Origin of the sequence: Amycolatopsis benzoatilytica AK 16/65 (assembly GCF_000383915.1) — a bacterium.
In the GTDB taxonomy this organism is placed as follows: Bacteria; Actinomycetota; Actinomycetes; order Mycobacteriales; family Pseudonocardiaceae; genus Amycolatopsis; species Amycolatopsis benzoatilytica.
On sequence record NZ_KB912942.1, the window covers coordinates 2,824,460 to 2,879,334 of the forward strand.

Annotated in this window: 59 protein-coding genes and 1 riboswitch (1 of these 60 cut by a window edge); of the genes, 20 read left to right on the forward strand and 39 right to left on the reverse strand. The window is 70.8% G+C overall.

Annotation, left to right across the window (positions count from 1 at the left end; all coding sequences use genetic code 11):
• Positions 1-21 precede the first annotated feature (21 nt).
• From AMYBE_RS0112995 to AMYBE_RS0113010, 4 genes are read right to left on the reverse strand one after another with little or no spacing between them, the layout of a single operon-like run.
• Positions 22-1,647: a dipeptide ABC transporter ATP-binding protein gene (locus tag AMYBE_RS0112995; protein WP_020659817.1), complete on the reverse strand. Its 1,626-nt coding sequence runs from the start codon at positions 1,645-1,647 to the stop codon at positions 22-24.
• Positions 1,648-1,651: 4 nt separating this feature from the next.
• Positions 1,652-3,340: an ABC transporter substrate-binding protein gene (locus AMYBE_RS0113000; protein WP_020659818.1), complete on the reverse strand. Its 1,689-nt coding sequence runs from the start codon at positions 3,338-3,340 to the stop codon at positions 1,652-1,654.
• Positions 3,341-3,357: 17 nt separating this feature from the next.
• Positions 3,358-4,359 carry an ABC transporter permease gene (locus tag AMYBE_RS0113005; RefSeq protein ID WP_020659819.1) on the reverse strand — a complete coding sequence of 334 codons (1,002 nt, stop codon included), beginning with the start codon at positions 4,357-4,359 and terminating at the stop codon, positions 3,358-3,360.
• Positions 4,356-5,297, reverse strand: coding sequence for an ABC transporter permease (locus tag AMYBE_RS0113010; protein WP_020659820.1), 942 nt, complete (start codon positions 5,295-5,297; stop codon positions 4,356-4,358). Before AMYBE_RS0113010 ends, AMYBE_RS0113005 begins: the two co-directional genes overlap by 4 nt.
• Before the next feature lie 320 nt (positions 5,298-5,617).
• Here AMYBE_RS0113010 and AMYBE_RS0113015 point away from each other — a divergent pair, with 320 nt between their 5' ends.
• A complete protein-coding gene (locus AMYBE_RS0113015; RefSeq protein ID WP_020659821.1) occupies positions 5,618-6,280 on the forward strand; it encodes a S1 family peptidase in 663 nt (220 codons plus the stop codon).
• A gap of 92 nt (positions 6,281-6,372) precedes the next feature.
• Here AMYBE_RS0113015 and AMYBE_RS0113020 read toward each other — a convergent pair whose 3' ends face one another.
• From AMYBE_RS0113020 to AMYBE_RS46785, 3 genes are all read right to left on the reverse strand, one after another.
• A complete protein-coding gene (locus AMYBE_RS0113020) occupies positions 6,373-7,956 on the reverse strand; it encodes an acyl-CoA synthetase (RefSeq protein WP_020659822.1) in 1,584 nt (527 codons plus the stop codon).
• Positions 7,957-8,504: 548 nt separating this feature from the next.
• Positions 8,505-8,870, reverse strand: a complete 366-nt coding sequence (locus AMYBE_RS0113025; RefSeq protein ID WP_020659823.1) for a YrdB family protein — start codon at positions 8,868-8,870, stop codon at positions 8,505-8,507.
• A gap of 59 nt (positions 8,871-8,929) precedes the next feature.
• On the reverse strand, positions 8,930-10,201 hold the full coding sequence (locus tag AMYBE_RS46785) for a GH25 family lysozyme (RefSeq protein WP_027927616.1): 1,272 nt from the start codon (positions 10,199-10,201) through the stop codon (positions 8,930-8,932).
• Positions 10,202-10,982: 781 nt separating this feature from the next.
• On the opposite strand from AMYBE_RS46785, the gene AMYBE_RS0113035 reads away from it, so the two are divergent.
• Genes AMYBE_RS0113035 through AMYBE_RS0113050 form a run of 4 tightly spaced genes read left to right on the forward strand, consistent with a single transcriptional unit; the run spans position 10,983 to position 15,542 of the window.
• Positions 10,983-12,275, forward strand: a complete 1,293-nt coding sequence (locus AMYBE_RS0113035; protein ID WP_020659825.1) for a sugar ABC transporter substrate-binding protein — start codon at positions 10,983-10,985, stop codon at positions 12,273-12,275.
• The gene (locus AMYBE_RS0113040) at positions 12,272-13,255 is read left to right on the forward strand and encodes a carbohydrate ABC transporter permease (RefSeq protein ID WP_020659826.1); all 984 of its coding nucleotides are present in this window, start codon (positions 12,272-12,274) and stop codon (positions 13,253-13,255) included. Before AMYBE_RS0113035 ends, AMYBE_RS0113040 begins: the two co-directional genes overlap by 4 nt.
• Positions 13,252-14,082 (forward strand): carbohydrate ABC transporter permease, encoded by an 831-nt coding sequence (locus tag AMYBE_RS0113045; protein WP_020659827.1) that lies wholly within the window; start codon positions 13,252-13,254, stop codon positions 14,080-14,082. The genes AMYBE_RS0113040 and AMYBE_RS0113045 overlap by 4 nt, the downstream gene beginning before the upstream one ends.
• Positions 14,079-15,542 (forward strand): glycoside hydrolase family 3 protein, encoded by a 1,464-nt coding sequence (locus tag AMYBE_RS0113050; RefSeq protein WP_020659828.1) that lies wholly within the window; start codon positions 14,079-14,081, stop codon positions 15,540-15,542. The genes AMYBE_RS0113045 and AMYBE_RS0113050 overlap by 4 nt, the downstream gene beginning before the upstream one ends.
• 91 nt (positions 15,543-15,633) lie before the next feature.
• On the opposite strand, the gene AMYBE_RS0113055 is transcribed toward AMYBE_RS0113050, so the two are convergent.
• Genes AMYBE_RS0113055 through AMYBE_RS0113065 form a run of 3 tightly spaced genes read right to left on the reverse strand, consistent with a single transcriptional unit; the run spans position 15,634 to position 18,206 of the window.
• Positions 15,634-16,626, reverse strand: coding sequence for a zinc-dependent alcohol dehydrogenase (locus tag AMYBE_RS0113055; RefSeq protein ID WP_020659829.1), 993 nt, complete (start codon positions 16,624-16,626; stop codon positions 15,634-15,636).
• A gap of 56 nt (positions 16,627-16,682) precedes the next feature.
• Complete coding sequence (locus AMYBE_RS0113060; RefSeq protein ID WP_020659830.1) at positions 16,683-17,480, reverse strand: helix-turn-helix domain-containing protein; 798 nt, start codon at positions 17,478-17,480, stop codon at positions 16,683-16,685.
• Between the two features lie 36 nt (positions 17,481-17,516).
• A complete protein-coding gene (locus AMYBE_RS0113065) occupies positions 17,517-18,206 on the reverse strand; it encodes a nitroreductase family protein (protein ID WP_020659831.1) in 690 nt (229 codons plus the stop codon).
• A 70-nt stretch (positions 18,207-18,276) separates the two neighbouring features.
• Between AMYBE_RS0113065 and AMYBE_RS41575 the strand changes: the two genes are divergently transcribed.
• Positions 18,277-19,176, forward strand: a complete 900-nt coding sequence (locus tag AMYBE_RS41575; RefSeq protein ID WP_020659832.1) for a LysR family transcriptional regulator — start codon at positions 18,277-18,279, stop codon at positions 19,174-19,176.
• Positions 19,177-19,235: 59 nt separating this feature from the next.
• On the forward strand, positions 19,236-19,709 hold the full coding sequence (locus AMYBE_RS0113075; protein ID WP_020659833.1) for a GNAT family N-acetyltransferase: 474 nt from the start codon (positions 19,236-19,238) through the stop codon (positions 19,707-19,709).
• A 209-nt stretch (positions 19,710-19,918) separates the two neighbouring features.
• Here AMYBE_RS0113075 and AMYBE_RS0113080 read toward each other — a convergent pair whose 3' ends face one another.
• Positions 19,919-20,533, reverse strand: a complete 615-nt coding sequence (locus AMYBE_RS0113080; protein ID WP_020659834.1) for a nucleotidyltransferase family protein — start codon at positions 20,531-20,533, stop codon at positions 19,919-19,921.
• Positions 20,534-20,645: 112 nt separating this feature from the next.
• Here AMYBE_RS0113080 and AMYBE_RS0113085 point away from each other — a divergent pair, with 112 nt between their 5' ends.
• On the forward strand, positions 20,646-21,026 hold the full coding sequence (locus AMYBE_RS0113085; RefSeq protein WP_020659835.1) for a nuclear transport factor 2 family protein: 381 nt from the start codon (positions 20,646-20,648) through the stop codon (positions 21,024-21,026).
• Between the two features lie 579 nt (positions 21,027-21,605).
• A riboswitch (glycine riboswitch) is annotated at positions 21,606-21,705 on the reverse strand.
• A gap of 142 nt (positions 21,706-21,847) precedes the next feature.
• On the opposite strand, the gene AMYBE_RS0113090 is transcribed toward AMYBE_RS0113085, so the two are convergent.
• Positions 21,848-22,429 (reverse strand): MerR family transcriptional regulator, encoded by a 582-nt coding sequence (locus tag AMYBE_RS0113090; RefSeq protein ID WP_020659836.1) that lies wholly within the window; start codon positions 22,427-22,429, stop codon positions 21,848-21,850.
• A 258-nt stretch (positions 22,430-22,687) separates the two neighbouring features.
• Here AMYBE_RS0113090 and AMYBE_RS0113095 point away from each other — a divergent pair, with 258 nt between their 5' ends.
• Positions 22,688-23,323 carry a TetR/AcrR family transcriptional regulator gene (locus AMYBE_RS0113095; RefSeq protein ID WP_020659837.1) on the forward strand — a complete coding sequence of 212 codons (636 nt, stop codon included), beginning with the start codon at positions 22,688-22,690 and terminating at the stop codon, positions 23,321-23,323.
• A gap of 33 nt (positions 23,324-23,356) precedes the next feature.
• Here AMYBE_RS0113095 and AMYBE_RS0113100 read toward each other — a convergent pair whose 3' ends face one another.
• The 6 genes from AMYBE_RS0113100 to AMYBE_RS0113125 form a co-directional block, all read right to left on the reverse strand.
• The gene (locus AMYBE_RS0113100; RefSeq protein WP_020659838.1) at positions 23,357-23,830 is read right to left on the reverse strand and encodes a bifunctional nuclease family protein; all 474 of its coding nucleotides are present in this window, start codon (positions 23,828-23,830) and stop codon (positions 23,357-23,359) included.
• A 217-nt stretch (positions 23,831-24,047) separates the two neighbouring features.
• Positions 24,048-24,818, reverse strand: coding sequence for a transcriptional regulator FtsR (gene ftsR, locus AMYBE_RS0113105; protein ID WP_084469984.1), 771 nt, complete (start codon positions 24,816-24,818; stop codon positions 24,048-24,050).
• Positions 24,815-25,285, reverse strand: a complete 471-nt coding sequence (gene garA, locus AMYBE_RS0113110; protein WP_020659840.1) for a glycogen accumulation regulator GarA — start codon at positions 25,283-25,285, stop codon at positions 24,815-24,817. Before garA ends, ftsR begins: the two co-directional genes overlap by 4 nt.
• A 123-nt stretch (positions 25,286-25,408) precedes the next feature.
• Positions 25,409-25,792, reverse strand: coding sequence for a glycine cleavage system protein GcvH (gcvH, locus tag AMYBE_RS0113115; protein WP_020659841.1), 384 nt, complete (start codon positions 25,790-25,792; stop codon positions 25,409-25,411).
• Between the two features lie 49 nt (positions 25,793-25,841).
• Positions 25,842-26,438: a cardiolipin synthase ClsA gene (gene clsA / locus AMYBE_RS0113120; protein ID WP_020659842.1), complete on the reverse strand. Its 597-nt coding sequence runs from the start codon at positions 26,436-26,438 to the stop codon at positions 25,842-25,844.
• Between the two features lie 635 nt (positions 26,439-27,073).
• Positions 27,074-27,304 (reverse strand): hypothetical protein, encoded by a 231-nt coding sequence (locus tag AMYBE_RS0113125; protein WP_020659843.1) that lies wholly within the window; start codon positions 27,302-27,304, stop codon positions 27,074-27,076.
• A 321-nt stretch (positions 27,305-27,625) separates the two neighbouring features.
• Between AMYBE_RS0113125 and AMYBE_RS46120 the strand changes: the two genes are divergently transcribed.
• Complete coding sequence (locus AMYBE_RS46120) at positions 27,626-28,093, forward strand: hypothetical protein (protein ID WP_245573381.1); 468 nt, start codon at positions 27,626-27,628, stop codon at positions 28,091-28,093.
• A 118-nt stretch (positions 28,094-28,211) separates the two neighbouring features.
• On the opposite strand, the gene AMYBE_RS0113135 is transcribed toward AMYBE_RS46120, so the two are convergent.
• Entirely contained in the window at positions 28,212-29,918 is a 1,707-nt protein-coding gene (locus AMYBE_RS0113135) for an AMP-binding protein (RefSeq protein ID WP_020659845.1), read from the reverse strand.
• 36 nt (positions 29,919-29,954) lie between these two features.
• Complete coding sequence (locus AMYBE_RS0113140) at positions 29,955-30,806, reverse strand: crotonase/enoyl-CoA hydratase family protein (protein WP_020659846.1); 852 nt, start codon at positions 30,804-30,806, stop codon at positions 29,955-29,957.
• 104 nt (positions 30,807-30,910) lie between these two features.
• Between AMYBE_RS0113140 and AMYBE_RS0113145 the strand changes: the two genes are divergently transcribed.
• Entirely contained in the window at positions 30,911-31,795 is an 885-nt protein-coding gene (locus AMYBE_RS0113145) for an alpha/beta fold hydrolase (protein WP_020659847.1), read from the forward strand.
• Here the strand turns inward: AMYBE_RS0113145 and AMYBE_RS0113150 are convergent.
• From AMYBE_RS0113150 to rpmB, 8 genes are all read right to left on the reverse strand, one after another.
• Complete coding sequence (locus AMYBE_RS0113150) at positions 31,783-32,559, reverse strand: PIG-L family deacetylase (protein WP_027927619.1); 777 nt, start codon at positions 32,557-32,559, stop codon at positions 31,783-31,785. The genes AMYBE_RS0113145 and AMYBE_RS0113150 overlap by 13 nt on opposite strands.
• A gap of 29 nt (positions 32,560-32,588) precedes the next feature.
• Positions 32,589-33,815, reverse strand: a complete 1,227-nt coding sequence (cobA, locus tag AMYBE_RS0113155) for a uroporphyrinogen-III C-methyltransferase (protein ID WP_020659849.1) — start codon at positions 33,813-33,815, stop codon at positions 32,589-32,591.
• A gap of 109 nt (positions 33,816-33,924) precedes the next feature.
• Entirely contained in the window at positions 33,925-34,383 is a 459-nt protein-coding gene (locus tag AMYBE_RS0113160) for a GNAT family N-acetyltransferase (RefSeq protein WP_020659850.1), read from the reverse strand.
• Between the two features lie 14 nt (positions 34,384-34,397).
• Positions 34,398-34,760 carry a hypothetical protein gene (locus tag AMYBE_RS45430; protein WP_020659851.1) on the reverse strand — a complete coding sequence of 121 codons (363 nt, stop codon included), beginning with the start codon at positions 34,758-34,760 and terminating at the stop codon, positions 34,398-34,400.
• Between the two features lie 30 nt (positions 34,761-34,790).
• Positions 34,791-35,036, reverse strand: coding sequence for a 30S ribosomal protein S18 (gene rpsR, locus AMYBE_RS0113170; RefSeq protein WP_020659852.1), 246 nt, complete (start codon positions 35,034-35,036; stop codon positions 34,791-34,793).
• A complete protein-coding gene (gene rpsN / locus AMYBE_RS0113175; RefSeq protein ID WP_020659853.1) occupies positions 35,033-35,338 on the reverse strand; it encodes a 30S ribosomal protein S14 in 306 nt (101 codons plus the stop codon). Before rpsN ends, rpsR begins: the two co-directional genes overlap by 4 nt.
• A complete protein-coding gene (gene rpmG, locus AMYBE_RS0113180) occupies positions 35,338-35,505 on the reverse strand; it encodes a 50S ribosomal protein L33 (protein WP_005149953.1) in 168 nt (55 codons plus the stop codon). The genes rpsN and rpmG overlap by 1 nt, the downstream gene beginning before the upstream one ends.
• Entirely contained in the window at positions 35,506-35,742 is a 237-nt protein-coding gene (gene rpmB / locus AMYBE_RS0113185; protein ID WP_027927620.1) for a 50S ribosomal protein L28, read from the reverse strand.
• Positions 35,743-35,820: 78 nt separating this feature from the next.
• On the opposite strand from rpmB, the gene mrf reads away from it, so the two are divergent.
• The 4 genes from mrf to AMYBE_RS0113205 are packed head-to-tail and all read left to right on the forward strand — an operon-like array spanning position 35,821 to position 38,580.
• Positions 35,821-37,071 (forward strand): ribosome hibernation factor-recruiting GTPase MRF, encoded by a 1,251-nt coding sequence (gene mrf, locus AMYBE_RS0113190; protein WP_027927621.1) that lies wholly within the window; start codon positions 35,821-35,823, stop codon positions 37,069-37,071.
• On the forward strand, positions 37,068-37,331 hold the full coding sequence (locus AMYBE_RS0113195) for a type B 50S ribosomal protein L31 (RefSeq protein WP_020659856.1): 264 nt from the start codon (positions 37,068-37,070) through the stop codon (positions 37,329-37,331). Before mrf ends, AMYBE_RS0113195 begins: the two co-directional genes overlap by 4 nt.
• A complete protein-coding gene (rpmF, locus tag AMYBE_RS0113200; protein WP_020659857.1) occupies positions 37,331-37,489 on the forward strand; it encodes a 50S ribosomal protein L32 in 159 nt (52 codons plus the stop codon). The genes AMYBE_RS0113195 and rpmF overlap by 1 nt, the downstream gene beginning before the upstream one ends.
• The gene (locus AMYBE_RS0113205; RefSeq protein ID WP_020659858.1) at positions 37,486-38,580 is read left to right on the forward strand and encodes a GTP-binding protein; all 1,095 of its coding nucleotides are present in this window, start codon (positions 37,486-37,488) and stop codon (positions 38,578-38,580) included. The genes rpmF and AMYBE_RS0113205 overlap by 4 nt, the downstream gene beginning before the upstream one ends.
• A 154-nt stretch (positions 38,581-38,734) precedes the next feature.
• Here AMYBE_RS0113205 and AMYBE_RS0113210 read toward each other — a convergent pair whose 3' ends face one another.
• Positions 38,735-39,814 carry a zinc-binding dehydrogenase gene (locus tag AMYBE_RS0113210; protein ID WP_020659859.1) on the reverse strand — a complete coding sequence of 360 codons (1,080 nt, stop codon included), beginning with the start codon at positions 39,812-39,814 and terminating at the stop codon, positions 38,735-38,737.
• A gap of 145 nt (positions 39,815-39,959) precedes the next feature.
• Here AMYBE_RS0113210 and AMYBE_RS0113215 point away from each other — a divergent pair, with 145 nt between their 5' ends.
• A complete protein-coding gene (locus tag AMYBE_RS0113215; RefSeq protein ID WP_020659860.1) occupies positions 39,960-41,663 on the forward strand; it encodes an MFS transporter in 1,704 nt (567 codons plus the stop codon).
• Here the strand turns inward: AMYBE_RS0113215 and AMYBE_RS44835 are convergent.
• The 5 genes from AMYBE_RS44835 to AMYBE_RS0113235 form a co-directional block, all read right to left on the reverse strand.
• On the reverse strand, positions 41,650-41,805 hold the full coding sequence (locus AMYBE_RS44835) for a hypothetical protein (RefSeq protein ID WP_154676188.1): 156 nt from the start codon (positions 41,803-41,805) through the stop codon (positions 41,650-41,652). The genes AMYBE_RS0113215 and AMYBE_RS44835 overlap by 14 nt on opposite strands.
• Positions 41,806-41,814: 9 nt before the next feature.
• Positions 41,815-43,296: a pyridoxal phosphate-dependent decarboxylase family protein gene (locus AMYBE_RS0113220; RefSeq protein ID WP_020659861.1), complete on the reverse strand. Its 1,482-nt coding sequence runs from the start codon at positions 43,294-43,296 to the stop codon at positions 41,815-41,817.
• Positions 43,293-44,600 (reverse strand): MFS transporter, encoded by a 1,308-nt coding sequence (locus AMYBE_RS0113225; protein ID WP_020659862.1) that lies wholly within the window; start codon positions 44,598-44,600, stop codon positions 43,293-43,295. The genes AMYBE_RS0113220 and AMYBE_RS0113225 overlap by 4 nt, the downstream gene beginning before the upstream one ends.
• Positions 44,601-44,861: 261 nt before the next feature.
• Positions 44,862-45,890 carry an LLM class F420-dependent oxidoreductase gene (locus tag AMYBE_RS0113230; RefSeq protein WP_020659863.1) on the reverse strand — a complete coding sequence of 343 codons (1,029 nt, stop codon included), beginning with the start codon at positions 45,888-45,890 and terminating at the stop codon, positions 44,862-44,864.
• 67 nt (positions 45,891-45,957) lie between these two features.
• Complete coding sequence (locus tag AMYBE_RS0113235) at positions 45,958-46,887, reverse strand: oxygenase MpaB family protein (RefSeq protein ID WP_020659864.1); 930 nt, start codon at positions 46,885-46,887, stop codon at positions 45,958-45,960.
• Positions 46,888-46,977: 90 nt separating this feature from the next.
• Here AMYBE_RS0113235 and AMYBE_RS0113240 point away from each other — a divergent pair, with 90 nt between their 5' ends.
• Complete coding sequence (locus AMYBE_RS0113240) at positions 46,978-47,577, forward strand: TetR/AcrR family transcriptional regulator (RefSeq protein WP_020659865.1); 600 nt, start codon at positions 46,978-46,980, stop codon at positions 47,575-47,577.
• On the opposite strand, the gene dmpG is transcribed toward AMYBE_RS0113240, so the two are convergent.
• Both dmpG and AMYBE_RS0113250 read right to left on the reverse strand, forming a co-directional pair.
• Positions 47,571-48,593, reverse strand: a complete 1,023-nt coding sequence (gene dmpG / locus AMYBE_RS0113245) for a 4-hydroxy-2-oxovalerate aldolase (protein WP_020659866.1) — start codon at positions 48,591-48,593, stop codon at positions 47,571-47,573. The two genes, AMYBE_RS0113240 and dmpG, sit on opposite strands and share 7 nt — an antisense overlap.
• Positions 48,590-49,492, reverse strand: a complete 903-nt coding sequence (locus AMYBE_RS0113250) for an acetaldehyde dehydrogenase (acetylating) (protein ID WP_020659867.1) — start codon at positions 49,490-49,492, stop codon at positions 48,590-48,592. Before AMYBE_RS0113250 ends, dmpG begins: the two co-directional genes overlap by 4 nt.
• Before the next feature lie 39 nt (positions 49,493-49,531).
• Here AMYBE_RS0113250 and AMYBE_RS0113255 point away from each other — a divergent pair, with 39 nt between their 5' ends.
• Positions 49,532-50,287 carry an IclR family transcriptional regulator gene (locus AMYBE_RS0113255; RefSeq protein ID WP_020659868.1) on the forward strand — a complete coding sequence of 252 codons (756 nt, stop codon included), beginning with the start codon at positions 49,532-49,534 and terminating at the stop codon, positions 50,285-50,287.
• Positions 50,288-50,432: 145 nt separating this feature from the next.
• Here the strand turns inward: AMYBE_RS0113255 and AMYBE_RS0113265 are convergent, their stop codons facing one another.
• A complete protein-coding gene (locus AMYBE_RS0113265; RefSeq protein ID WP_020659870.1) occupies positions 50,433-51,143 on the reverse strand; it encodes an MBL fold metallo-hydrolase in 711 nt (236 codons plus the stop codon).
• A 182-nt stretch (positions 51,144-51,325) separates the two neighbouring features.
• On the opposite strand from AMYBE_RS0113265, the gene AMYBE_RS41585 reads away from it, so the two are divergent.
• Positions 51,326-52,237: a DMT family protein gene (locus tag AMYBE_RS41585; protein WP_020659871.1), complete on the forward strand. Its 912-nt coding sequence runs from the start codon at positions 51,326-51,328 to the stop codon at positions 52,235-52,237.
• Between the two features lie 221 nt (positions 52,238-52,458).
• Positions 52,459-53,406 carry a methionyl-tRNA formyltransferase gene (locus AMYBE_RS0113275; protein ID WP_020659872.1) on the forward strand — a complete coding sequence of 316 codons (948 nt, stop codon included), beginning with the start codon at positions 52,459-52,461 and terminating at the stop codon, positions 53,404-53,406.
• Here AMYBE_RS0113275 and AMYBE_RS0113280 read toward each other — a convergent pair.
• Positions 53,403-54,137, reverse strand: coding sequence for a class I SAM-dependent methyltransferase (locus AMYBE_RS0113280; RefSeq protein ID WP_020659873.1), 735 nt, complete (start codon positions 54,135-54,137; stop codon positions 53,403-53,405). The two genes, AMYBE_RS0113275 and AMYBE_RS0113280, sit on opposite strands and share 4 nt — an antisense overlap.
• A gap of 67 nt (positions 54,138-54,204) precedes the next feature.
• Positions 54,205-54,875 carry the end of an ABC-F family ATP-binding cassette domain-containing protein gene (locus tag AMYBE_RS0113285; RefSeq protein WP_020659874.1) on the reverse strand. It continues 967 nt past the right edge of the window, so the window shows 671 of its 1,638 coding nt (coding positions 968-1,638); the start codon falls outside the window, past its right edge — the gene reads right to left on this strand; the stop codon is at positions 54,205-54,207.

The following is a 54,875-nucleotide window of genomic DNA, read 5'->3' on the forward strand; positions in this document are numbered from 1 at the left end:
CACGGCCCGGAAACTCATCGGTCAGCCCGACAGCGCCCGCCAGGCTTCCCGCCGTTCCCGCTGCAGGTCCGGGTCCGCGACCGGAGCCGCGGCGACCAAGCGGCGCGTGTAGTCCTCCCGCGGCGCGCCGAGCACCGATTCGACCGGGCCCTCCTCGACCACCTTGCCGTGGTGCAGCACGACCACCCGGTCCGCGACTCGTTCCACCACGGCCAGGTCGTGGCTGATGAACAGGCACGCGAAGGCCAGCTCCCGCTGCAGGTCGGCGAGCAGGTCGAGCACCGACGCCTGAACCGAAACGTCCAGCGCGCTGGTCGGTTCGTCGGCGATCAGCAGCCGCGGCCGCAGCGCCAGCGCGCGGGCGATGCCGACGCGCTGCCGTTGTCCGCCGGAAAGTTCGTGCGGGTACCGGCCGCTCCAGTCCGGGTCGAGCCGGACCGCGGACAGCAGCTCCGCCACGCGTGCTCGGTGGTCGCCGCGGTCGCCGTGCACTACCAGCGGTTCCGCGATGCTCGCGCCGATCGTCGCGCGCGGGTTGAGCGCGGACGCCGGGTTCTGGAACACCACCCCGATCTGCCGCCGGATCTCCCGCCGCTCGCGCGCCGAAGCACCGGCCAAGTCCACCCCGTCGACCTGCACTGTGCCCGACGACGGCGGGACCAGCCCGGTCAGCACCGACGAGATCGTGCTCTTTCCGGAGCCGGACTCGCCGACCAGGCCGAGGACCTCGTCGGAGCCGATCGTGAACGAAACCCCGTCGACCGCCCGCACCGCGGGAGCGCCGCCGCCGACCCGGTAGGAGACCGCCAGGCCGGTCACCGACACCAGCGGCGCCGAGGACGGCCGCACCGCCCCGGCCGGCGAGGAACCCAGCGACAGCACCGAATCCAGCAGCTCCCGGGTGTAGTCCGCCCGCGGCGCGGCGAACAGCCCGGCGACCGTGTTCTGCTCGACCACCTGGCCCTCGCGCAGCACCACCACCCGGTCCGCCACGTCCGCGACCACGCCCATGTCGTGCGTGACGAGCAGGATCGCCGTGCCGAGCCGGTCCCGCAGCGACCGCAGCAGCTGCAGGATCCCGGCTTGCACGGTCACGTCGAGCGCGGTCGTCGGCTCGTCCGCGACGAGCAGCGACGGCTCGTGGATCAGCGCCAAGGCGATCACCACGCGCTGCAGCTGCCCGCCGGACAGCTCGTGCGGGTACGCGCGCAGCACCCGCCGGGCGTCCAGCTCGACCAGCTCCAGCAGCTCCTGCGCCCGGGCCCGCGCCTGCGCGCGCGGCACCGTCCGGTGCGCCCGCACCGCGTCCACGAGCTGGGTGCCGATCCGGAACACCGGGTTCAGCGCGCTCATCGGCTCCTGGAACACCATGCCGATCTCGCCGCCGCGCACCGCGCGCAGCGCCGGACCGTCCAATGTGTACAGATCGCGGCCGGCGAGCACCGCCGAGCCGGTCACCGTCGCGGTGTCCGGCAGCAGGCCGAGCAGCGACAGCGCGGTCACCGACTTGCCGGAACCGGACTCCCCGACCAGGGCGACGACCTCGCCGGGGTGCACGTCGAAACTCGCCTCGCGAACCGCGGTGGCGCCGGCGGCGCCGCTGAACCGGATCGAGACGTCGCGCAGGGACAGCAGCTGTTCGGACACGGGATTACTTCGCCAAGCCCATCTGGAGGTAGTTCGGGTACGCCGGGAACGCGCCGATAACGAAGTCGCCGACCTTCGCGCCGTGCAGGAACGAGTTGCGCGTGTAGATCAACGGCACGACCGGCGAGTCCTGCATGATCCGCTTGTCCGCCTGTGCCCACAGCTTGCCGGCCGCGGCCGGGTCGACGGTGCCCTGTGCCTGCTGGATCAGCGCGTCGACTTCGGGCGCTGAGTAGCGGGCCTCGTTGTACCCGCCGTTGCCGATCTCCGAGGTGGCGAACAGCGGCTCGATGTTCGCGTTGGCGCTCGGGAAGTCCGGCTGCCACGAACCCAGCGTCAGGTCGTAGCTGCCGTCGTTGCCGGTCACCAGGGTTTCCCAGGCGTCCTCGTCCAGCGGGCGCAGCTTCGTGCGGATGCCGGCCCGCTCCAGCGCGGCCTGGATGGCCTGCGCCTTGTCCGAGTCGTTGTTGGCGGTCGACACCGGAAAGTCCAGATTGTCGATGCCGTTCGGGAAGCCGGCTTCGGCCAGCAACTGCTTGGCCTTCGCGACGTCGCCGGTAGGCGGCGCCTGGTACAGGTCGTACACCTCGCGCCCGGCGATGCCTTCGGTGATCAGCGTGGTGGCGACCGGACCGGCCAGGTCCACGCTGCCCGCCACGGCGACCTGGAACGCGGTCTTGTCCACCGCGTACTGGAACGCCTGGCGCACCTTCACGTTGGCCAGCGGGCCGCGCTTGGTGTTGAGCGCCAGGTACGCCAGCGCACCGGACTTCGACGTGACGAGCTGGTTCTTCGCCGCGGGATTGGTGCGGATCTGCGCCAGCTGCGCCGGGTTCACGAAGGCCGCGCCGAACGCGAACGCGTCGTTGCCCTGGCTGGCCAGCAGCCGCTTCGCGATGACACCGGTGTCCTGGCCCATCTGGATCACGATCGAGTCCGGCAGGCCGGTGCGCGCCAGGTCGGTCTTCACGTCCCAGTTCGGGTTGCGGACGAACTTGACCTGCACGCCCTTCTGGTAGGTCTCGACCTGGTAGGGACCGGAGGCGACCGGCCTCGAGTCGAAGGTCACGTCGGTGCCCTTGCCCTTGGGCACCGGGGCGAACGCGGGCATGCTCGCGATCCACGGCCAGTCGCCGTACGGGCGGGCGAGGTGGAAGACGATGGTCTTCGGGTCCGGCGTCTCGATCGAAGCCAGTTCGCCGTTCTTGAACGGCCCCTTGTAGTCGCCGCCTCCGACCAGCAGGTTCTTGTGGTAGCTCAGCCCGCCGGAGAACGCCGCGTCGAACGAGCGCTCGATGCCGTACTTGATCTCCGCGCTGGTGATCGGCGTGCCGTCGGCCATCTTCAGGCCGTCCTTGAGCGTGTAGGTCCACGTCTTGCCGTCGGCGCTGGCCCGGCCGGTGTCGGTGGCCAGGTCCGGGACCACGGTGGCCGGGCCGTCCGCGGAGGTCTTCCACGCGGTGAGCCTGCGGTGGATCAGGCTGATCGTGGTGATCGCCAGGTTCTGGCTCTTCGCCGGGTCGAGGTGCTGGCTGGTGGTGTCGGTGAGGATGTACAACGTCCCGCCGGACGCCACGGTCACCGCGCCCCCGCCGGAAGACTGCTCGTTCGCGTTGCACGCGGCGAGGAACGCCCCTGCCCCAGTGGCCGTGGCGGTGATGCCCAGCGCTTTCAGGAAGTCCCTGCGATCCATGGTTTTCCGTTCCCTTTCTACGAACTGACCCGAGCCCGGGGGTCGAGCGCCCCATAGAGCACGTCCACCGCGAAGTTCGCGAGGACGACGAAGAAGGCGGCGAACAGGCTTACGCCCATCAGCACCGGCAGGTCCACCTGGTGCACCGCGTCGACGAGCAGACCGCCGAGGCCGGGCAGCGCGAACACCCGCTCGGTGATCACCGCTCCGCCGAGCAGCGCGCCGAGGTCCACCGCGAACACCGTGACCACCGGCAGCAGCACGTTGCGCAGCGCGTATTTCCCGACGACCGTCCGCTCCGGCAGGCCGACCGCCCGCGCGGTACGGATGAAGTCCTCGCCCATGATCTCCAGCATCTGGCCGCGCGAGAGCCGGGCGTACATCGCGGCGTTGATGAACGCCAGCACCAGCCACGGCAGCACGAGGTGCCAGGCCCAGTCGACCGGACTCTGCGCGAACGGCACGTACCCGTTGACCGGGACCACGTCGAGCGTGAAACCGAACAGCAGGATCCCCAGCAGCCCCACCAGGTACGCCGGCGCGGACACCCCGGCCAGCGTCACCGTCATCGCGGCGCGGTCGGCGAACTTGCCGCGGCGCAGCGCGGAGAACACGCCGGTCGCGACGCCGGCGATCAGCCAGATCACCGCCGCGCCGACAGCCAGCGAAACGGTGACCGGAAGCCGGTCCCCGATCAGCGCCAGCACCGGCTCGTTCTGCTGGAACGAGTAGCCGAAGCAGGGTGCCGAGCAGACGATCGCGGTCACGCCGGAGCCGAACGTGCGGCCGGTGAAGATTCCGCCGAGGAAGTCGAGGTACTGCTGGGTCCACGGCTTGTCGAAGCCCATGAATTCCCGGGCCAGCGCCAGGTTTTCCGGCGTGCACGGCTTCCCGCAGGACATCTGCGCCGGGTCGGTGGGCAGCAGGTAGAACACCGCGAAGGTGGCGAAGCTGACCACGAGCAGGACGCCGAGCATCCCGAGCAGGCGGATGCCCACGAAACGCAGGGGCCGGTTCATCGGCGCACCGCCGTCTTCGGGTCGAGCGCGTCGCGAAGCCCGTCGCCGAGCATGTTGAACGCCAGCGTCGCGACGAACAGCGCGGCCCCGGGGAAGATCAGGAACATCGGATCGGTCTGCACCCAGTTGATCGCGTCGCTGATGGACCGGCCCCAGCTCGGCGTGGGCGGCGGGATGCCGACGCCGAGGAACGAGAGGGCGGCCTCCAGCCCGATGTTCGCCGGGATGGTCACGGTCGCCAGCACGATGATCGGCGCCCACAGGTTCGGCAGCAGCTCGTGCCGGAACACGTGCCCGCCGCCCGCGCCGAGCGCTCGGGCCGCCTTGACGAAGTCGCGGTTGCGCAGGCTGAGCGTCTGCGCGCGGACGACCCGGGCCACCTTCGGCCAGCCGAACAGGCCGATCACCGCGATCAGCAGCAGCGGACGAGGGATCGACTGCGGAGCGACCGCGCCGAGCGCGATCATGAAGATCAGCTGCGGGAATCCGAGGAGCACGTCGGTCACCCGGCTCACCACGGTGTCCCACCAGCCGCCGGCGTATCCGGCGCTCGCGCCGAGCAGCACGCCCAGCAGCACCGAAACGACAGTCGCGGCGAGCCCGATCAGGAACGATGTGCGCGCGCCGTACGCGACGACCGCGAACAGGTCGCGTCCGGTCAGCGGCTCGACGCCGAACCAATGGCTGCCGCTGATGCCGCCGAGAAATCCGGCTCCGGTTCCGTCCGCCGGATTCAGCAGTTCGGTGTGGTAGGTGTAGGGGTCCTGGCCCTCGATCAGCGCGAGCAGCGGCGCGGCGAGAGCGGTGACGATCACCAGCACGATGACGACGGCGCTGGCCTGGGCCCAGCGGTCGTGCCGCAGCGTGCGCCACAGGTTCCGCGACGCCGGAGCGGCCGCCGGGACCGGGGCGCCGCCCGGCGACAGGATGTCGGACAACGGTTCCCCATGCAGATCAGCGTTACTTGACGACGTGACAGTAAAGAACCTGAAGGAAATTCACCATGATGGCTTAGACCATCTCGCATCGTGAGATCCGGACGGCTTCTCTGCCACCGCCGCCGGTGATGCCGTTTACGCAGGTCGCCGGCGACCCGGCGGTTCGGACAGCACGCCGGGCGAACGATCTTCCCGCCACCGTTGTCGTCACCCGTTCGGGCGCAGTCCCGGGACCGCGGGCTGACTCCGATTGTGCCGCCGCCCGTCCGGCGGTGGACTGGTCCACCTACCCAGTCTCATGCGGACGGAAGGACCCGCCGATGTCTGGCTGCTCACCTCGCAAGCTGGCCGGGGTGCTGATTTCCTGGGCCGCGGCCGCCTTGCTGATCTGCCCGGTCGTGTCCGCGGCGCCGTTGCCGGCCGGTGCCGCGGTGCACGGCGGCGACGCGATGTACACCGTCTCGCCGGGACCCGGCCGCGAGCCGTACTACTGCTCGGCGGGGTTCGCGATCCTCGTCAACGGCGTCCGGTACCTCCTCACCGCCGGGCACTGCACCGAACACGGGCTCGACTGGAAAGACGTCGGCCCGAACGCGGACACCCATTTCCCCCTGACCGACTACGGCCGCGTGCGGTACTCCGCCGGCTCCGGGCACACCCAGGTCGACCTCTACGACGGCCGCACCCAGCGGATCCTGCGCGCGGGCACCCCTCGGGTCGGGCAACTGGTGTGCAAGAGCGGCATGACCACGAAGAAGACGTGCGGGAAGGTACTCGGCCTCGATCAGACCGTGAACTACGGCGACGGGAAGCAGGTGGTCGGCGCGATCGCCACCGACATCCCGGTCGGGAGCGGCGACAGCGGCGGTCCGTTGTTCTTCGCCGGCGTCGGCTACGGCGTGCTGTCCGGCGGGAACAGCCACGTCAGCTTCTTCCAGCCGCTGCCGCCCGTACTCACCGCCTACGGCGCCACTCTCGCCTGAAGGTCGCCGTCGCCCAGGTCCGGGCGGGGAACGACGCCGCTCCGCCTTGGGCTCCTGATGTTGCGCTCAAAACGGCGGAGAGGTCCGGGACGTCACGACCGCGCTAGGTCCGCGTGCCCTTCCCGCAGCGCCCGTTTCACGATCTTCCCGCTCGGGTTCTTCGGCAGCGCGTCGACGAACACCACGTACTTCGGGCACTTGTACCCGGCCAGGTGCGCGCGGGCGTGCGCGAGCACCTCGGCCTCGGTGAGCGTCACGCCATCGCGCGGCACGACCGCCGCCGTGACCGCCTCGATCCAGTGCGGATGCGCGACCCCGAACACCGCGACCTCGGCGATCCCGTCGAGGAGGTACAGCGCTTCCTCGACCTCGCGGCTCGCGACGTTCTCGCCGCCGGTCTTGATCATGTCCTTCTTGCGGTCCACCACGGACAGATAGCCCTCGTCGTCCAGCACGCCGAGATCGCCGGAGTGGAACCAGCCGCCCTCGAACGCCGCGGCGGTCTTCTCCTCGTCCTCGTAGTAGCCGAGCGTCGCGTGCGGACTGCGATGCACGATCTCGCCGACCTCGCCGGGCGGCAGCTCGCGGCCGGTCTCGTCGACGATCCGGGTCTCCACGTTGATCGACGCGCGCCCGGCCGAGCCCGCCTTCGCCATCTGCTCGTGCGGACGCAGGATGGTGGCCAGCGGGGCCATTTCGGTCTGGCCGTAGAAGTTCCACAGCTGCACGTCGGGCAGCCGGCGGGAAAGTTCGCGCAGCACCTCGGCGGGCATCGGGGACGCGCCGTAGTAGCCCTTGCGCAGGCTGGACAGATCGGTCGTGTCGAACGCCGGGTGCCGCAGCAGCGAAATCCACACCGTCGGCGGCGCGAACAGCTTCGTCGCCCGCTCCCGCTCGACCGCGGCGAGCAGCGCGGCCGGGTCCGGACCGGGCAGGATCACGCTGGTGGCGCCGAGGTAGACGTCGACGGACAGGAAGCAGTCCAGCTGCGCGCAGTGGTAGAGCGGCAGCGAGTGGACTTCGATGTCGTCGCCGGTCATGCTTCCGTCGATCGCGCAGGAGACGTACTCGGCGATCAGCGACCGGCTGGACAGCATGACGCCCTTCGGCCGCGATTCGGTGCCGGAGGTGTACATCAGCCGCAGCGGGTCGTCGTCGCCGACCGGCACGTTCGGCGCGGTTTCGTCGCCGGGCTGATCGATCCACGCCGAGATGTCCTCCCAGCCGTCCCGGCTGCCGCCGATCCGGCCCCGGAACGCCTCGGCGCGGCCCGCGAGCGCCGCCGAGGCGGTGTCCAGCAGCGCGTCCTCGGCGATCAGGCCGGACACTCCGGCGTGGCCGAGAATGAACGCGATTTCCTCCGCGCCCAGCATGAAGTTGACGGGCACCAGGACGACACCCAGTTTGGCGGTGGCGTAGACCAGGACCGCGTACTCCCAGCAGTTGTGACTGAGCAGCGCGAGCCGGTCGCCCTTCGCGAGACCGTGCGCGGCGAGCCGGTTGGCACACCGGTTGACTGCGGCGTCGAAGTCGCGATAGCTCACCCGGCGCTCGCCGGCGACGATCGCGAGCTTGTCCGGATGCCGCAACGCGGTACGGCGCAGGAGATCCCCGACGGAATGCTGACGGGCGTGCTGGATCGCGTCCGCCGTTTCGGCGCTGAACGGGCTCGGCATAGCGGGAGTGTCATCCACCGCGGCGCGCGGCGCAAGCAGCGCGGGCGCGGGTCGCCCGGTGCCGCGCCGCACCGACCGGATCTGCCCGGCACCCTCGGTAAGCTCTCCGCCACGCCCGTGGACAAGAGCGTGGACGAGGCCGAAGCCGTCGTCGTGCTGCTCGTCGTGTGGCTGGGGACCTGCGGCCCTGGCGGGTTCGACGAGACCACGGTCGCGGGGCGCCGCGGAGACAATCACCTGCCGAGGCGCGTCGGGCCGCTCAGCCACCAGCCGCTCTACCGCGAGCCGAAGCAGGCTGCGGACTCCTGCTTCGGCTGCGTGACCGCAGCCGGAGCAGCGACCGACCAGGGCTGCTGCGCCGCCGCGACTGGCGCGGAACATCGTTACCCGGCAACCGGTCCCGCGCTCGACCGCACCTTCTGCGAGGTCCGGGATGGACTGTCCACTGTGGTCGGGAGGGACGCCTCCGCTCCCGACCTCAGCACCGCGACCGCTCCAGCGAGCGAACGGATGACCCGCTGGCGTTCGGCGAACCGGACTGAGCCGGCTCAGCCGTCCTTGGCCCACACCCGCACGGCGACCGCCACCGCGATCCCGGCGACGCCCAGGACGATGCCCGGCACCAGCAGCCCGGAAGCGATCAACCCGAGCGCCGCCACCCCGAACAGCCCTGCCTCGAGGAAGAACCGCGTCGGTTCCGGGCTGCGCCGCTTCGCCCGCGGCGCGATCACCAGTCCCCAGATCACCCCCGCGAGCGTCGGCCACAACACGGCCGCCAGGATGTTCAGGAACACACCGCCGCCGAGCCGCGCGCCGGCTACCGCGAGCCCGGCCAGCAGCGCCAGCTCGGTCAGGAAGCGAACGACGAGCACTACGCCGGGGAAGCCGCGCAATTCGGGCCGAGTGGTGGTCACCCGGCGAGCCTAACGGCCGGGCCCGCACTCCGTACGCGGAGTGCGGAACCCGGATTCGCTCAGCGCCGCGAGACGACTCGCGACAGCGTCATCAGGATCATTCCGAACACCAGCAGCGCCGCGCCGAACACGGCCAGCCGCGGGGTGTTGGCGTTGGTGCCGGTTTGCGCCAGCGCCTTGGTCTGCGCAGTGGCCGCCGGTGCGGCCGCCTTCGCTGGCTTGCTGGTGACGACCTTCTGCGGCAGGGACTTAGGCGTCACGTTCGCGACGTCGTGCACCCGCGCGGTCAGCAGGTCCTGGCGCTTCGCGTCGGACAGCGAGGCCGGCGGGTTCGCCTGCTTGCCGCCCGCCCAGACGAGACCGCTGATGTCCTTCGGCTTCGCCGTGGAGGTGGCCGGCTTCGCCACCGCCGAAGACGGGCCAGCCGTCGTGGTCGGGCTCGCCGTCGGCGTGCTCGTCGGAGTCTTGCTCGGCGTCTTCGTCGCGGTGCTCGACGAACTGCTCGGCGTCGTGGCCGGCGTCGACGGCTCGGTGCTCGTCGGCTTCGCCGAGGTCGGCGTCGTGACCGGCGGCGCCTCGCTCTTGGGGGCGTCGCCGCCGGCGAGCTTCAGCAGCTGAGCCATCGAGCCGTTGAACGAGTCCTGGTCGCCGGGCTTGTTGCCGGAGTCCGAGTACTGCCAGATCGAGTAGTACCGCCAGCCGGCGGGCAGCGGGCCGGCGCTGCTCGCGTACCGCGCGATGAACAGCGGGTGCGTGTCGCCGAACGCCGCCGAGTTGCCGGTGCAGGTCTTCCACCAGTCCGTGGTGGTGTAGAGCATCGGCCAGCGCGTGGTCTTCGCGTGCACCCGTTCGGAGAACGACCGCACCCACGACACCATGTCCGGCTGCGACAGGCCGAAACAGGTCGAGCCGTGCGGGTTGTACTCGATGTCGAGCATCGGCGGCATCGTGCGGCCGTCCGCGGACCAGCCCCCGCCGTGCGCGACGAAGTAGTCGGCCTGAGTCGCGCCGTCGGACACGTCGGGGCGCGCGAAGTGGTAGGCGCCGCGGACCATCCCGACGTTGTAGGAACCGTTGTACTGCTGCGCGAAGTACGGGTTGCGGTAGCCGGTGCCCTCGGTCGCCTTGACGTACGCGAAGCGCGCGCCGGCGTTCCAAGCCGCCTGCCAGTCCACATTGCCCTGATACCCGGACACGTCCATGCCCGGCACGTCGGCAGGCGCTGCCGTCGCCTGGGGCGCGTTCAGCAGCCCCAATGCTCCGCCGGCGACCACTGCCGCCGCCGCGACGACCGAACCCACCCGAGCCGCAATCCGCCTGGAGCGCCTCATCCTCGAACTCCCTCTTTCCGTCCTTGCCCGACGGCGCTCCGGTCCTCCGCGTCTCTTCCCCAAGAACGGCTCCGGATCGCCTGGGCGCGACCAGTGTGTGTGACAGTTGGGACGCCTGTAAACCACTGAGTGTGATGTGACAAGTGAGGCAGCTGGGATCTCCGCAGGTCAGCCACGGTTTCCGGAGAGCCGGGGCGGGGGAAACTCACCCACCCCGGGGTGCTGCCGGTTACTCCGGCCAGTCCGGCGGCAGTGTCGCGACAGTTCGGCGGACGTCCGGCCGCGAGCTCGCGGGGTTCGCCGGCAACGCCGAAGCGAGGCACCGGAGCACGGCTTCGGCAGACCCGCGGTCGCCAGCGAGAAGGCGGATTCCGGCACGACCCCTCTCTGACAGGCCAGAGTCCGGGAGAACCCCGCTTCCCCGCCGGCGAAGCTCTAGGCACCACCCCATTCGCCGCCAGACGAAGCTCCGGCACGACCCCCGCGCGCCGGCAAGCCGGTCGGCAGGACCGCGCCAGGCACCGCGACACGGCAAGCCGTTCACGAACAACCGGATCGCCCCGGAAACCGCTGCCCGCTTCGAGAATCCCCTGGCCACCGGCGCTGTTCCGCCGAGCGCCGGTAACCGTCCGGACACTCAGCGTCAATCCCGCTGGCTCGTAGACAACAACTTGGCAACCGGCTTGACACCAGCTGTGGTCCGGACCACTCTGCAGGACATTGGTCTACACCATTTGGCACCGGCCCCGCCGACGGCGGCCGGGCACGGAAAGGACGACACGTGAAGCGCTGGCTCAAGCTGGCGGCGGGCGCCGCCGCCATCACGCTCGCGACAGCCGGGTGTGCCGGCTCCGGCGGGAGTGACAACGCCTCGAGCGCTGGGGGCGCGCAGGACGGCAAGCTGACGGTCTGGCTGATGACCGGCTCCGCCCCGGACGCCCTCACCGCCTCGCTGAACAAGGAGTTCGAGGCGGCCCACCCGGGGGTCAAGGTCGACTACCAGATCCAGCAATGGAACGGCATCCAGCAGAAGCTGACCACCGCACTGGCCAGCGACACTCCGCCGGACGTAATCGAAGTCGGCAACACTCAGACCCCGGCCTTCGCTTCGCAGGGCGTGCTGGCGGATCTGAGCGGGGACGTGAACAACCTCAACGGCGCGCAGTGGCTCAAGGGCCTCAAGGCGTCCGGAGAGTACGACGGCAAGACCGTCGGCGTGCCGTTCTACGCCGCGAACCGCGAAGTGCTCTACCGCAAGGACATGTTCGAGCAGGCGGGCATCGCGAAGACGCCGGCGTCGAACGACGAATGGCTCGACGCGATCGGCAAGCTCAAGACCAAGTTCGGCAGCGACCCGCAGTTCCAGCCGCTCTACCTGCCGGGCCAGAACTGGTACGCGCTGTCCTCGTTCATCTGGGACAACGGCGGTGACATCGCCAAGGCGGACGGCAAGAAGTTCACGTCGACGCTGAACACCCCGCAGGCCAAGGCCGGGCTGGAGTTCTACAAGAAGCTCGTCGACACCTCCGGCACCACCGCGCCGAAGGACAACGACGAAGCCACGCCGCAGCAGGCGGGCATCTACGGCGGCGGCAAGGTCGCGATGTTCATCGGCACTCCGAACGAGGTCGCGACCGCGGCCAAGACGGACCCGAGCATCACCGCGAAGACCGGTGCCTTCCCGATCCCGTCGAAGAACGCCGGCCAGTCCGCGCCGGTGTTCCTGGGCGGCTCGAACCTGGTCGTCCCGCTCAACAGCAAGCACCAGGACCTGGCCAAGGACTACCTGAAGCTGCTGACCAGCACCAAGTACATGACCCAGATCGCGGCGAGCGGCTTCGTGCCGGGCACCTCGACCGATCTCACCGCGCTGGACAAGGACCCGTTGGGCTCGGTGATGGCGAAGGCGTCGCAAAACGGCCACGCGATGCCGACCAGCCCGAAGTGGGGCGAGGTCGAGTCCGGCCAGAACCCGCTGAAGGACATGCTGACCGCCTACCTGACCGGGAAGAAGACCCTGGACCAGGCCACGGCCGACGCGAACACCGCCCTCGACAAGATCATCGGCGGATGACCGCGACGAAGGACAAGCCGATGCCGGCGGGGGCGACTCCGCCGGCATCGGCGCGCGCCGGGGCGGCGCGGCAGCGGACCGGATGGTTCAGCGAACGAGTCATGCCGTACCTGCTGATCCTGCCCGCGCTCGCCGCCGTGCTGGTCCTGCTCGGCTGGCCCACCGTCCAGATGCTCGGCATCAGCCTGCGCCAGCTCGACCTGCGCGAACTGGTCACCGGCAAGATGGTGTGGATCGGCCTGCGGAACTACACCGACGTGCTGTCCGACCCCGAGTTCTGGTCCGTGGCGATCCGCACGGTCGTCTTCACCGGTGCGCTGGTCGCCGCGACGCTGCTGGTCGCCCTGTTCGTCGCGGTGCTGATGCGGCACCTGCCGCCCGCGCTGCGGATCTTCCTGCAAATCTCGCTCGTGCTCGCCTGGGCGGTGCCGGTCATCGCCACCACCACGGTGTTCCAGTGGATCTTCGACCAGCAGTACGGGATCCTCAACAAGACGCTGGACAAGCTGGGCTTCCACTCGTTCATCGGCTATTCGTGGTTCTCCAGCGGCCCCAGCACGCTCGTCGTGATCGGGTTGCTGGTGCTCTGGCAGGCTGTCCCGTTCGTCGCGTTCACGCTCTACGCGGGACTGATCGGCGTGCCGCGCGAGCAGTACGAGGCGGCCGGCATCGACGGAGCCGGGGCGTGGCAGACGTTCCGCGCGGTCAGCTGGCCGGCGATCCGGCCGATCCTGACTATGGTGACGTTCCTGTCGATCCTGTGGGACTTCAACATGTTCGCCCAGGTCTGGGCGATGCGCCAGGGCGGCCCGGACGGCGGCAGCACGACGCTGGCGATCCTGCAGTACCTCAAGGGCATCGCGGGCAGCCACTTCGGCTCGGCCGCGGCCATCGCCACCATCATGCTGGTGCTGCTCCTGCTGGTCACCGGCCGGTACGTGCAGCTGCTGGTCCGGACGAAGGACGGGGAGATCGCGTGAAGAAGTCCCTGACCGCCCGGATCGCGGTGTCCGCCGCGGGCATCGTGGCGGCGCTGCTGTTCCTCTTCCCGACGTACTGGATGTTCACCACGTCGCTGAAGACCCCCGGCGACGTGCTGTCACCCAAGTACGACCTGATCCCGACTTCGGCGACGCTGTCGAACTTCGCGTCGGCGCTCACCAAGCCGGGCTTCGTCACCTACTTGACCAACAGCCTGATCGTGACGCTCGGCGCGGTGCTGGCAGCGCTCGTGGTGGGCGTGCTGGCGGCGATCCCGCTGGCCCGTTTCCGCTTCCGCGGCCGCAAGGGCTTCCTGCTGCTGATCCTGGTCGCGCAGCTGGCCCCGCTCTCCGCGCTGTTCATCCCGATGTACCTGCTGATGCGCGACATCGGGCTGCTGAACACCCTCCCGTCGCTGCTGCTGGTGTACTTCGCGACGTCGCTGCCGTTCACCGTGTGGATGCTCTACGGGTTCGTCAACGGCATCCCGTACGACCTCGAAGAGTCCGCGATGATCGACGGCTGCAGCCGGGTCGGCGCGTTCCGCCGGGTCACCCTGCCGCTGCTCGGCCCCGGCCTGGTCACCACGTCGGTGTTCAGCTTCATCACCGCGTGGAACGAGTTCCTGTTCGCCCTGGTGTTCATGCGGGACCAGTCGAAGCAGACGCTGCCGGTGTGGCTGTCGTCGTTCAAGACCGCGTTCTCGATCGACTGGGGCGGGGTCATGGCGGCGTCGGTGGTCTACGCGATCCCGGCGGTGATCTTCTTCCTGTTCGTGCAGCGGAAGCTCGTGTCCGGCATGACCGCGGGCGCGGTGAAGGGATGACCGCCGGGTCCGAACCTCGCCGGCTCGCCGAAGCCGTGCTGCTGCCCGGATTCGCCGGGACGACCGCGCCGGACTGGCTGCGCCGTCGCCTCGCCGAGGGTCTCGGCGGCGTGGTGCTGTTCGGCCGCAACGTGGTCGACGACGAACAGGTCGCCGCGCTCACGTCCGCGTTGCGGGCGGAGCGGAACGACGTCGTGGTCGGCATCGACGAGGAGGGGGGCGACGTCACCCGGCTCGACGTCTCGGCTGGCTCGTTCGTGCCCGGCCCGCTCGCGCTCGGCGCGGCAGGCGATCCCGAGCTGACCGCGTCAGTGGCGGCCGCGCTCGGCGAACGCCTGGCGGCCTGCGGAGTGACCGTCAACCTCGCGCCGTGCGCGGACCTCACGCTCGCCGCGGAGGACCCGATCATCGGCGTGCGGGCGTTCGGATCCGACCCGGCGGCGGCTTCGCCGCACGTCGCGGCCTACGTGAGCGGGATGCAGAAGTACGGCGTCGCCGCGTGCGCCAAGCATTTCCCCGGACACGGCGCGGCGACCGAGGACTCACACGTCTCGCTGCCGGTCCTGCCGCGGACTCCGGCCGAGCTTCGGCAGATCGAGCTGGTCCCGTTCGCGGCGGCCATCGAGGCGGGCGTCCGGGCGGTCATGTCCGGGCATCTCGTCGTGCCCGCGTGGGGACAGGAACCGGCGACGTTCAGCCGGGTCGCGCTCACCGACGTGCTGCGCGGCCAGCTGGGCTTCACCGGAGCGGTTGTCACGGACGCGCTGGAGATGGGCGCGGTGTCCGGCTCGTTCGGCCGGCACGACGGCCTTGGCGAAGCCGCCGTCCGGTCGCTCTCGGCGGGCGCGGACGCGCTCTGCATCGGCGGCGAGTCGTTCGACGCCGCGCGGCTGGACCAGATCGCCGAGACGATCGTCGCCGCCGTCGCGGACGGACGGCTTCCGTTGGAGCGGCTCGCCGAAGCGGCCGCGCGAACGGCTGCGCTGGGCACTTCGCCGAGTCCGGCCGAAGTGCGGCCGGTCGACTACACACTCGGACTGTCCGCGGCGCGGGCGGCATTGCGGGTGACCGGCACGCCTCGGCTGGCCGGTCCGCCGCTGGTGCTGGATGTGCACACTGAGCCGACCATCGCGGCGGGACCGATGCCGTGGGGTCTCGGAGCGCATCTCGGCGAGCTGGTGCCGGGCACCCGGGCGCGATCGGTCTCGCCCGCGGACCCTGCGTCGATCCTCGCGGACGCCGCGTCGGCGGCCAGCGTCGTGGTCACCACCCGGGAAGCCCACCGGCATCCGGCGGTCCGGGAACTGCTGGCCCAGCTGTCCACTGTGGACTACGTACGGGTCGAAACCGGCGTTCCCGGACCGGATCTCGGCGCTGGCCCGCGGATCGACACGTTCAGCGGATCCTACGTCAGCCTGCGGGCGGCGGCGGAGCACCTGGCCGCGACGCTGGGCCGCTGATCCCGGCTCCCGAAGTCCGTGAAGGGAACATTCAGGGACTCTGATTCCCTCAATGTTCCCTTCACAGACCACGGCCCGCCGGGCGACCGGATTACCAGCGCGGGTCGACGTGGATCTTGGGCCCCGCCCCGGCCCCGTCCGGCCGCTTCCCGCCCAGCACGGCCGCGACCTCGTCCAGTCCGACCGTCGCGGCGACCAGCGGCCGCGGGTCGACGTCCTCGCCGGCGTACGCGTCGATCGCGTCCGGCAAGCCGGGCGAACCGCTCAGCACGCCGACCGCGGTGACGTCCTTCAACGCCACCAGCCGGGTGTCCAGCAGGCTCGCCTTGCCGGCGAGTCCGATGTAGACGATCCGGCCGGCTGGTTCGACCAGCTCCGCGGCGAGCGCGGGGGCGGCTGGATCGTTCGTCGCGTCGACCACCGCGTCGAACGGCGGGTCCGGGACCGTGGTGGCGGCCGGGAACCCGAGGCCGCGGGCGAACTCCACCGACCAGGGCGTGGCGCCGACCAGATGCACCTCGCTGCCCGCGGCCCGCAGGAACAGAGCGGTGAGCAGTCCGATCGTCCCCGGCCCGAGCACCAGCACCCGCTCCCCCGCGGCCGCCCGGGCTGCCCGGCAGGCGTTGCCGCCCGGCTCGACCAGCGCGCCGGCCATCGGGTCGAGTCCGCCCAGCTCGTGCAGGGACCGCACCGGAACGGCGAGTTTCTCGGCGAGCGCTCCGGCCCGGCCGCCGCGGATGCCGACTTCCTGCCGGGTCTCGCAGACGTGCTGATGCCCAGCGCGGCACCGGCGGCATTCGCCGCAGCCGAGCATGGTGTCCCCGGTGACGCGCCGGCCGATCCAGGCCGGATGCACGCCCGGGCCGACGCCGGAGACGGTGCCGCACCATTCGTGGCCGAGGCGCAGCGGGTAGCTGGCGTGGCCGTCCGCGAGGTACTGCATTTCGCCGGTGAAGAACTCGACGTCAGTGCCGCACACTCCGGCCCGCTCGACGTCGACCACGACTTCGCCGACCCCGGCGACCGGCTCCGGTACGTCGGCCGGGCCGGCTTCCCCGGGCCCGGTCACCACGAATGCCCGCATGAGGGCGATGGTAGCGGGGATCGGAAGCGGCGGCGGCTCGTTCGCGAGCTACCCGGTCAGCCGGTCACCCGTTCCCGCAAGTACGCCGCCGTCTGCGGATCGGCCGGGTAGAACGACTCGATCACCAGCTCCGCCACCGTCACGTCCAGCGGCGTCCCGAACGTGGCCACCGTGCTGAAGAAGGTGAGCTCGAGGTCCTCGTGCCGGTACCGCAGCGGCACGAAAATGTCGCCCGGCCCCGGAATCTCCACCTCCGGCACCTCGTCCGCGCACGGATACTCGCGCAGCTCCGCCAGCAGCTCCGCGAGCCCGGCGTCGGCGGTCTGCTCGACCTGGCGGCGCAACCGGCCGAGCAGGTGCGCCCGCCACTCCCCCAGGTTCAGCACCCGCGGCGCCATTCCGCCCGGGTGCAGCGTCGCTCGCAGCACGTTCACCGGGCCGGTGAGCAACTCCGGGGCGATGCCTTCGGTCAGCACGCCCAGGCTGAGGTTCGCGTCCACCAGGTTCCAGCCGCGGTCGACCACCGCCGCCGGGTACGGGTCGTGGCCCGCCAGCAGGCGCCGGACGGCGTCGCGCACCGCGGTCATCTCCGGCGCGCCGATGTCCGACTCGCCGTACGCGGGCGCGTATCCCGCGGCCAGCAGGAGCCGGTTGCGCTCGCGCAACGGGATGTCCAGGTGCTCGCCGAGGCGCAGCACCATGTCCCGGCTCGGGCGGGACCGGCCGGTCTCGACGAAGCTCAGGTGGCGGGTCGAGATGTCCGCCGAGATCGCCAGGTCGAGCTGGCTGATCCGGCGCCGGTCGCGCCATTCCCGCAGCAGTTCGCCGACCGGAGCCTTCAGGGTGGTGGTCACCCGGCCGACGCTACGGGGTCCGGCGTGGGCGGACCATTACTTTCGAGGTAATGGCGGGTGCACCAGCAGCGCCTCGGCCAGCGGCTTGCGGTCCAGGTCCGGGACTTCGCAGTCCGGCGCCGGATAGCCGACCGGGAACAGGATGCAGGGCCGTTCGGTGGCCGGCCGGCCGAAGACCTCGGCAAGGAAGCCCATCGGGTTCGGGGTGTGGGTGAGCGTCGCGAGGCCCATCGTGTGCAGCGCGGTGACGAACATGCCGCAGGCGATGCCGACGCTTTCGTTGACGTAGTAGTTCTTCCGCAGCGAACCGTCCGGCAGCGGCGTGCTCTTCTGCGCGAACGCGACCACCAGCCACGGCGCGGTCTCCAGGAACTCCTTGTGCTCGTCGGTTTCCAGCCGCGCGAGCGCCGCGTGCCAGTCCGGCGCGTTCCTCTCGCGGTAGAACTTCCGCTCCTCGGTCTCGGCCGCCTCGCGCACCGCGCGCTTCACGTCCGGATCCGCCGTCGCCACGAACGTCCACGGCTGGTGGTGCGCCCCGCTCGGCGCGGTGTTCGCGACCCGGACCGCGGTCTCGACGAGTTCGAGCGGCACCGGGTCGCAGGAGAACCAGCGCACCGAACGGCGCTGGTCGAGCAACCGATACAGGTCCTGTCCCCGGGCGAGGCTCTCCGCCGGGGACAGCCGCGGCGGACAGTACGGGACGAACGGATGCGTGTGCCGGGTCATGCCTCGACCCTGCCGCCACCCTTGTCATCGGTCCAGTTCATATTTCTTGTGAAGGACATAATCTAGCCTCATGTCTCCTTCGTTGCGGCAGCTCGAGTACCTGGTGGCCATCGCGGACACCGGCGGTCTCACCGCGGCGGCGGACGCCTGCCACGTGTCGCAGTCCGCGGTGTCCCTGGCGCTCGCGTCGCTGGAGCGAGCCCTTGGCGTACAACTCATCCTGCGCGGCCCGGGCCGCACGACCTCGCTCACCGACGCAGGCCGCCAGGTGGTCAGCGAAGCTCGCGCTGTGCTCACCGCGGTCGCCGAACTGGGCACCGCCGCACGCGACCTCGGCCACGACCTCACCGGCCGGTTGACGTTCGGCTGCTACACACCGCTCGCGCCGCTGCACGTCCCCGCCGCGCTGGCGACTTTCCGGACCCTGCACCCGGAAGTCGACGTCAGCTTCGTCGAAGGCACCCTGCCGGACCTTCAGCACCTCCTCCTGGACGGCCGCTGCGAGTTGGCCGTGCTGTACCGGCAAGACCTGATGCCCGGGATCGCCGCGGACCAGCTTTACGACCAGCCGCCGAGCGTGCTGCTCCCGGCGGACCATCCGCAAGCCCACCGCAAGACCGTCTCGCTGCGCGCGTTGGCGGACGAGCCCTTCGTCCTGCTGGACGTGCCTCCTTCCGCGCGGTACTTCGAGGACGTATTCGCCGCGGTGGGGCTCCCGATGCCGGTCGCGCATCGGACGACCAGCTTCGAACTCGCCCGCGCGCTGGTGGCACGAGGGCTCGGGTACACGCTGTCGGTGCAGCATCCGCCGCTGGAGCTTTCGGTGGAGGGAACGCCGTTCGCGGTACGGCCGCTGCGGGAGCGGGTGCCGACCACGCCCGTCGTGCTCGCCCGTGCGGAGGGCGCGCGGCTGACCCGGCGGGCGGAGACCTTCCGGACGTTCTGCCGGGAGTTCTTCGGGGCCGGCTAGCCGGAATTGTCGGTGGTCGTTGTTACCGTGCCCGCTGGAAGTCCGACGAGGGGGTAGTCATGACAGAAGTCGCGCTGCGGACGGTCGAGGAAGCCGATCTTGATGCGCTGTTCGCGATGATGCGCGATCCGGAGGCGGTCCGGATGGCCGCGTTCACCGTTCCGGACCCGGACGACCGGGCGACCTTCGACGCGCGGGCAGCGCGTTCGCGGGCCGATCCGGACGTCACCGAGCGGGCGATCACCTGCGATGGGCGGCTGGTGGGCAGCATCGCGAGTTTCGTGATGGAAGGCGACACCGAATTGACGTACTGGATCGACCGTGCGGTGTGGGGGCAAGGGATCGCGAGCCGCGCGCTCGGGTTGTTCCTCGAGACGGTACGGGTCCGGCCGCTGCACGCACGGGCGGCGAGCGACAATGCCGGGTCGCTCCGGGTGTTGGAAAAGTCCGGATTTTCGGTTGTGGGCAAGGAGGTTTCGTACGCGGCGGCGCGGGGAGGCGAGATCGAGGAGACGATTCTCCGGCTTGGATAGGGGCCGGGGCGAACCGCGGCTCGCCCCGCCGGACCGGGCCGGGCGGCCGAGCCGCGGTTCAGCCGCCAGGCCCGGTCTGGCGGCCGAGCCGCGGTTCGGGCAATGCCGCCTGCCTAAGAGCTCCGCCGTGATCCGTTGCACGCCGGTCGCTTCACCGCGTCTCCTGCGCGGAGTCGTGAGCAAGCCCGCGGCACCGCGGATCAGGCGGCTCAGTCCGGATTCCCCCGCGGCAGCCAAGGAAGCACCGTCAACTGCGGCCATTGTGCTTGCCAGCGCCGGGACTTCGCCTGATACGAGCTCTGCGGCGCGTGCACCGGATTGGGCCGGACGACGAGGTTGAACATGTCCCCGAACCCGTGCGGCGCGTAGACACGCCACGCGCCGTCTCGAGTCTGCCGGATGCCGAGGCACGGCGTGGAAGACGGGAACGAGTCGATCGCCGCTTCGGTCGACTCGTAGGGCGCACATGGCACGCCGAAGCGCTCCTCGTACCAAAGGTGAACCCGCGCCTCATTGCGGATCTCGACCGCCGCGGGCAAATCGCCGAACAGTTTGGCGCCAGCTTCGATGACCGAGTTTTCCGCTTCCCAGCTGAGGTCCGAGTCGTCGAAGTAGAAGAGGTCGTAGTCCTTGATCCCCTCGGCCGGCGGCCGTCCGGTCAGCACGTTCCACACCGTCTGGCAGAGGCAGCCCGCGGTCAGGTACCAGCCGGGCAGGTCGAACTCGGCCGCGCGGGCGAGGATCTCGGGCACCAGCCCGTTGCGCAGGACCGTGGCGCGGAAGACGTCCAGTTGTTCGGCGATCGGCAGCCGTCCGTAGTTCATCGGCCAGGTTTAGCACAGCGATCCGGTTACCTCCGGGGTAATCGACCAGCCGCCGGTCTTCGGACAAGCTTGGCGCAGTCAGAAACCGATACCGCACAAGGAGAACCGAGAAATGACCACCGCCAGCACCGTTCCGGCCGCCGCCGACGTCGCCCGCCGCTACCTCGAAATCTGGAACGAGACGGACCCGCAGCAGCGTCGCAAGCTGGTCGCCGAGGTGTTCGCCCCCGGCGCGACGTACACCGACCCGCTCGGCACGGCCGTCGGGCAGGACGAGATCGACGGATTCATCGGCGGCGCGCAGGCGCAGTTCGCCGGGCTGGTCTTCAGCCTGCCCGCGGACCCGGACGCCCACCACGACCTGGCCCGCTTCCAGTGGCACCTGTCGGCCCCCGGAGCCGACGAGCCGATCGCGATCGGGTTCGACGTCGTCGAACTGGCAGACGGCCGGATCGCGAAGGTGCACGGCTTCCTGGACAAGCTCCCGGGCTGAGCACCCCCTCGCCCAGGGACGGGGTCCCAGCACAGCCCTGTCCCCGGGTCGTCGCTTCCCGGCACGGCTATGCCCTGGCCGGGGTTCCCGGCAGGTCGCCGTCCTGCTCACCTCCGGACTTGGCCGGACAGCGGGCCGGGGAAGGTCCTGCGCACCTGCGCACGGCCTTCCCTGCCCGCCGCGGCAGAAGTCCCGCTGCGCGTCCCGCCAGGATTCCGGCCCGCCACCGATTCGCCCGGCACAAGTCTTCGAGCACTGGTCGAGACTGAACGAGGTGCCCGCTTCGAGAACCAGCGCCGCCGGCGACCAACGTGCCTCGGCGGCACGGGAGCCGGAATCCCTGGCGCAGCACCGAAAATCACCGAATACCCGGATGTGGTCTTGACCACATCGAGAGGTCCACACCTGCCGGGAGGTCTGCATCTCGACCGGCCGTCCGGACCGCACAGCGGTCCGGACCCTCCCCACTCTGTCCGTACCCCGCAGGGCGCCTGAGAGTTTCACCCGCACGGATAGCCAGGTTTGCACCGTCGGCGGCATCGGCTGGTGGTCTCCGGCCGATGCGCTTTCCAGAGGCGTCTCGTCCACGCGGTCCAGGGTGCCTGAGAGGTTCCGGGGAGGATTTGCTCCTTCGGCGCCGCACCGGGGATACCGGCTCGGTCTCTCCCGCATGGGTTCATCGAACGCGCACTCAGCTTAGCGCGGACCAAGATCCGTCCGCTCGGCGGGATCGGGCACGCCCCGGATGTCTCACGCCAGCCGGTCCGCACCCACTGAGCCACTCCCGCCCAGCCGGTCCCGCTCCCGCCCAGCCGGTCCGTTCAGCCCGTCCGGCGGGCGTTGCGCCGCTGGGTCAGCTCGTCCGGGACCACCGATTCGACCAGACCGCCGTCCGCGCGCTCGGCCGGGAATTCGTGGATCGTCCCGCTGATCTCCTGCATCGCACCGCTCACCGCGATGCCGAACACGCCCTGGCCGCCTTGGAGCAGATCGACGATCTCCTCCGGCGAGGTGCATTCGTAGACCGTCGTGCCGTCGGAGAAGAGCGTGACCTTGGCCAGGTCCCGAACCCCGCGCACGCGCAGGTGGTCCACTGCCACCCGGATGTTCTGCAGTGACACCCCGGTGTCCAGCAGGCGCTTGACCACCTTCAGGACCAGGATGTCCTTGAACGAGTACAGCCGCTGCGAGCCCGAGCCGTGTGCGGTGCGGATGCTCGGCGCGACCAGCTTCGTGCGCGCCCAGTAATCCAGCTGCCGGTACGTGATGCCGGCGATCTGGCAGGCCGCCGGGCCCCGGTAGCCGACCAGTTCGTCGGGCAGCGAGGCGTCGGGGAACAGCTCGCCCTGCTCGCCGTCGGCGACATGTCCGGCAGCATTCTCCGGACTACCAGCCTCGACCACCGCAAGCCTCCCCTCGCCCGGCCTCGCGGCGGGCGTTCGACAGGCCGGTCGAGCCCAGGATCGGGATCGGCCGGGGAAAACTGCCACGAGCGCGCCGGGTCGGCGAATCACATCGTGGCGATTTACCGCCTTTGACGGTAAGGCTGCACCGCGAGCCGGTCAACGCGACGCGCGGCGGGCCTCAAGCGCATGTCGAGGCTTTGGCCCGTTCGCCCTAACCGGTTGCGCGGATTTACTTGGACGAGTAATTTATTAATCATGCAAGTAAACATCGACACGCAAGCCGAGCTCGGCCTCAGCGTCACCGAGGCCACCACCCGCGCGCAGATCATCGGGGCGACTATCGCCACGATCGCCGAGCAGGGCTATTCGCGTGCCACCTTCGCGCGGATCAAGGAGCGCGCCGGGTTGAGCAGCACGCGGCTGATCTCCTACCACTTCACCAGCAAGGCCGGCCTCATGCAGGCGGTGCTCAGCACGGTGTCCGAGACCAAATCGGAATATCTGCGCCTGCGCAGCGAGGGCCTCGACCCGGCGGACCGCATGGGGAACCTGCGCGCCTACATCGAGACCTCGGTCGCGTTCCTGCGCGACTACCCGCAATGCGAGCGGGTGCTGGCCGAAATGGCCGCCCACGCCGACGACCGGGACGGCTGGGCGATGGCCGGCGTGATGGTCGGTCAGCTGCGCACCGGGATGTTGCGGCGGCAGCTCGACCAGGGCTGCCGAGAAGGCGCGTTCGGCGACATTTCGCCGGAGATCGTGGCGCTGTCGATCGCGCAGGCGATCGACGGGGTCGCGATCGCCTGCGCCGCCGATCCGTCGATCGACCTGGACCGGTACGGCCGCGAGCTGGCCGATCTGTTCGCCCGCGCGACCGCGCCCGCGCGATGAACCGGGGTCCCCGGCGGGCGGGCCGCCGGGGAATCAGGTGTCGGCGCCGCGAAAATCTTCCGGCGAGACCGAGTCGAGAAACTCGCGGAACTTCTCGACCTCGTCCTCCTGCTCGTCCGGGATGATCAGGCCGGCCTCTTCGAGGACCGCGTCGACCGCATGGATCGGCACGCCGATCCGCAGCGCCAGCGCCACCGAGTCGCTCGGCCGGGCCGAGACGCGGACGTCGCCGTCGAAGACGAGTTCCGCGAAGAACGTGCCCTCTTTCAGGTCAGTGATCACGACCTGCTCAAGTTCGCGGCCCAAGGCGCCGATGACTTCTTTGAGCAGGTCGTGGGTCAGCGGCCGGGCGGGCCGGACCCCCTGCTGCTCGAGGGCGATCGCGGTGGCCTCTACCGAGCCGATCCAGATCGGCAGGTACCGTTCTCCGTCGGTCTCCCGCAGCAACAAGATCGGCTGATTGTTGGGCAGTTCGACCCGCACGCCGACGACACGCATCTCGCTCATCGGGCTTCGCCTCCCTCTTGGTGCACACGGGCCGCAGTGCTGGCGACGGCTGACGGCCGTTGTCTCCGACGCTACCCGTCATCCGGGCGCTGTGCTCGCTCGCAGCGGACAATTCCGGTCCGCGGCTGCGCGAACCTTCTCTCACGGTACGGCATCGCGGCGCTGTCGTTCAGTCATTGACTTTCGAGCGGATCACGTTTCGCGGCAACGCCGCAGTTCAATCGCCGGCGACGCCTCGGATTCCGGCTTTGACGAGCAGGGTGTGCAGGGTCACGGACAACGCCGCCAGCTCTCGGACCACCTCGTCCGCGCGTCCCTTGGCGTCCGCGTCACGATGCCGGTACGCCGGGGTCACGATTTGCTCCAGCAGGCCGACCTCGCGGTCGGCCGCGGCGCGGAAAGCGCGCAGATGCCTCGGTTCCAGCCCGAATTCGGTCATCGCCTTGACAGTGCGCGCGATCAGCACCGACTCCGGGCCGAAGAACCCGGCCGCGCCAGGCCGCAGCAGGCCGTACTGGACCAGTTCGGCGAGCATCGGCTCGTCGATCCCGGCATGCGCCAGCACGTCTTCCTGGGTGAGCCGGTGGTCCGGCCCGCTCTCGAAGTCCGCCGGGGCGGGCGGGCCCGCCGGATCGCTGCCGTCGCCGAGCGGCACGAGCCGCCGCGGCAGCCGGGGCGCGGACGCGGCCGGCGCGGGCGGTTGCTCGCCCGCGTCGGCCGCGTCCAGTTGCTCCTTGATGACCTTCAGCGGGAGGTAGTGGTCGCGCTGCGCGGACAGCACGAACCGCAGCCGTTCCACGTCCGCCGGCGCGAACTGCCGGTATCCCGAAGGCGTGCGGCCTGGCCGGACCAGGCCCTCCGCCTCCAGGAAACGGATCTTGGAAATCGTGACATCGGGGAAGTCCCCGCGCAGCTGCGCGAGCACCGCCCCGATGCTCAACCCGTCCCGCCGGGCCTCCTGACGACCGGGCTGCCCGGCCGCCGTCACTGCGCTCCCTGGCCCCCGTGCCCCGGGCCGGTCAGGAAGACCAGGCGGAACTTGCCGATCTGCACCTCGTCGCCGCCGGCGAGGACGGCCTGGTCGACCGGCTCGCGGTTGACGTAGGTGCCGTTGAGGCTGCCGACGTCGATCACGACGAACTCCCCGCCTTCGCGCCGGAATTCCGCGTGCCGGCGGGAAACCGTGACGTCGTCGAGGAAGATGTCGCTGTCCGGGTGCCGTCCCGCGCTGGTGGTGTCGCGGTCGAGCAGGAAGCGGGAGCCCGCGTTGGGCCCGCGCTTCACGACCAGCAGCGCGGAACCCGGCGGCAGGGCGTCGACGCCCTGCACGGGTGCCTCGGCGGCCGGTGCGGACTCCTGCTGGGCTTCCATGTCGGCCAGGAAATCGGCCCGGAAGACAGAGGTCCGCTCCGGAGACTGCTCCGGGGGAACGCCGGGCCCGTCGTTCGTGCTCACCTGAGCTCTCCTCTACGCATGATTGTTGTCGTCGACCAAGAACGTGTAGCTGTCAACGTACCGTGTCCGGAGGTCACCGGACCCCGGGGCTCCCCAAGAGCCGCGAGGCCTGCGCCGTTCGGCTCAGCCCTTGATGAGGGCCTGGTACGCCTCGGCCTCGAGCAGCGCTTCGAGACCGGCGGGGTCGTCCAGCCGGATCTCCACGAGCCAGCCCTCGCCGTAGGGGTCGGAGTTGATGAGTTCGGGCGAATCGGCCACCGCCGAGTTCACCGAGACGATCTCGCCGTCGACCGGCGCGAACAGCTCGGAGACGCTCTTCGTGGACTCCACCTCGCCGAAGACGTCCCCGGCCCCGACCTGCTTGCCGACCTCGGGCAGGTCGACGAAGACGACGTCGCCGAGCTGGTCCTGCGCGTACTCGGTGATGCCCACCCGCACGAGCGAGCCCTCGCGGGTGGCGACCCACTCGTGCTCCTCGGTGTAGCGCAGTTCTTCCGGAGTGGTCAACGCCCCTCCCCTTCCTGGTGCGAGCGTGCTGTTGGCGCAGATCTTCCCATCACCGGGTGCGCAGCGCGCGCACCGCCTGCACCACGTAAAGCGCGCCGGACCAGACATAGAGGACGCCGCCCCAGACCATGAACCCGTAGGCGATCGGCCGCGAGATCGCGGCGAGGGTCGAGCCGCCCTGAGTGAGCAGCAGGAACGGGAAGGCGTACATGAGGACGAACGTCGCGCCCTTGCCGATGTAGGTGACCTCGGGCGGCGCGAACCCGCCCCGGCGCAGCGCCAGGACACACCCGCCGAGCACCAGCTCGCGCAGCACCAGCGGCGCGACGACCCACCAGGGGACGATGTCGCGGATCAGGAAGGCGACCAGGGTGGCGAGGATGTAGAGCCGGTCGGCCGCCGGGTCGAGCAGCTGGCCGAGCCGCGACATCTGGTCCAGCCAGCGGGCGAGCTTGCCGTCGAGCCAGTCGGTGAGCGCGGAGAAGATCAGCAGGGCGAGCGCCCAGCCGTCCTCTTTCGGGCCGAGCAGCAGCCAGAGGAAGACCGGCACGCCGGCCAGCCGCAGCAAGGACAGCAGGTTCGGGATGGTCAGCGCCTGCCGCCACAGGGGAGGCTCGGTTCTGGGCTCGTCGGGGGCGGTGGTCACAGGGTGAGCCTAGTGGGGCACAGCTGGTCGAGAGCTTGGGCGGGGCCGTGCGCGGCGGTTCGGGGGAACCGTCGCCCGGTGCCCCGCAGCGGGATTGCCGGGGCTTCGGATCGACGTGCCGGACGGAGGCTGGGCGCTTGAGGCGGAGTCGGCGCGGCGGCGGCCGGAGTCAGCGGGGCGGCGGACGGTCGGCGGAGCAGCAGCCGAAGTCCAGTGCGGTGGCGGACGCAGTCGGCGCGGAGGCGGGCGGGTCGGACCGTCCGGCAGCCGCGCGAGTTGGAGGCTGGGCGTTTGAGCCGCGAGCGCCCGGGGCAGTAAGGGTTGCGGCTCGGGGTGCGGGCTTCGGGGCCGCGGCGGGGAGCCGGATGGCAGGTCCGGTCCAGCGGTTCGCACGGGGGTGCGGGTCGTCCAGGTCTCGCGTGGGGCGATCGCTCGGCTGGGAGCGAAAGCGAATCGGTTCAGGCCGGTGCAGGGGAAACGCTGCTGGAACGATTCTGTTCTCGCCATGGGCGAATTCCCGTTCCTGCCGGGGAATTCGCGGCCAGGGCGGCACCGCGGCCGGAAGGTGCTCCGGCCCGGGGCGACGCGACATCAGCGGGAGAGGCCGGTTCAGCGCTGTTCCCGCGAGGAGCGGATCAGTGCGACCGGCGGTTTCCGCTCCGGCGGTGGCTCCATCCGCGGATCTGCAGCTGGGCGTTGCTCAGCGTTTCCGGGCGGCCGCGGCCGTCGGTGCCCACCCAGCGGGGGCTGACGCCGCCCGCCTCGAGGACGTACGGACGGCCGCCGCACCAGACGACGCTGCAGGGTTCGGTCGGCGGGATGGTCGGGTCGTCGGCAGTGGCTGCGGGGACGGTTTCGGTGCTCATGTTCTGGGCGGCTCGCGCTCTCTGGGTCGGGCTTCGGGAATCGGCGGACGCGGGGGCGTCCACCCGGTACGTCGGCGCGGAAGGCTCCGGCGTTAACCGCCGCCGGCGGGATTCGTCCGATCGATTTCCCGTGGCGAAACGGATTTTCGGGTCCGGAACCGGGATCTCACCGTCCACAATAGACTGACCAGCCCCTGTGCGGGAGTGTCGGTGCCGCTCAGCGCGGGCGCGAGGGGCCAGAATGACGGCGACCCTGGCGAAAGGATCCCGGTGCTCCCGTCGAAACCCGTGTGCCGGCCGTGGTGCGCGGCCGTGATCGCGATGGCCGCGCTCTCCGCCTGTTCGGGGGATCCAGCCCCACCGCAAGCTGGATCTCCGGCGCCCTCCGCAATCGCCTCGGCGGCGCCGAGCACACACGCTCCCCCGCCGCTGCCGCAGACCGGCGACAGCTCGGCGCCGCCGAGCACCCCTGCCGCTGCGCCGAAGCCGTCGAAGCAGCCGCCCGCGGCACCGCCGGGCACGCCAGGCACCTGCGGCACGGTCACCGCGGCCAGCGGGCTGACGCTGTACGTCTACGACCCCAAGGCCATCCCGTGCCCGGCGGCGATGACGCTGGTCAAGAAGTTCCACGCGGCGATCAACGGCAAGCAGCCCGCCGGGTCGAACAGCCCGGTCAACGCGACCGTCGACGGCTGGCTGTGCGTTTCCGGTCCGCCTGCCGCGCAGGGCGGCACGACGTGCAGCAAGGGCGAGCAGACCGTGCTGGCGGCCGTCGTGCCCGCCGAGTAGCGCTTGTGCCCGGTCGCCGGTCCGTGAAGGGAACATTCACCGACTCTGAGTCCCTCAAGGGGCCCTTCACGGACCTGGCGGGCGGGCGGGGAGGCGGACCTCGCCAGACTGGCTGGGCTCAGCCCTTGAGGTCCGGGAAATCGTCTTCGCGGTACTCGCCGTCGGGCCGTCCGCCCTGCTCGCGTCCGCGCAGCTCGACCCGGCGGATCTTGCCCGAGATGGTCTTCGGCAGCTCCGCGAACTGCAGCCGGCGGATCCGCTTGTACGGCGCGAGGTGCTCTCGCGCGTACGCGAGGATCGCCCGTGCGGTCTCAGCGGACGGCTCGTGCCCAGCGGCGAGCACCACGTACGCCTTGGGCACCGACAGCCGGATCGGGTCCGGTGCGGGCACCACGGCGGCCTCGGCGACCGCCTCGTGCTCCAGCAGGACGCTCTCCAGCTCGAACGGCGAGATCCGGTAGTCCGACGCCTTGAAGACGTCGTCGGTGCGGCCCACGTAGGTCAGGTAGCCCCGCTCGTCGACCGAAGCGACGTCGCCGGTGTGGTAGTAGCCGTTCGCGAAGGCGGCCGAGGTGCGCTCGTCGTCGTCCGCGTAGCCGGCCATCAAGCCCACCGGCCGGTGTGCGAGGTCCAGGCAGATCTCGCCCTCGGTCGTGCGCTCGCCGGTGACCGGGTCGACCAGTGCGACCGCGAACCCGGGCAGCGGCCGGCCCATCGAACCCGCGACCACGTCCTGGCCGGGCGTGTTCGCGACCTGGACGCTCGTCTCGGTCTGGCCGAAGCCGTCCCGGATGGTGACGCCCCAGGCCTTCTCGACCTGTTCGATCACCTCGGGGTTGAGCGGCTCCCCCGCGCCGACGACCTTCTTCGGCGGGGTCTTCAGCGCGCGCAGGTCGGCCTGGATGAGCATCCGCCAGACCGTCGGCGGAGCGCAGAAGCTGGTGACGGCGCACCGGTCCATCTGCGCCATCAGCGCGGCCGCGTCGAACCGGGCGTAGTTGTACAGGAACACCGTGGCCTCGGCGTTCCACGGCGCGAAGAAGTTGCTCCACGCGTGCTTGGCCCAGCCGGGCGACGAGATGTTGAGGTGCACGTCGCCCGGCTGCAGCCCGATCCAGTACATTGTGGACAGATGGCCGACCGGATAGGAAACGTGCGTGTGCTGCACGAGTTTCGGCTTCGCGGTGGTGCCCGAGGTGAAGTAGAGCAGCAGCGGGTCCCCGGCGCGGGTGACGCCGTCCGGGGTGAATTCGCCCGGCTCGGCGTAGGCGGTGGCGAACGCGTGCCAGCCCGGCACCGGCTCGCCGACCGCGATCCGCGTGTAGTCCCCCGCCACCCCGGCGAACTTCTCCGCGTCGGCATCCCGCACGATCACGTGCCTGGCGTTGCCGCGCTCGACGCGGTCGACCAGGTCGGCCGGGCCGAGCAGGGTCGACGCCGGGATCACCACCGCGCCGAGCTTGATCGCCGCGAGGATCGTTTCCCAGAGTTCGCCCTGGTTGCCGAGCATGACGATCACCCGGTCGCCGCGAGTCACGCCGAGCCCGCGCAGCCAGTTCGCGACCTGGTTGGACCGGGCCGACATCTCCGGGAACGTCCAGCGGTTCTCGCGGCCGTCCTCTTCCACGATCCACAGCGCGTACCGCTGCGCGTTGGCCGGGTCGCGGGCGATCGCGTCGAACCAGTCCAGCGCCCAGTTGAACTCGTCCAGCCGCGGCCAGGAGAACTCGCGGTAAGCGGTTTCGTAGTCCTCGCGATGAGCCTGCAGGTAGTCCCGCGCCGCGCGGAACGCCTCGTAACCGGTGACCTCAGCTCCGTTGCTCACGTCATGCTCCTCGTGCTCGCCGTGCCTGCCCCGTTTCTACTCGCCCTTGAACTCCGGCGCCCGTCGCTCCAGGAACGCCTGGACCGCTTCTTGGAGGTCCTTGCTGGGCAGGAACGCCGAGTTCCACGCGGCGACATAGCGCAGGCCCTCGACCACGTCCCGCTCAGTGTTCGCCGAGAGCACCTGCTTGGTGCCCTGCACGACCAGCGGCGGGTTGGCGGCGATCTCCGCAGCCAGCTCGCGGGCCTTGGCCAGCAGCGTCTCCTGGTCCGGATACACGTCGTTGACCAGGCCGATCTTCTCCGCACGGGCGGCGTCGATGTCCTTTCCGGTGAGCGCGAGCTCGCGAACGTGGCCCTCGCCGATGATCGGCGCGAGCCGCTGCAGGCTGCCGATGTCGGCGACGATGGCGACCTTGACCTCGCGGACGCTGAACTTGGCGTCTTCGCTGGCCAGGCGGATGTCGGCGGCGGTGATGACGTCCACGCCGCCGCCGATGCACCAGCCGGAGACAGCGGCGACGACCGGCTTGCGGCATTCCGCGATCGAGCTGACCGCCTGCTGCAGCCGCTGGACCTCGCGGTGGAACTCGGTGCGCGGCCCGGCCAGCGCGTCGCCGGCCAGCAGCGGAGCCCAGCTGCCCATCATCGCGGGCAGGTCGAGGCCGTAGGAGAAGTGCTTGCCGCCGCCGGTCAGAACGACCGAGCGGACGCGCGGGTCGGTGTCCAGCGCGGCGAACACCAGCGGCAGCTCGTTCCAGAAGTCGGGGCCCATGGCGTTGCCCTTGCCCGGGCCAAGCAACGTCACCTCGGCGACCGGTCCGTCGAGGTCGACGCGCAGGGACTTGAGTTCGGGCAGGGCGGCTACAGGTTCGGTCATGCCGGTCATCTTCGCTCATCGCCGCGGACTCGGCTCATCCCGGTTGACACTGTGCCAACACGGTTGGGGCATGCTTTCCTGGAGATTCGAAAGTGAAGAGGGGAGGCGCCCGCATGGATCCGGCAACGGCACCCGCCGCCGACGATGCCTCCACCGCGCCAGCACCGCCCGCTCCGGCGCGCAAGGCCCGGCCGATCGAGCTGTCCGGCTCGTTCCGGCACGACGGCCACCGCCTGTGCTACACCGAGTACGGCAGCGGCGACCGCGTCGTCGTGCTGATGCACGGCATCATGTTGACCAGGCGGATGCACGCGCCGCTGGCCCGCCGGCTGGCCGGCGCGGGGTTCCGCGTGGTGACCCTCGATCTGCTCGGCCACGGCGATTCGGACCGGCCGACCCAGTCCTGGCGATATTCGATGCCCGCGTTCGGCGAACAGGCAGTCGCGCTGCTGGATCACCTGGAGGTCCCGGACGCGGTGATCGGCGGAACCTCGCTGGGCGCGAACGTCGCGCTGGAGGTAGGCGCGGCCGCGCCGTCGCGGGCGCGGGGGCTGGTGGTGGAGATGCCGGTGCTCGACAACGCGATCGTGGCCGGCCTGCTGACCTTCGCCCCGCTGCTGTTCGCGGCCCGCTTCCTGCCCTCGACAGTGCGCGGCGTAGCGCTGGCCGCGCACCTGGTCCCGCAGGGAAACCAGTGGGTGGACGTCGTCCGGGACACGCTCAGCCAGGAGCCAGCCCCGATGGCCGCGCTGCTGCACGGCGTGCTCTTCGGCCGGATCGCGCCGCCGAAGTCGGTGCGGTCGGCGATCGCCACGCCGGCGCTGGTGATCGGGCACGAAGGCGACCCGATCCATCCGTTCGGTGACGCGGGCAGCCTGGCCGAGGACCTGCCGCGGGCGGAGTTCGTGCAGGCGCGCAGCCCGGTGGAGCTGCGGCTCGATCCGCAGCGGCTGACCGCGGCGATCCGGGACTTCGCGTTCCGCTGTTATCCCGGCTGATTCTCCTCGGCGTCGGCGGGCTCCGGCGGCGCCTGCAGGTCGTGGGCGCGAAACAGCACGGCGTGTTCGACGCCCATGGCTTTGCCACTCATGGCGGCGAACTGGGGAATGAAGTCCCGCGGCGCGGGGTGGTCCGGAAGCGCGGCCAGGTACGCGGCGTGCGCCTCGAGGGAAGCGACACCCCGCCGCAGCGGCTCGCCAGTGACGTCGACGCCGTGGGTCGCGCCGGAACCGGCCGGCCCTGGGACGAGGTACCAGCGCACCGAATGCGGGGCCAGGCCCTCGTCGTCGATCTGCTCCGGGAAGACCCACCGGTTGCCCGCGTCGCGGATCGCGTCGAGCGTGGCGAGCCCGGCAGCGCGGTGGTCGGCCTGGTCGAAGCCGTAAGGCGTTTCGACCTCGAACGAGGTGCCGAGCAGGACGTCGGGCTTGAACCGGCGGATCTCGCGGCAGATGTCCCGGCGCAGGTCGAGTCCGTAGACGAGCACGCCGTCTGGATGGTCGAGGACGGTCAGCCGCTCGACTCCGACGGCCGCGCAGGCGTTGCGCTGTTCGGCGACGCGCAGCCGGGCCGTCTCCTCGGGCGGGTTCGGCATCCCTGCCTCGCCGCGAGTGAGCAGGAGGTAGCCGACCTCGATGCCGCGAGCGGTCCAGCGCGCGACGGCCGCGGACGTGCCGTACTCCATGTCGTCCGGGTGCGCGACAACGCAGAGCACGCGCTGGAAGGACTCCTCGGGCAGTCCAGGCAAAGTCATGCCGGACATCTTCGCGCGGGGACGGCCCGCTGTCTGCGTTACCGCGCCTGATTCCGGTCCAGCCCGGCCACCGGGCCGAAGACGATCACCGCCGGCGGCCGAACTCCGGCGGCGGCCGCTTCCTCGGCCACCGTGGACAGCTTCGACCGCAGCACCCGCTCGGTCCGCATCGTGCCGTCCTCGATCACCGCGACCGGTGTGTCGCCCGGGCGGCCGCCTTCCAGCAGCGCGGCGGCGAACTTCGGGAGCCGTTCCACGCCCATCATCAGCACGATCGTGCCGTTCATCCGGGCCAGCATCGACCAGTCCACCAGCGACCGCTCGTCCCCCGGCGCGACGTGCCCGGACACCACGACAACCTCGTGCGCCACCCCGCGGTGCGTCACCGGGACGTCAGCCACCGCGGGCACCGAGAACGCCGACGTGATGCCGGGAACCATCGTGACCGGCACGCCGGCCTCGGCGCACGCCTGGACCTCTTCGAACCCGCGGCCGAACAGGTACGGATCGCCGCCCTTCAGCCGGACCACGAACTTGCCTTCGCGGGCCTTCTCGATCAGCGTGCGATTGATCACGTCCTGGCTGGCCGCACGGCCGTACGGAATCTTCGCCGCGTCGACGACCTCGACTTCCGGCGCGAGCTCGTCCAGCAGCTCGCGCGGACCGAGCCGGTCGACGACCACGACGTCGGCGCGGGACAGCAGCCGGCGGCCGCGAACGGTGATCAGGTCCGGGTCGCCGGGCCCGCCGCCGACCAGGGCGACCCCGGGCAGGACATCGTCTGCGCGCGGGGCCGGGCCACCGGCCACCGCGCCGGAGTGCAGGGCGTCGAGGATCGAGTCGCGGACCGCCGCCGAACGCAGCGGCTCGCCGCCGGACAGGACGCCGAACAGGAGGCCGCCGTGCCGGCCGGAAGCCGGGGTAACCGCGGAGCCGGCCTCGCCGTCGTCGGCCCGGACGCAGAAGACGCGTTCCCGCTCCGCCTCGGCGCAGATCGCCGCGTTGGCTTCCGGGTCGTTCGTGCAGGCCAGCGCGTACCACGCGTCCCGGAGGTCGCCCGCGGCGTAACGACGCTGGTGCCAGACCACCTCGCCCGCGTCCGCCAGGCCCTGCACGGACGGCGTCGTCGACGGCGACACCAGCTCGATGCGCGCGCCTGCGCTGATCAGGCGGGGCAGCCGGCGCTGCGCCACCGTGCCGCCGCCGAAGACCACGACGCGGCGGCCGGTCAGGTTCAGGCCGGAGAGGTAGTGCGGGTCGTCCATGCCAGGAATCTAACAGCGGCGCGCAGCGCCTCCGTTGAGGGCAGCGGAGGGGACGAAGGCGGAAGCCGCGCCGCTGGGCCGGTCCGCCCGTCCGGCGTGGCTTGCGCCACTACAGCTCGCGGGTCAGGTAAACGCTGTTCGGATCCTCCACATAGGACCCGAACGGCGCACAGTCGGCAAACCCGGCTTTGCGGTACAGGCGGCGTGCGGGCGCGAAGAACTCCATGCTGCCGGTTTCCAGCGAAACCCTCGTCACGCCTCGGGACCGCGCATCCTGCAACGCGTGCTCCAGCAGCCGCGACGCGATCCCGGCGCCACGCCGCGCGGGGGCGGTCCGCATGCTCTTCAGCTCTTCGTGCCTGTTGGACAGTCCGGCCAGCGCGACGGTGCCCACGATCGCCTCGCTCTCCCGCGCGACCCACAGGCGCACGCTCGGCTGCCGCAACGCGGTCAAGTCCAGCGCGTGCTGGCTCTCCACCGGCGCGGTCGGGGCAAGGTCGGCCAGGTGTTCCCGGAGGAAAGCGGCCAGGCGGACGTCGTCGAAATCGGCCAAAGACACTTCGAGCATGCCGCCATCCAACCTCAAGCCGCCCGGAACACCGGTCCGCGCGGCACGAACGGCAGCCGGGTGCCGTCGCGGCCGCGGACCTTCGCCCGGCCCGCGAGCCGATCCGGTGGCCTCGGAACGCCGATCAGGTCGTCCGGCGCGCGCTGGGCGCCGGGCAACGAGACGCAGTCGAGGCTCGGTGCCGTGGCGAAATCCCGGACCGGCGACGGTTTCCGGATTCCGGGCGCGCCTCGGAGGAACACCGGCCGGCCTACCGCGGTGGTGAGCAGGATGCGGGGCAGCTGGGCAGGCGCGACGGTGAGCTGGGCGTGCTCGACGTGGACACCTCCGGTGTCGGGACATCCTCGCGCGACGCCCGTTTCGTCCCGCCTGGTCATGCGCCGGGCCAGCTGCCCGCATCCGGTTTTTCAGCCCCGCGCCGCCCCCGGGTACGGCAGCAGCGCCATCTCGCGGGCGTTCTTGATCGCGGTGGCGACCTGTTTCTGTTGCTGCGGCGTCAATCCGGTCACCCGGCGGGCGCGGATCTTGCCCCGGTCGGAGATGAATTTCCGCAGCAGGTCCGCGTCTTTCCAGTCGACCCGGGTGATTCCGGCCGCATGCAACGGATTCGGGCGGCGGCGCGGCGAGCGATCCGGCTTGGGCACGGCGGTCACCAACTCGACTTCGAGACGCCGGGCAGTTCGCCGTTGTGCGCCATCTGCCGCATCCGTACGCGGGACAGCCCGAACTTGCGCAGGTATCCGCGCGGGCGGCCGTCGGCGGCGTCGCGGTTGCGGATCCGGGTCGGGCTGGCGTCGCGCGGCATCCGCTGCAGCGCGACGACCGCGTCGGCCTTCTCCTCCGGCGAAGCCGACGGAGACGCGATCACCGCCTTCAGCGCGCGCCGCCGTTCGACGTACCGCGCCGCGATCACCTTGCGCTGCTCGTTCTTCGCGATCTTCGATTTCTTCGCCATCAGCGTTCTTCCTTGAATTCGACGTGCTTGCGCGCCACCGGGTCGTACTTGCGCAGCACCATCCGGTCCGGGTCGTTACGCCGGTTCTTCTTCGTCACGTACGTGTAGCCAGTGCCGGCGGTGGACCGCAGCTTGATGATCGGCCGGATGTCCGTGCTCTTCGCCATCTAGAACTTCACCCCCTTCGCGACCAGCTCCGCGACGACCGCCTCGATGCCGCGCTTGTCGATCGTCTTCATCCCCTTCGCGGACACCTTGAGCCGCACGGTGCGACCGAGGCTCGGCACGAAGTAGCGGCGGCTCTGCAGATTCGGCTCCCAGCGCCGCGAGGTGCGACGGTGCGAATGCGAGACCTGCTTGCCGTAGCCCGGCTTGCGGCCGGTGACCTGGCACACGGCTGACACGGACCCTCCCAAGTTGATAGTGACATTCGTTTTCAACTACGCTCGCCACCGTACCCCGCCCCGTCCTCTGGAGTTCCAGTGCCCCAACGTCCGCGCGTCCCGCTCGTGCTCGTCAGCGGTCTCGCCCCGGCCCCGAACGACGCCCTCGCCACGCTCCTGCTCCACGCGAGCCCCGGCACCGCCGTCGTCCACCACGACCTGCGCGACATCGGCTCCGGCGTCGTCCGCCGGCGGCTGCAACTGCGCGGCCGCGACGAGCTGACACCGCTCGAACTCGCGCACGGCTGCGTCAACTGCACCCTGCGCGAGGACCTGCTGCCACTGCTGCGGCGGCTGGCCCGGATGCCGCAGGTCGACCGCATCGTGGTGCGGCTGGACGAGGCGATGGAGCCGGAGCCGGTGAGCTGGGCGGTCCGCAATGTCCTGGTCGGCGACCGGCCGGTGATCGACGACGTCGAGTTCGAGGCGGTGTTCGCGGTGGTCGACTGCGCTACCTGGCTCGCCGACGTCACCGGCGACGACCTCCTCGCCGACCGCGGCCTGCAAGGCAGCCCGGAAGACGAACGAACGGTCGCGCAAGTCGCGCTGTCCCAAGCGGAATCGGCGGACGTGCTGGTGCTCGCCAACGCCGCGCCGGACGCGTGGACCGCGGCCAAATCGTCCGCCGTGCTGGACCGCGTCGCGCCTTCGGTACCCAGGATCGAGCTGGCTCGCGCCAATGCCGCCGAACTGCTTGGCGCGGTCCCGGCCGGCGCGCGGCGGGGCGAAGTCACCGACCTGCACGGCGCGTTGCTGCGCGGTGAACCGCCGCTGCACGCCGACTGCGGGATCGAACTGGTCCAGTTCACTGCCCAGCGGCCGTTCCACCCGGAACGGCTGCACGAAGCGATCGACCTGCTGCTCGAAGGCGTGGTCCGCACGCGCGGCCGGGCCTGGGTAGCCAGCCAGCCGGATGTCGCGTTCTGGATCGAGTCGGCAGGCGGCGGCCTCGGGATCGGGCACGCCGGGCCGTGGCTCGCCGCACCGGACGGACCCGCCTGGGCGGAGGTCTCCCCCGAACGCCGCACCCTCGCGTCGCTGCGCTGGGACCCGGTGCACGGCGACCGCGCACAGGAGCTGGTGATCGTGACCGATCAGGCCACCCCCGCCGAGATCGAAGCCGCGCTCCAGGAGGCGCTGCTCACCGACGCCGAACTCGCCGAGGGCGAAGCCGCCTGGCGCGAGTACCCCGACCCGTTCGGGAACTGGCACGAGGACCCGTGCGAAGACCCCGAAGAAGAACCAGACCGGCATGCCAATGCCGCCAACCGAAAGGACGAAACCCGGTGAAACCCGGCATCCACCCCGACTACCACCCGGTGGTCTTCAAGGACTCGTCGACCGGCGACGCGTTCCTGACCCGCTCCACGATCAGGTCGCAGCGGACGATCGAATGGACCGACGGGCACACGTATCCGCTGGTCGTGGTCGACATCAGCGCGTGGTCGCACCCGTTCTGGACCGGCACCCAGCGGATCATGGACTCGGCCGGGCAGGTCGAGAAGTTCCATCGCCGCTACGGCGTCCGCAAGAGCGGAGGCGCCCGCTGATGGCCGTCCCGAAGCGGAAAATGTCGCGCAGCAACACCCGGTCCCGCCGCGCGCAGTGGAAGGCGGCGGTGCCGGACCTGGTGCCGATCGTCGTGGACGGCGAGCGGAAACTGGTGCCGCGCAAACTGATCAACCATTTCCAGCGGCTCGAGCGGTGAGCGTTCCGGTCACTGTCCTTTCCGGATTTCTCGGGGCTGGCAAGACCACCCTGCTCAACAGGATCCTGGCCAACCGCGACGGGCTGCGCGTCGCGGTGATCGTGAACGACATGAGCGAGGTCAACATCGACGCCCAGCTGGTCCGGGGCGGCGTGTCGCGGACCGAGGAGCGGCTGGTCGAGATGACCAACGGGTGCATCTGCTGCACCCTGCGGGAGGACCTGCTGGACGAGGTCGCGCGGCTGTGCGCGGAGGACCGGTTCGACCACCTGCTCATCGAGTCGAGCGGGATCTCCGAGCCGATGCCGGTGGCCGCGACGTTCTCGTTCCCGGACGAGGAGGGCGCGCCGGTGCTCTCCGGGGCGCGACTGGACACCATGGTCACCGTGGTGGACGCGGCGAACTTCGCCCGCGAACTCGCCCGGGGCGACACGCTGGCCGAGCGACGGCTCGACCAGTACGACGGCGACGAGCGGACGGTCAGCGACCTGCTGATGGACCAGGTCGAGTTCGCCGACGTCCTGCTGCTCAGCAAGACCGACCTGGTGCCCGAGGCCGAGCGGGACCGGCTGATCGCGTCGCTGCGCCGGCTCAACCCGGTTGCCGACGTCGTGTCCGGCTCGTTCGGCCGGGTCCCGCTGGCGCGCGTGTTCGGCACCGGCCGATACGACGCCGAACGCGCGCAGCAGGCCCCCGGCTGGGTCGCCGAACTGAACGGCGACCACGTGCCGGAGACCGAGGAGTACGGGATCTCCAGCGTCGTGTTCCGCTCCGGCCGAGCGTTCGACCCGGGCCGGTTGTGGGAGTTCGTGACCGCCCGGCTGGACTCCGGCGAGTTCGGGACGGTGCTGCGGTCGAAGGGATTCTTCAGCCTCAGCACCCGTCCCGGCCTGCTCGGACTGTGGTCGCAGGCGGGCAGCGTCGCACGGTTCGAGCCGCAGGGAGTCGCCGGAGAACCTCGGCAGGAGCTGGTGTTCATCGGGACCGGGCTTCAGCACGCCGCGTTGCGCGCCGCGCTCGAAGCCTGCCTCGCCGACTCCCCGGCGGCAGCGGACCCGTTTCCCGCGTGGGAGCCCGTTCACGTCCACTAAGGACAGTTCCGGCTCACGGCCGCTGGCCTGTCCGTGGAGGGCCCCTTGAGGGAATCCAAGTCCCTGAAGGGGCCCTTCACGGACAGACCGGCCCGCTGCCCACCCGGGCGTCACGACAGGACCACGTGCGACAAGCTTCAAGGGCAGTTCCGGCTCACGGCCGCAGCACCGTGAGCCGGAACCGCCCGCCTGCCTTCGCCGCGTGCTGCACGGCCTCGTCCGCCGCGGCCAGGGCGAACTCGTCCACCTGGAACTGAGCCAGGTCCAGCAGTCCGGAGCGCATCAGCGCGATCATCTTCGGCACCGCGTCGCGCGGGCACATCCAGCGGCCGCGCACGGTGATGCTGTTGCGCATCAGCCATGGGTACGGCAAGGCCAGATCGTCCCCGCCGAGCATCCCGACGCCGCCCATCAGCACGACGCGGCCGAACTCCCGGACAGTCATCGCCGCCGCGCGCGCCGCGGCTGAGGACGCGGACGGCGGCAAGATGTCCAGCACCAGGTCGACCGGTCCGGCCGCCGCTGCCTGCATCGCGGCGCGGTCCTCGTCCTCGTTCCCGGTCAGCACGACGGTCCGCACCCGGTTGCCGAACCTGCGTTCCAGATCGGCCAGCGCCTCCCGGTTCCGGCCCGGTGCGACGACCCGGCCCGCGCCCATCGCGACCGCCACCGCGACGGCGGCGCCGCCGTACGCCCCGGTCGCGCCGCTGACGACGACCGTCTCCCCCGGCTGCAGCCCGCCGTCGAGGAAGCCGCCGTACGGGACCAGACAAAGGCTGAGCATCGCCCACCGGCCCGCGTCGGCCGGGTCGATGTCGCCGAGCGGGATCGCGTTCTCGGTCGGGATCATCGCCTGCTCGGCCCAGCCGCCGTCGCGGAAGTGCCGCTGCAGCCGCAAACCGCCCTCGCCGCGCGCGCTCCAGCCTTGCAGCACGATGTCCGGCGTCACGGCGTCGTCGCGCGAACGGACCGTCGGGTCGCAGTACACCCAGTCGCCGGGCCGCAGCTTCGTCGCGTCCGGGCCGACCGAGCGCACCCGGCCGACCGCGCCGACGCCCGGGATCGCGGGCAGGTCGAGCAGGTAGCGCCGGGCTCCGCTCAGCACCTCGTCGGAGTAGTGCAGCACCGGGGCGGCGACCACATCCACGACCGCCTCGCCGGTGCCCGGCACCGGGTCCGCGACGTCCTCGACCGCGAGCGGACGGCCGAACTCTTTCAGCACAGCAGCTTTCACCAGATCCTCCTTGTTCTCCGACCATCCTCGCGAGGGCCGGCGAGGCCAGCCAGGAGTCAGCTGGTGCCAGGATCGGCGGCACCACGCGGTTCGTCCGGTTTGCGCCAGTTGATCAACCCAGGTTTATCAGCCTAGGCTGTTGATTATGACGGACCAAGCTCTCCGGGGACGGACGGCACGGAGCGGGCGGTACAAGTGGGTCGCGCTCTCGAACACCACACTGGGCGTGCTGATGTCGGCGCTCGACGGGTCGATCGTGATCATCTCGCTGCCCGCGATCTTCCGCGGGATCGGACTGGATCCGTTGTCCCCGGCCAACATCGGCTACTTGCTGTGGATGATCCTCGGCTACCTGCTGGTGTCCGCGGTGCTGGTGGTCGCGCTGGGCCGGCTGGGCGACATGTTCGGCCGGGTCCGGATGTACAACGTCGGGTTCGTCATTTTCAGTGTCGCGTCGGTGGCGCTGTCGTTCGACCCGTTCCGCGCCGGCGGCGGGGCCCTGTGGCTGATCGGCTGGCGAGTGGTGCAGGCGGTCGGCGGCGCGATGCTCACCGCCAACTCGGCGGCGATCCTCACCGACGCGTTCCCGCGCGAGCAACGCGGGATGGCGCTGGGGATCAACCAGATCACCGCGCTGGCCGGGCAGTTCCTCGGCCTCGTCGCGGGCGGCCTGCTCGCCGAACTCGACTGGCGCGCGGTGTTCTGGGTGAGCGTCCCGTTCGGCATCTTCGGCACCGTGTGGTCCATCCGCAGCCTGCGCGAGATCAGCAGCCCACGGCGGTCGAAGATCGACTGGGGCGGCAACGTCACCTTCGCGCTCGGCACCGCGGTGATCCTGGCCGCGATCACCTACGGCATCCAGCCCTACGCGGGCGCGGCGACCGGCTGGGGCAACCCGTGGGTGCTCGGCGGGCTCGGCTGCGGAATCGCCTCGCTGGTCGCGTTCTGCGTGATCGAGACCCGGGTCAAAACGCCGATGTTCCAGCTTTCGCTGTTTCGCATCCGGGCGTTCACCGCCGGCAACCTCGCCGCGCTGCTGACCGCGATCGCGCGCGGCGGGATGCAGTTCATGCTGATCATCTGGCTGCAGGGGATCTGGCTGCCGCTGCACGGGTACGACTACGAGCAGACCCCGCTCTGGGCGGGCATCTACCTGCTGCCGCTGACCGCCGGCTTCCTGATCGCCGGACCGGTCTCCGGCTTCCTGTCCGACCGCTTCGGCGCGCGGTTGTTCTCCACCGGCGGACTGCTGCTGGTCGCTGTGTCCTTCCTGGGCTTGCTGGTGCTGCCGGTCGACTTCAGCTATCCGGCGTTCGCCGCGCTGCTGGTGCTCAGCGGTATCGGGCAGGGCATGTTCTCCGCGCCCAACACCTCGGCGATCATGAGCAGCGTCCCGGACCACCAGCGCGGCGTCGCGTCCGGGATGCGGTCGACGTTCCAGAACTCCGGCACGTCGCTGTCCATCGGCGTGTTCTTCTCCTTGATGATCGCCGGACTGGCCGGCTCGCTCCCGGCAACGCTCACCGGAGGGCTGCAGGCGCACGGCGTCCCCGCGGACGTCGCGTCGAACATCGCCCAGCTGCCGCCGGTGAGCACCCTGTTCGCCGCGTTCCTGGGCAGCAACCCGGTGGCGCACTTGGTCGGGCCCGGCATGCTGGCCCAGCTCTCCCCCGCCGATGCCGGCGCCTTGACCGGCAAGGAGTTCTTCCCGAACCTGATCGCCGGGCCGTTCCACGACGGCCTGGTCACCGTCTTCACCGCGGCGGCGGCGATGGCGCTGGTCGCGGCCTTGGCGTCGGTCTCGCGGGGAAAGAGGTACTTCCACCCGGACGCGGTCAGCCGAAAGTGAGCACGATCTTGCCGTCCGGATTGCCCGCTTGGCACCGGCGCATCGCGTCAGCCCGCGGGGAGGTCGCCATGTCGCGGTGCGTCAACTCGCTTTTCGCGCAGAGAGCAGGCAGCCAGCCGAGTTGAGTCGCGAGCGAGGGCACCCCGCCGCATCACCCGCCGGACTGGACGGCGGAATCGCTGGCAGGCGATCCCTCCCGCTCCGACGAAGCCGGTGCCACGAACCCAGGCGTGTACAACGCGCCGAGGAACTCCACCAGCAACCGTTCCCGCAGCGGCGCCGACGCGACAGCCAGCAAGGCGTTGATCGGCGCCATCCGCTCCGGCAGCCCGTCGCCGCCGGTCATCCCCGCAGCGGCGAGCAAGCCCGCGAACTGCTCGGCGGTCAACGTCGCCGGGTCCAGCGCCGCCACGAACGCCGCGACGTCCGGATCCACCGCCACCGCGCCCGCAGCCCGCGCCGCCGCCACCGAGGACGTCAGGTCCGCCAGGAACTCCGCCTCGCTGCCGTGGTTCGCGGCCGTGACCGTCAGATGCAGGTTGAGCGGCGAACCGCCCTCCGCGAACTGCGGCTGCACATACCAGCCGCGCAGCTTCATCTCGTCCGCGACCGTGAACAGGTCGAAACCGTCGTCCGCCGCGGTGAAGGCGATCAGCGTCGAATCCGGATCGCCCAGCACGCGCAGGCCCGGGATCCCGGTCACGCCGGCCCGGATCCGGCCGACGGCTTCCCGGGTTTTCGCGGCCAACTGAAGGTAGCCCTCCTCGCCCAGGTGGTTCACCACCGCCCACGCGGCGGCCAGCGGGCCGCCGGATCGGGTGCTCTGCAGGGTCGGGTTGAGCATTGTGTAGCCGGGCCACGCGGCGCTCGCGAAGTAGTGCGTCCGGCGCAATTCGGCCGAGGCGTGCAGCAGCACCGAAACACCCTTGGCGCAGTAGGCGTACTTGTGCAGGTCCACCGAAATGCTCGTCACGCCGGGCACCCGGAAGTCGAACCGCGGCAGCTGCGCGCCGAGCTTCGCGAAGTACGGCAGGACCCATCCGCCGATGCAGGCGTCGACGTGCATCCGCACCCCGCGCGCCGAAGCCGCGGCGGCGATTTCGGCGATCGGGTCGATCACTCCGTGCGCGTACGAAGGCGCGCTCGCCACGACGAGCACGGTGGACTCGTCGATCGCGGCGGCCATCGCGGCCGGGTCCGCGCGGAAGGTGTCCGGGTCCACCGGCACGACGATCTTCCGGACCCCGAACAGGTGCGCGGCCTTGTGGAACGCGGCGTGCGCGGTTTCCGCCAGCACCATCGACGGCCGGTCCAGGTCCGGCCGGGAGTCGCGGGCCGCCAGCACAGCCAGCAGGCACGATTCGGTGCCGCCGGAGGTGACCGCGCCGACCGTGTCCGGGGTGCCGCCAAGCAGGCCGGCGGCGTGCGCGACCAGGTCGTTCTCCAGCTTCAGCAGGCTGGGGAACGCGGTCGGGTCGAGGCCGTTCGCGGAACTGGCCAGCGCGTGCGCGGCGGCGGCGATCTCGTCCACTTCGGACAGTCCGCTGTCGTACACGTAGGCGAGCGTGCGGCCGCCGTGCGTGGGCAGGTCGCCGGAGCGGAGTTCGCGCAGCCGCGCGAGCACGTCGGTCATTTCGCCGGCTCCAGGACCGAACGGCGCAGCAGCGGGATGCCGAGCGCGATCAGCACCGCGGGCAGCACCGACGCGCCGAGGAGGATCGCGGTGATCGCCGACGGCGGCTGCGGGGCGACCGCGGAACCGGAGCTGGACACGTAGCTGCCGATCTGCAGCACGATCCCGAGCAGGCCGGGTCCGAGCGCGAGGCCGAGCGTTTCCGACGCGGTCCACACCCCGGCGGTGATCCCGGCGCGGGTCTCGCCGGTCCGCTCCTCCTCCGCGCTGATCAGGTCGGGCAGGATGGCCAGCGGGAACACCGAGATGCCCGCGTAGCCGACCCCGGCGAGCGCCACGAAGACCAGCGTCGCGGCGAACGGCAGCTTGTCCGCGAAGTACATCGCGACCAGGCCGACGAAGAACGACGCGGTGGCCACGCGGAACCCGGCCAGCTTGCCCCAGCGCGCGCCGAGCCGCGGCCACACCGGCATGGTGATCAGCGCCGGCCCGACGAATCCGACGAACAGGTACGTCCGGTACGCGGGGTTGCCCAGTACGTGCTGCGCGAAGTACGGGATCGCGGCCAGCACGGTGCCGATGCCGAGCGCCTGGATGAAGTACACGCCGAGCAGCCAGCGGAACGACCGCCACTGCGCGATGGTGCGCGCCAGTTCCTTGAGCCGCACGGTGTTCGGCCGCAGCGAGCCGACCGGCGCGCCCTTCAAGCCGAAGTAGACGCCGAGCGTGGCGAACAGGATGATCACGGCCATCACCAGGCCCATCACCCGGTAGCCGGCCACCCCGGGCAGGACATCGGTGATCGCCGGCGCGCCGCCGCCGGACACCAGCACCGCCACCGCCAGCACGCCGATCCGGACGCTGGTGAGTTTCGTGCGTTCCTCGGCGGAATCGGTCAGCTCCGCGGGCAGCGCGTTGAACGGCACCTGGAAGAACGCGTACGCGGTGGCGCACAAGAAGAACAGCACCACGACATAGGTCGCGTCCAGCGCCGGCGTGCCGAAGCCGGGATGCGCGAACAGCAGCGCGAACAGGATCGCCACCCCGATCCCGCCGCGCAGCAGGAACCGCCGCCTGCTGCCGGTGCGGGCCAGGTCGGCGTCGGACAGCCGGCCGGCGATCGGGTTGAACACCACGTCCCACGCCTTCGGCACGAACACGATGATCCCGGCCGCCGCCGCGGGCACCGCCATCGTGTCGGTCAGATACGGCAGCAGGAGCAGCCCCGGCACGGTGCCGAACCCGCCGGTGACGAAGGAGCCGAGCGAGTAGCGGAATCTCGTGCGGCGGGACAGCGACGCCAAGGGTCCTCCTCGAAGGCGGAACGACGAACGCAATGCCTAATCGATCTTCGCCGGTCCCCGGTAGTGGTCGGGAGGAATCGTGCCACCGTCGTGATGCGCTGACCGTACCGGGCCGATTACAGCCGTCCAGTCAGGACAGTGCGTCCGGAGTGCTCGGCGAGCAACCGGTCCGGTGTTCGCCCGGCACCAGGTCTCGGCGCCAGCGCCGAGACCGACCTGGCAGTTCGGCCCGCGGTGCCGCCCAAGCGGGCGGCAGCGCGGTCAAGAGAGTGCTTTCGCAGCCCTCTCCAGCGAACCCGCGTCGCCGCGCAGCAGCAACGTGGTCACCACGGTGTCCTCCCATGCCGCCAGGTCCTCGCGGATCTTCTCCGGCGGCCCGATCAGCGACGTGTCCTCGACCAGCGACGTCGGGATCGCTTTGACGGCCTCTTCTTTCCTGCCCGCCAGGTAGAGCTCCTGCACCTGGTCAGCGACGTCCGCGTAGCCCAGCCGGGCGAAGACGTCGTGGTGGAAGTTCACGCTCTTCGCGCCCATCCCGCCGATGTACAACGCCAGCGCCGGCTTGACGAAGCTCGCCGCTTCCTCGACGTCGTCGTGCACGATCACCGGCACCGACGCGGCGACCTCGAAGCCGTCCAGGCCGGCGCGCCGGGCGCCCGGCCGGGCGAACCCCTCTTCGAGCGCGGCCCGGTAGAACGCGTCCGATTTCGGCGAGAAGAACAGCGGCAGCCAGCCGTCGCAGATCTCCGCGGCGAGCGCGACGTTCTTCGGGCCTTCGGCGGCGAGGTAGATCGGCAGATCGGCGCGCAGCGGGTGGACGGTCGGCTTGAGCGGCTTGCCGAGCCCGGTGCCGCCCTTCAGCGGCAGCTGGAAGAACTGCCCGTCGATCGTCACCGGCTCTTCGCGGGCCAGCACCTTGCGCACGATCTCGACGTATTCGCGGGTGCGCGCCAGCGGCTTCGGATACGGCTGGCCGTACCAGCCCTCCACCACCTGCGGCCCGGACGCGCCGAGCCCGAGCACGAACCGGCCGCCGGAGAGGTGGTCCATGGTCAGTGCGGTCATCGCGGTCGCGGTCGGCGTGCGCGCGGACATCTGCACGATGTTGGTGCCGAGCTTGATCCGGCTGGTCGCCGCACCGGCCCAGGCCAGCGGAGTGAACGCGTCCGACCCGTAGGCCTCGGCCGACCACACCGAGTCGAACCCGAGCCGTTCCGCCTCGAGCACCGCCTCCTGCGCGCCCGGGATGGGGCCGCTGCCCCAATACCCGAGATGAAAGCCCAGCTTCATCAAGCCCTCCTGATCTGGCGGTCCGTGAAGGGAACATTGAGGGACTCTGAGTCCCTCAATGTTCCCTTCACGGCACGTCCGGCGAGTAGTGCTCCGGTCTCCCCCGCTCGGCGAGCGGCGGCAGGTTCCGGCGCGGCGTTTCCACCAGCGGCGCGTTCGAGGCGAGTTCGCCCCGCGCCCGCCGCCAGCCCGCCCGCGCCCGCGGGTGGTAGCGGCGATCGCGCGGGACCACCGCGAACGCCGCGTTGATCAGCTTGCCCGCCCGGCGGTGCCGGCGCTCGTCGCGCGCGGTCCACCGGTAGCCGAGCAAGTCCCGCACTTCCTGGTCGTACAGCCCCACGGTCAGCCAGACGAAATTCTTCGCGATAACCGCCGAGACCGGCTTCCAGAGCAGCTCCGGCAGCCACGGCAGAAACGGCGGTTTCGCGATGCCGCGCAGGTCGAGCACGTCGCGGGTGGCTTTGTTGTCCTCCAGCACCTCGGCGCACATGTGCTTCCAGTACCGCTGGAAGTCCTCCCAGGACTCCGGGACCGGTCGCATCGTCATGTCGTACATCCGCCACCAGCGCACGTGCTCGTCGAACAACGTGCGCTTTTCCTCTTCGCCGATGCCGCCCATGAAGTGGTCCGCGATGAGGATGGTGCTGACGAAGAACGTCGAATGCGCCCAGTAGAACGTGTCCGGGTCGAGCGCGTGGTAGCGGCGGCCTTTCCCGTCCACGCCCTTGATCCGGTCATGGTAGCCGCGCACTTCCAGCGCGGTCCGGTGCGCGCGCGGGCCGTCGTAGACCACGCCGCCGATCGGGTACAGCGAGCGGAACAGCCGCTGCCAGCGTTCCTCGAAGAACCGCGAATGCTGCTCGACGCCCGCGCCCAGGCCCGGGTGCATGTTCTGCATCGACCCGGCCCAGAGCGCGATCAAGAGCCCGCGCCAGTCGCCGAAGTACTTCCAGGTCAGCGAATCCGGCCCCAGCGGCTCCGGCTCTTCCCGGGTCATCGCGGCTCCTCGGCGAGTTGGCGAACTGACTACGGACGTTGTCAGGCTAAAATGTGACAACAGGCGTAGTCAACTGGAACGGGAGCGGATATGCCGGGCCGCACGTGGGCGGGCACGACGCTGGACGACCGCAAGGCCCAGCGCCGGGCGCAACTGGTCGCCGCCGGTCTCGACCTGCTCGGCACCCAGGGCAGCGCCGCGGTGAGCGTGCGCGCGCTCTGCCGGTCCGCGAAGCTCACCGAGCGCTATTTCTACGAGAGCTTCGCCGACCGGGAAAGCCTCGTGTCCGCGGTGTACGACGAGGTGGGCGACCAGGCCCGGCAGGCGCTCGCGGACGCGGTGGCCGGTTCCGAGGAGCCCCGCCTGCGCGCCGAACGCGCGGTCGCCGCGTTCGTCGAACTGATCGTCGACGACCCCCGCAAAGGCAGGGTCCTGCTGCTCGCGCCGCTCACCGACCCGGCGCTCACCCAGCGCGGGCTGTACCTGATGCCCGCCTTCACCGCGCTCGTCGGCCAGCAGCTTTCGCACGGCGACGAGACCGGCCGCCAGCTCGTGGCGATCGGTCTCGTCGGCGCGCTCAGCAACGTGTTCATCGCTTACCTCGACGGCACGCTGCAGGTGAGCCGCGAGCGGCTGGTCGAGCACTGCGTGCAGCTGGTGCTCGGCGCCGACGCGTTCGGGGCTCACTGAGCGGCAGCCCGCTCGTCCCGCAGCCGCAGGGCGATGTCGATGATCATGTCCTCCTGGCCGCCGACGTAGCGCTCTTCACCGACCTGGTAAAGGATTTCGTGCGCCGGGACGCCGTAGCGCTCGGCAGCGCGTTCGGCGTGCAGCAGGAAACTGGAGTAGACGCCGGCGAAGCCCTGAATGATCGACGACCGGTCCATCACCGGCAGCCGGGTCAGGTACTTCTTCACCACGTTCTCCGCGGCTTCCATCAGAACGTCTTTGTCCACACCGGTTTTCACGCCGAGCCGTTCGAAGGTCGCGGCGAGGACCTCGGTCGGCGAGTTGCCCGCGCCGGCGCCGAGCGCGGCGAGCGAGCCGTCGATCTGGCGTGCTCCCGCCCGGTACGCGAGCACCGAGTTCGCGACGCCGAAGCTGAGGTTCTGGTGTCCGTGGTAGCCGACTTGGGCCTCGTCGCCGAGTTCCGCGACGAGCGCGGCCACCCGGTCGGACGCGTCCTCGAGGATCAGCGCGCCCGCCGAGTCCACCACGTAGACGCACTGGCAACCCGCCTCGACCATGATCCGGGCTTGCTTCGCCAGGTCCTCCGGCGCCGACATGTGCGACAGCATCAGGAATCCGACCGTTTCGAGGCCGAGTTCGCGGGCCGCGCCGAAGTGCTGGACGGACACGTCGGCCTCGGTGCAGTGGGTGGCGATCCGGACCGCGCCCGCGCCGAGATCGGCCGCCGCGCGCAGATCGGTGACCGTGCCGAGGCCGGGCAGCAGGAGCACGGCGATCTTCGCCCGCTTCGCCTCGTCGACCGCGGCAGCGATCAGTTTTCGCTCGTCCACCAAGGAAAAGCCGTAGTTGAACGTGGAGCCGCCGAGCCCGTCGCCGTGCGTCACTTCGATCAGCGAAATCCCCGCGTCGTCCAGAGCTCGGACGGTGTCGCGCACCTGCTGCTCGGTGAACTGGTGGGCCATCGCGTGGCTGCCGTCGCGCAGCGTGGTGTCGACGAGCCGGACGTCCGCGCTCACGCGGCCACCTCCTGTGCGGCGAGAAGATCGCCGACGCGCGCGGCGGCGGCGGTCATGATGTCGAGATTGCCCGCATACTTGGGCAGGTAGTCGCCGTTCCCGGCGACTTCGAGGAAGACCCCGACGCGCGCCTTGCCGCTCCAGTCCGGCCGCGGCGGGTCGAATTGCGGCTCGGCTTTGAGCGCGTAGCCCGGCACGTACTGCTGGACGTCCTTCACCATCCGGTGCACGGATTCGCTGATCGCGTCGAAGTCGGCGTCCGGGTCGACCGCGCAGAACACCGTGTCCCGCATGATCATCGGCGGGTCCATCGGGTTGATGATGATGATCGCGCGGCCCTTGTCCGCACCGCCGACCCGCTCGATCGCGTGCGCGGTGGTCTCGGTGAACTCGTCGATGTTCGCCCGGGTGCCCGGTCCGGCGGACCGCGACGACACCGACGCGACGATTTCCGCGTAGGACACCGGCGCGACCCGCGAGACCGCGTGCACGATCGGGATCGTCGCCTGGCCGCCACAGGTGATCATGTTGACGTTGCGGTCGGTCAGCCGGTCCGGCGGATTCACCGCCGGGCAGGTCAGCGGGCCGACCGCGGCCGGGGTGAGGTCGATGGCCCGGATGCCCGCCGCCGCGTAGCGCGGCGCGTTGGCCTGGTGCGCCTTGGCCGACGTCGACTCGAACACCAGCTGCGGCAGCTCCGCGCGTGACAGCAGCCAGTCGACGCCCTCGGCCGACGTTTCCAGCCCGAGCTTCGCGGCCCGGGCGAGCCCGTCCGACGCCGGGTCGACGCCAACCATGTACCGCACTTCCACGCGCTCGCTGCGCTGCAGTTTTGCCAGCAAGTCCGTGCCGATGTTGCCCGGGCCGACGATCGCGGCCGTCACCTTGCGTTCCGCCATGCCTGCACGGTGCTCGCCAGGATGCGGCACACTCAACCTGTGCGTACCACTGGACGGAACGGCGACGGCTTGGTCGCCGCGCGCGTCGCCGCACTGCTGGAGGCGTTCCGGCCCGGCGACGACGCGCTCGGCGTCTCCGAACTCGCGCGCCGGACCGGCCTCGCGAAGACCACCGTGCACCGGCTCGCCGGGCACCTGGCCGACACCGGCCTGCTGGAACGCGACGGCGGTTCGGTCCGGCTCGGCCTGCGGCTGTTCGAGATCGGCCAGCTCGCGGTGCGTCGCCGGGGCTTGGTGGAGGCCGCCCGGCCGTACCTGGCCGACCTGCGGGAGGCCACCCGGAACACGGTGCACCTGGCGGTGCTGGAGGGCACCGAGGTGGTGTACCTGGACGTGCTGCGCGGACCGGACGCGCCGGACCTCCCGTCCCGGATCGGCGGCCGGTTCCCGGCGCACGCGACGGGCGTCGGGAAGGCGATCCTGTCGTGCTCGCCGGACGAGGTCGTGACGCACGTGATCGACGCCGGGCTCCCCCGGGTCAGCCCGCGGACGATCACCGCTCCAGGCCTGCTCCGGCGCCAGCTGACGCGAATCCGGGAGGAAGGGATCGCGTTCGAGCGCGAGGAATCAGGCGTCGGAGTGGTGTGCGCGGCGAGCCCGCTGGTGGACGCTGCCGGAGTCGCGGTCGCAGCGGTGTCGATTTCGGGATGGGCGACGCGGATGCGGACCGAGCGGGTCGCGCCGGCGGTGCGGACGGTGGCGCTGGCGCTGTCGCGGACTATCGCCGAAACCTGACCGCCGCGCGCTCAGCCGGCCCAACCGGCCGTGAAGGCCCCCTTGAGGGACTTGGATTCCCTCAAGGGGCCCTTCACGGACCTGCCGCCGTGGAAGGCCGAGCTCTGCAGGCGCGCGATTGCGCCGGGGATCAGCAGGCTCGAGGTCATCCGGCGAAAAGCCGCCGCCATTCCTCCAGCGACCGGGGCCGGAACACGAAATTCGTCCCCTTCACCCGCGAAAGCGAAGCCGACGACTCCGGCGAGTACTGGTGCCCCGGATACACCACCGGGTCCCCCGGCAGCGTCGCGAGCCATTGCAGGCTGCGGAAAATCGCGTCCGAATCGCCGCCCGGGAAGTCGGTCCGCCCGCAGCCCTCCAGGAACAGCGTGTCGCCGGAGACCAGCCGGTCCTCGACCAGGAGACACTGGCTGCCCGGGGTGTGACCGGGGGTGTGCAGCAGCCGGATGTCGATCGAACCGACCGTCACGACGTCGTCGTGGTCGTGCGAGCGCAGGTCGCTCTCCGATACCCCGGTCACCCGCCGCACCCATTCGCGTTCGTGCGAGTTCACGTGGATCGGCACCGGGCGCAGCGCGAGCAGTTCCGAGATCCCGGGCAGCGAGAACCCCATCATCTCGCCGCCGACGTGATCCGGATGGTGGTGCGTCGCGAGGACTCCGGTGAGCCGCATTCCGTCGGCTTCCAGCGTGTCCACCAGGTCGCCGACCGCGTAGGCCGGGTCGACCAGCACCGCTTCGCCCGCCTCCCGGTCGCCGATCAGGTAGGCGAAGTTCACCATCTGGGTCGCGACCGGGTCCCCGACGGCGAAATCGCGGCCGGCGAGCAGTTGGCGGAAGTAGAGCTGGTCTGCCATGCCCGCAGCCTAACCGGCGCGGGTCACTCCCCTGCCGAGCCGTCGTTGAGCTCGCGCGGCGCCATTCGACCGGGCAGGCGGCGATCGCGCCCGGGGACGTCGTCCGCGGGCCAGGTTCCGCCCGCGGCACCTCGGTCATGGCCGCGGGCCTGCCGCCGCCGGGCAGGAATATCCTCGCCCTCATGGTGTGGGGATTCCTGTGCGCGCTGCTGTCCGCGGTCGCCTATGGCGTGGCTTCGGTCATGCAGGCGGTGGCCGCGAAGGCCGCGCCCGACGCGGGTCACGCGAGAGTCGATCCACGACTGCTCCTGCGGGTGCTGCGGCAGTGGCGGTACGTCGTCGGCCTCGCGCTGGACGCCGTCGGGTTCGTCGCGCAGATCGCTGCCTTGCACGTCCTCCCGCTGTTTCTCGTCCAGGCGACGCAGGCCGCCAGCCTCGCGGTCACCGCTGTCGCGGTGCGGGTGTTCGGGGTCCGGCTCGGCGCGCGGGAGTGGACGGCCGTGGTCGTCGTCTGCGCCGGGCTGGCGCTGCTGGGTTCCTCCGCCGAGAGCGAAGGATCCAGCGCGGTCGGGCTCGGCTTCCGGATCGCGCTGGCCGGCGCCGCTGTCGTGCTCGGCGTCGCCGGGCTGCTGATCGGACGCGCTGGCGACCGCGTCCGCACGGCCGGTCTCGGCCTGATCGCGGGGCTCTGCTTCGGTCTCGTCGCGGTCGCCGGCCGGGTGATCCCGAGCCTCGCGCCGCTCGACCTGCTGCGCGACCCGGCGCTGTACGTCGTCGCGGTCGCCGGCGGACTGGCCATGCTCTTCTTCGCGACCGCGCTCCAGCGCGGCAGCGTGACCACGGCGACCGCGATGATGGTGCTCGGCGAGACTGTCCTGCCGTCGCTGATCGGCGTCCTGATGCTCGGAGACCGGACGCGGCCCGGGTTCGCGGTCGTCGCTTTGGCCGGGTTTGTCCTGGCGGTCACCGCGGCGCTCGCGCTGGCGCGGTTCGGCGAGCCCGCGCCGTCAGCCGCGGTTGCGCCGCCAGCGGACGGCGAGGAGTCACCCGAGGTGAAGGCGTCCGACGGCAGCAGCCGCGATGCCCGCCGGTAGCCCATCGTCTCCGGATCCCAGCCGGTTCCGCAGATCGACCCGCTCCCCCAGCTGAAGCTCAGCCCTGCCAGGCGCAGATCCGGGAAGGGGTCCTCGAGGGAGTCAGATTCCCTCAAGGACCCCTTCCCGGCATCAGAGCCAAGAAACCCGACCCAAGTTAGGTTAGGCTCAGCTAGTAGTGTCCGGGGTTGTCCGCCCCGACCACGAAAGGTGCACCGCCGATGCGCGTGGCCATGTTCGGCTACCAGACCTGGGGACACCGCACCCTGAAGGCCCTCCTCGACGCCGGTCACGACGTGCGGCTGGTGGTGACCCACCCGCCGAGCGACCACGCCTACGAACGGATCTGGAGCGACTCGGTGGCCGAGCTGGCCGCGGAGCACGGGATCGCGACGCTGTTGCGCACCCGTCCGGACGACGCCGAACTGCTCGCCGCGCTGAAGGCGGCGGACCTCGACCTGATCGTCGCCAACAACTGGCGCACCTGGCTGCCGCCGGAGATCTACGACCTGCCCCGCCACGGCACGCTCAACGTGCACGATTCACTGCTGCCCGCCTACGCCGGCTTCTCGCCGATCATCTGGGCGCTGATCAACGGCGAACCGGAAGTCGGCGTCACCGCGCACCTGATGGACGGCGAACTCGACGCGGGCGCGATCGTGGCCCAGCGCGCGGTGCCGGTCGGGCCTCGCGACACCGCCACCGATCTGTTCCACCGCACCGTCGACCTCATCGAACCGCTGACGGTGGAAGCCATCGGGCTGATCGAGTCGGGCGAGTTCACCCCGCTGCCGCAGGACCGGTCGAAAGCCAGCTTCTTCCACAAGCGCGCGGCGCGCGACAGCCGGATCGACTGGACCTGGTCCGCCGAGGAACTGGACCGGCTCGTCCGCGCCCAGTCCGACCCGTACCCCAGCGCTTTCACTTACCACCGCGGCGAAAAACTGCGCATCGTGCGTGCTTCGGTCTCCGACGGGAACTACGGCGGAACGCCCGGCCGCATCTTCATCCGCGAAGGAGAGGGCGTGGTCGTCGTCGCCGGTCCGGAAGCGCGCCGAGGCCAGTCGCCGGGCCTGCGGATCGAACGCGTCCGCACCGCCGACGACCGCGAGCTTCCCGCGGCGGAGTACTTCACGACGATGGGCGGCTACCTCACCGACCGCCCCTAGCCAGCCCGCGCGACGGTGACGATCGACTGGCTCGTCTCGGTCAGCGGCCCGCCGGAGAAATCGCCGTACTGGTGCTCGACGGCGAACCCGGCTCGGCGCAACGCCGCGTTCAGCGGGTCGACGTCGAGAAACCGCAGGGTCGCGCGGTCCGCGCGCAACGGGGTGGTCCGGTCGAGTTCGCCGACCGTTTCGGTGAACGTCACGACCCCGTCTTCCGCGGACTCGACCTCCCACCACGTGGCGAGACTGCGGCCGTCGTACTCGAACGGCACCGGTTCCGCCGCCGCCCACGCCTCCCATGCCCGCGCTTGCGGATTCCGGGTCTCGAAGACGAACCGACCGCCGGCCGCCAAAGCCGCCCGCACCGCGGTGAGCGAAGCGGCGATGTCGCCGTCGGTGACCAGGCATTGGAACGCGTTGTTCGCCATCGTCGCAAGCTCGAACTCGCCGCGCCACGGAATGTCCGCCGCCGGGCCTTCGACCCACTCGACGTCGGTTCGCCGACGCGCCCGGCGCAGTGCCGCGCGGTCCGGGTCGATCCCGGCGAGCCGGCCATGATGTCCTTGCCGGCGCAGCAGGTGCAGCATCTGGCCGGTGCCGCAGCCGACGTCGAGCACGGACCCGGCGGCCATCGCATGGCCGGTGTAGAACGCGTCGCTCGTGCCCGGCTCGGCGCGCCAGGGGTTCGTCACGTCGTAGACCGCGGCCGCGTCGTCCTCGCTGAACTCCATGCGGAAACCGTAGCGACGGCGGGAATGCCGCGGCCACCTTCTTTTCCGGTTTCCCGCCGAACGTCGGCTAACGCTCCGCGACCCGTCCCCCGGCCACCTCGAGCCGGCGGGTCACCGAGACCGCGTCCAGCATCCGGCGGTCGTGCGTCACCAGCAGCAGCGTGCCCGGGTAACTGTCCAAAGCGGACTCGAGCTGTTCGATCGCGGGCAGGTCGAGATGGTTCGTCGGCTCGTCCAGCACCAGCAGGTTCACCCCGCGCGCCTGCAGCAGCGCCAGCCCCGCCCGGGTGCGCTCGCCGGGCGACAGCGTCGCCGCGGAGCGCAGGACGTGCGCCGCCTTGAGGCCGAATTTCGCCAGCAGGGTACGGACTTCCGCGTCCGCAAGCGACGGGACCTCTTTCGCGAACGCGTCGACGAGCGGCAGGTCGCCGAGGAACAGCCGGCGGGCCTGGTCCACCTCGCCGACCACCACGCCCGGGCCAAGCGCGGCGCTGCCCTCCTCCAGCGGCAGCCGGCCGAGCAGCGCGGCCAGCAGCGTCGACTTTCCCGCGCCGTTCGCGCCGGTGATGGCGACCTTGTCCGCCCAGTCGATCTGCAGGTCCACCGGTCCCAGCGTGAACTCGCCGCGGCGCGCCACCGCCCCGCGCAGCGTCGCGACCACCGCACCGGCCCGCGGCGCGGCGGCGATCTCCATCTGCAGCTCCCACTCCTTGCGCGGCTCTTCGACCACGTCCAGCC

Bases quoted from the DNA above. Each gene is read 5' to 3' on its own strand.
- AMYBE_RS0113085 (WP_020659835.1), top strand. From the start codon at position 20,646: ATGACCACCGCCAGCACCGTTCCGGCCGCCGCCGACGTCGCCCGCCGC.
- AMYBE_RS0113050 (WP_020659828.1), top strand. From the start codon at position 14,079: ATGACCGCCGGGTCCGAACCTCGCCGGCTCGCCGAAGCCGTGCTGCTG.
- AMYBE_RS0113280 (WP_020659873.1), bottom strand. From the start codon at position 54,137: ATGGAGTTCAGCGAGGACGACGCGGCCGCGGTCTACGACGTGACGAAC.
- AMYBE_RS0113265 (WP_020659870.1), bottom strand. From the start codon at position 51,143: ATGGCAGACCAGCTCTACTTCCGCCAACTGCTCGCCGGCCGCGATTTC.
- AMYBE_RS0113125 (WP_020659843.1), bottom strand. From the start codon at position 27,304: ATGAGCACCGAAACCGTCCCCGCAGCCACTGCCGACGACCCGACCATC.
- AMYBE_RS0113250 (WP_020659867.1), bottom strand. From the start codon at position 49,492: ATGGCGGAACGCAAGGTGACGGCCGCGATCGTCGGCCCGGGCAACATC.
- AMYBE_RS46120 (WP_245573381.1), top strand. From the start codon at position 27,626: ATGGCCGCGCTCTCCGCCTGTTCGGGGGATCCAGCCCCACCGCAAGCT.
- AMYBE_RS0113140 (WP_020659846.1), bottom strand. From the start codon at position 30,806: ATGACCGGCATGACCGAACCTGTAGCCGCCCTGCCCGAACTCAAGTCC.
- AMYBE_RS0113160 (WP_020659850.1), bottom strand. From the start codon at position 34,383: ATGCTCGAAGTGTCTTTGGCCGATTTCGACGACGTCCGCCTGGCCGCT.
- AMYBE_RS0113015 (WP_020659821.1), top strand. From the start codon at position 5,618: ATGTCTGGCTGCTCACCTCGCAAGCTGGCCGGGGTGCTGATTTCCTGG.
- AMYBE_RS46785 (WP_027927616.1), bottom strand. From the start codon at position 10,201: ATGAGGCGCTCCAGGCGGATTGCGGCTCGGGTGGGTTCGGTCGTCGCG.
- AMYBE_RS0113020 (WP_020659822.1), bottom strand. From the start codon at position 7,956: ATGCCGAGCCCGTTCAGCGCCGAAACGGCGGACGCGATCCAGCACGCC.
- AMYBE_RS0113065 (WP_020659831.1), bottom strand. From the start codon at position 18,206: ATGACCCGGCACACGCATCCGTTCGTCCCGTACTGTCCGCCGCGGCTG.
- AMYBE_RS0113100 (WP_020659838.1), bottom strand. From the start codon at position 23,830: ATGAGCGAGATGCGTGTCGTCGGCGTGCGGGTCGAACTGCCCAACAAT.
- AMYBE_RS0113230 (WP_020659863.1), bottom strand. From the start codon at position 45,890: ATGAAGCTGGGCTTTCATCTCGGGTATTGGGGCAGCGGCCCCATCCCG.
- AMYBE_RS0113040 (WP_020659826.1), top strand. From the start codon at position 12,272: ATGACCGCGACGAAGGACAAGCCGATGCCGGCGGGGGCGACTCCGCCG.
- AMYBE_RS0113215 (WP_020659860.1), top strand. From the start codon at position 39,960: ATGACGGACCAAGCTCTCCGGGGACGGACGGCACGGAGCGGGCGGTAC.
- AMYBE_RS0113240 (WP_020659865.1), top strand. From the start codon at position 46,978: ATGCCGGGCCGCACGTGGGCGGGCACGACGCTGGACGACCGCAAGGCC.
- cobA (WP_020659849.1), bottom strand. From the start codon at position 33,815: ATGGACGACCCGCACTACCTCTCCGGCCTGAACCTGACCGGCCGCCGC.
- rpmF (WP_020659857.1), top strand. From the start codon at position 37,331: ATGGCCGTCCCGAAGCGGAAAATGTCGCGCAGCAACACCCGGTCCCGC.
- AMYBE_RS45430 (WP_020659851.1), bottom strand. From the start codon at position 34,760: ATGACCAGGCGGGACGAAACGGGCGTCGCGCGAGGATGTCCCGACACC.
- AMYBE_RS0113055 (WP_020659829.1), bottom strand. From the start codon at position 16,626: ATGCGGGCATTCGTGGTGACCGGGCCCGGGGAAGCCGGCCCGGCCGAC.
- AMYBE_RS41575 (WP_020659832.1), top strand. From the start codon at position 18,277: ATGTCTCCTTCGTTGCGGCAGCTCGAGTACCTGGTGGCCATCGCGGAC.
- AMYBE_RS0113145 (WP_020659847.1), top strand. From the start codon at position 30,911: ATGGATCCGGCAACGGCACCCGCCGCCGACGATGCCTCCACCGCGCCA.
- rpsN (WP_020659853.1), bottom strand. From the start codon at position 35,338: ATGGCGAAGAAATCGAAGATCGCGAAGAACGAGCAGCGCAAGGTGATC.
- AMYBE_RS0113005 (WP_020659819.1), bottom strand. From the start codon at position 4,359: ATGAACCGGCCCCTGCGTTTCGTGGGCATCCGCCTGCTCGGGATGCTC.
- AMYBE_RS0113275 (WP_020659872.1), top strand. From the start codon at position 52,459: ATGCGCGTGGCCATGTTCGGCTACCAGACCTGGGGACACCGCACCCTG.
- AMYBE_RS0113150 (WP_027927619.1), bottom strand. From the start codon at position 32,559: ATGTCCGGCATGACTTTGCCTGGACTGCCCGAGGAGTCCTTCCAGCGC.
- AMYBE_RS0113095 (WP_020659837.1), top strand. From the start codon at position 22,688: ATGCAAGTAAACATCGACACGCAAGCCGAGCTCGGCCTCAGCGTCACC.
- AMYBE_RS0113075 (WP_020659833.1), top strand. From the start codon at position 19,236: ATGACAGAAGTCGCGCTGCGGACGGTCGAGGAAGCCGATCTTGATGCG.
- AMYBE_RS0113235 (WP_020659864.1), bottom strand. From the start codon at position 46,887: ATGACCCGGGAAGAGCCGGAGCCGCTGGGGCCGGATTCGCTGACCTGG.
- AMYBE_RS41585 (WP_020659871.1), top strand. From the start codon at position 51,326: ATGGTGTGGGGATTCCTGTGCGCGCTGCTGTCCGCGGTCGCCTATGGC.
- AMYBE_RS0113080 (WP_020659834.1), bottom strand. From the start codon at position 20,533: ATGAACTACGGACGGCTGCCGATCGCCGAACAACTGGACGTCTTCCGC.
- AMYBE_RS0113000 (WP_020659818.1), bottom strand. From the start codon at position 3,340: ATGGATCGCAGGGACTTCCTGAAAGCGCTGGGCATCACCGCCACGGCC.
- rpmG (WP_005149953.1), bottom strand. From the start codon at position 35,505: ATGGCGAAGAGCACGGACATCCGGCCGATCATCAAGCTGCGGTCCACC.
- AMYBE_RS0113220 (WP_020659861.1), bottom strand. From the start codon at position 43,296: ATGACCGACGTGCTCGCGCGGCTGCGCGAACTCCGCTCCGGCGACCTG.